The organism is Macrococcus brunensis, from assembly GCF_022343725.1.
Taxonomy (GTDB): domain Bacteria; phylum Bacillota; class Bacilli; order Staphylococcales; family Staphylococcaceae; genus Macrococcus; species Macrococcus brunensis.
Map to the genome: position 1 here is coordinate 343732 of NZ_CP092179.1, position 57671 is coordinate 401402.

The 57671-nt window shown below is 40.3% G+C and carries 66 protein-coding genes and 1 pseudogene (1 of these 67 running past the window's edge); 51 read left to right on the top strand and 16 right to left on the bottom strand.

Annotated features, from left to right (window positions below; all coding sequences use genetic code 11):
- From dapD to MGG13_RS01860, 6 genes are all read left to right on the top strand, one after another.
- A protein-coding gene (gene dapD / locus MGG13_RS01835) for a 2,3,4,5-tetrahydropyridine-2,6-dicarboxylate N-acetyltransferase (RefSeq protein WP_420827901.1) crosses the window boundary here: on the top strand, window positions 1-567 show its 3' portion. Its footprint begins 150 nt before the window's first position; 567 of the gene's 717 nt are visible here — the last part of the coding sequence; its start codon lies beyond the left edge, outside the window; the stop codon is at window positions 565-567.
- Window positions 568-581: 14 nt separating this feature from the next.
- Window positions 582-1727, top strand: a complete 1146-nt coding sequence (locus tag MGG13_RS01840; RefSeq protein ID WP_239035166.1) for a M20 metallopeptidase family protein — start codon at window positions 582-584, stop codon at window positions 1725-1727.
- A complete protein-coding gene (locus tag MGG13_RS01845; protein ID WP_239035167.1) occupies window positions 1724-2788 on the top strand; it encodes an alanine racemase in 1065 nt (354 codons plus the stop codon). The genes MGG13_RS01840 and MGG13_RS01845 overlap by 4 nt, the downstream gene beginning before the upstream one ends.
- Entirely contained in the window at window positions 2789-4051 is a 1263-nt protein-coding gene (gene lysA / locus MGG13_RS01850; RefSeq protein WP_239035168.1) for a diaminopimelate decarboxylase, read from the top strand.
- A gap of 15 nt (window positions 4052-4066) precedes the next feature.
- Complete coding sequence (locus tag MGG13_RS01855) at window positions 4067-5242, top strand: aminotransferase class I/II-fold pyridoxal phosphate-dependent enzyme (RefSeq protein WP_239035169.1); 1176 nt, start codon at window positions 4067-4069, stop codon at window positions 5240-5242.
- Window positions 5243-5400: 158 nt separating this feature from the next.
- The gene (locus tag MGG13_RS01860) at window positions 5401-7482 is read left to right on the top strand and encodes an ATP-dependent Clp protease ATP-binding subunit (RefSeq protein ID WP_239035170.1); all 2082 of its coding nucleotides are present in this window, start codon (window positions 5401-5403) and stop codon (window positions 7480-7482) included.
- 11 nt (window positions 7483-7493) lie between these two features.
- Here MGG13_RS01860 and MGG13_RS01865 read toward each other — a convergent pair whose 3' ends face one another.
- The 4 genes from MGG13_RS01865 to MGG13_RS01880 all read right to left on the bottom strand — a co-directional run bounded on the left by MGG13_RS01865 (window position 7494) and on the right by MGG13_RS01880 (window position 10130).
- Window positions 7494-8690, bottom strand: a complete 1197-nt coding sequence (locus MGG13_RS01865; protein WP_239035171.1) for an MFS transporter — start codon at window positions 8688-8690, stop codon at window positions 7494-7496.
- A gap of 84 nt (window positions 8691-8774) precedes the next feature.
- Window positions 8775-9341, bottom strand: a complete 567-nt coding sequence (locus tag MGG13_RS01870) for a winged helix-turn-helix domain-containing protein (protein WP_239035172.1) — start codon at window positions 9339-9341, stop codon at window positions 8775-8777.
- Window positions 9342-9420: 79 nt separating this feature from the next.
- A complete protein-coding gene (locus MGG13_RS01875) occupies window positions 9421-9855 on the bottom strand; it encodes a GNAT family N-acetyltransferase (RefSeq protein ID WP_239035173.1) in 435 nt (144 codons plus the stop codon).
- Entirely contained in the window at window positions 9852-10130 is a 279-nt protein-coding gene (locus MGG13_RS01880; protein ID WP_239035174.1) for a hypothetical protein, read from the bottom strand. The genes MGG13_RS01875 and MGG13_RS01880 overlap by 4 nt, the downstream gene beginning before the upstream one ends.
- Before the next feature lie 225 nt (window positions 10131-10355).
- On the opposite strand from MGG13_RS01880, the gene MGG13_RS01885 reads away from it, so the two are divergent.
- From MGG13_RS01885 to MGG13_RS01905, 5 genes and pseudogenes are all read left to right on the top strand, one after another.
- Entirely contained in the window at window positions 10356-10784 is a 429-nt protein-coding gene (locus tag MGG13_RS01885; protein ID WP_239035175.1) for a GNAT family N-acetyltransferase, read from the top strand.
- 71 nt (window positions 10785-10855) lie between these two features.
- Window positions 10856-11236 carry a MerR family transcriptional regulator gene (locus tag MGG13_RS01890; RefSeq protein ID WP_239035176.1) on the top strand — a complete coding sequence of 127 codons (381 nt, stop codon included), beginning with the start codon at window positions 10856-10858 and terminating at the stop codon, window positions 11234-11236.
- A 33-nt stretch (window positions 11237-11269) separates the two neighbouring features.
- The gene (locus tag MGG13_RS01895) at window positions 11270-12556 is read left to right on the top strand and encodes a hemolysin family protein (protein ID WP_420827913.1); all 1287 of its coding nucleotides are present in this window, start codon (window positions 11270-11272) and stop codon (window positions 12554-12556) included.
- Between the two features lie 81 nt (window positions 12557-12637).
- Window positions 12638-13132: pseudogene (locus tag MGG13_RS11380) on the top strand (GNAT family N-acetyltransferase).
- A 71-nt stretch (window positions 13133-13203) separates the two neighbouring features.
- Complete coding sequence (locus MGG13_RS01905; protein ID WP_239035178.1) at window positions 13204-13551, top strand: SdpI family protein; 348 nt, start codon at window positions 13204-13206, stop codon at window positions 13549-13551.
- A gap of 232 nt (window positions 13552-13783) precedes the next feature.
- On the opposite strand, the gene MGG13_RS01910 is transcribed toward MGG13_RS01905, so the two are convergent.
- The gene (locus MGG13_RS01910) at window positions 13784-14971 is read right to left on the bottom strand and encodes an MFS transporter (protein WP_239035179.1); all 1188 of its coding nucleotides are present in this window, start codon (window positions 14969-14971) and stop codon (window positions 13784-13786) included.
- Between the two features lie 277 nt (window positions 14972-15248).
- Here MGG13_RS01910 and MGG13_RS01915 point away from each other — a divergent pair, with 277 nt between their 5' ends.
- The 3 genes from MGG13_RS01915 to MGG13_RS01925 all read left to right on the top strand — a co-directional run bounded on the left by MGG13_RS01915 (window position 15249) and on the right by MGG13_RS01925 (window position 17844).
- The gene (locus MGG13_RS01915) at window positions 15249-16028 is read left to right on the top strand and encodes a hypothetical protein (protein WP_239035180.1); all 780 of its coding nucleotides are present in this window, start codon (window positions 15249-15251) and stop codon (window positions 16026-16028) included.
- 224 nt (window positions 16029-16252) lie between these two features.
- Complete coding sequence (locus MGG13_RS01920; protein ID WP_239035181.1) at window positions 16253-17092, top strand: DegV family protein; 840 nt, start codon at window positions 16253-16255, stop codon at window positions 17090-17092.
- Window positions 17093-17175: 83 nt separating this feature from the next.
- Complete coding sequence (locus MGG13_RS01925) at window positions 17176-17844, top strand: NAD(P)H-dependent oxidoreductase (RefSeq protein WP_239035182.1); 669 nt, start codon at window positions 17176-17178, stop codon at window positions 17842-17844.
- 44 nt (window positions 17845-17888) lie between these two features.
- On the opposite strand, the gene MGG13_RS01930 is transcribed toward MGG13_RS01925, so the two are convergent.
- Window positions 17889-18653, bottom strand: coding sequence for a glucose 1-dehydrogenase (locus tag MGG13_RS01930; RefSeq protein WP_239035183.1), 765 nt, complete (start codon window positions 18651-18653; stop codon window positions 17889-17891).
- A 333-nt stretch (window positions 18654-18986) separates the two neighbouring features.
- Between MGG13_RS01930 and MGG13_RS01935 the strand changes: the two genes are divergently transcribed.
- Window positions 18987-19268 (top strand): GNAT family N-acetyltransferase, encoded by a 282-nt coding sequence (locus MGG13_RS01935; protein ID WP_239035184.1) that lies wholly within the window; start codon window positions 18987-18989, stop codon window positions 19266-19268.
- A 97-nt stretch (window positions 19269-19365) separates the two neighbouring features.
- Complete coding sequence (locus MGG13_RS01940) at window positions 19366-20973, top strand: MutS-related protein (protein ID WP_239035185.1); 1608 nt, start codon at window positions 19366-19368, stop codon at window positions 20971-20973.
- A gap of 27 nt (window positions 20974-21000) precedes the next feature.
- Here MGG13_RS01940 and MGG13_RS01945 read toward each other — a convergent pair whose 3' ends face one another.
- A complete protein-coding gene (locus MGG13_RS01945; RefSeq protein WP_239035186.1) occupies window positions 21001-21318 on the bottom strand; it encodes a four-helix bundle copper-binding protein in 318 nt (105 codons plus the stop codon).
- A gap of 131 nt (window positions 21319-21449) precedes the next feature.
- On the opposite strand from MGG13_RS01945, the gene MGG13_RS01950 reads away from it, so the two are divergent.
- The 10 genes from MGG13_RS01950 (at window position 21450) to MGG13_RS01995 (ending at window position 30587) form a co-directional block, all read left to right on the top strand.
- Window positions 21450-21824, top strand: a complete 375-nt coding sequence (locus MGG13_RS01950) for a GntR family transcriptional regulator (RefSeq protein WP_239035187.1) — start codon at window positions 21450-21452, stop codon at window positions 21822-21824.
- Window positions 21824-22699, top strand: a complete 876-nt coding sequence (locus MGG13_RS01955; protein WP_239035188.1) for an ABC transporter ATP-binding protein — start codon at window positions 21824-21826, stop codon at window positions 22697-22699. Before MGG13_RS01950 ends, MGG13_RS01955 begins: the two co-directional genes overlap by 1 nt.
- Window positions 22692-23384, top strand: coding sequence for a hypothetical protein (locus MGG13_RS01960; protein ID WP_239035189.1), 693 nt, complete (start codon window positions 22692-22694; stop codon window positions 23382-23384). The genes MGG13_RS01955 and MGG13_RS01960 overlap by 8 nt, the downstream gene beginning before the upstream one ends.
- Window positions 23385-23485: 101 nt before the next feature.
- On the top strand, window positions 23486-23863 hold the full coding sequence (locus MGG13_RS01965) for a hypothetical protein (protein ID WP_239035190.1): 378 nt from the start codon (window positions 23486-23488) through the stop codon (window positions 23861-23863).
- Between the two features lie 34 nt (window positions 23864-23897).
- Entirely contained in the window at window positions 23898-24299 is a 402-nt protein-coding gene (locus MGG13_RS01970; protein WP_239035191.1) for a hypothetical protein, read from the top strand.
- 7 nt (window positions 24300-24306) lie between these two features.
- Window positions 24307-24888, top strand: coding sequence for a nucleotidyltransferase domain-containing protein (locus MGG13_RS01975; RefSeq protein WP_239035192.1), 582 nt, complete (start codon window positions 24307-24309; stop codon window positions 24886-24888).
- Between the two features lie 2 nt (window positions 24889-24890).
- On the top strand, window positions 24891-25385 hold the full coding sequence (locus MGG13_RS01980) for a kinase (RefSeq protein WP_239035193.1): 495 nt from the start codon (window positions 24891-24893) through the stop codon (window positions 25383-25385).
- A 306-nt stretch (window positions 25386-25691) separates the two neighbouring features.
- A complete protein-coding gene (gene ppdK, locus MGG13_RS01985) occupies window positions 25692-28283 on the top strand; it encodes a pyruvate, phosphate dikinase (RefSeq protein WP_239035194.1) in 2592 nt (863 codons plus the stop codon).
- A gap of 11 nt (window positions 28284-28294) precedes the next feature.
- Window positions 28295-29098 carry a pyruvate, water dikinase regulatory protein gene (locus MGG13_RS01990; RefSeq protein WP_239035195.1) on the top strand — a complete coding sequence of 268 codons (804 nt, stop codon included), beginning with the start codon at window positions 28295-28297 and terminating at the stop codon, window positions 29096-29098.
- Between the two features lie 157 nt (window positions 29099-29255).
- Entirely contained in the window at window positions 29256-30587 is a 1332-nt protein-coding gene (locus MGG13_RS01995; RefSeq protein WP_133431762.1) for an APC family permease, read from the top strand.
- 28 nt (window positions 30588-30615) lie between these two features.
- On the opposite strand, the gene MGG13_RS02000 is transcribed toward MGG13_RS01995, so the two are convergent.
- Window positions 30616-32217 carry an ABC transporter substrate-binding protein gene (locus MGG13_RS02000; RefSeq protein ID WP_239035196.1) on the bottom strand — a complete coding sequence of 534 codons (1602 nt, stop codon included), beginning with the start codon at window positions 32215-32217 and terminating at the stop codon, window positions 30616-30618.
- 92 nt (window positions 32218-32309) lie between these two features.
- Between MGG13_RS02000 and MGG13_RS02005 the strand changes: the two genes are divergently transcribed.
- Together MGG13_RS02005 and MGG13_RS02010 are read left to right on the top strand one after the other, a co-directional pair.
- Window positions 32310-33539, top strand: coding sequence for an MDR family MFS transporter (locus MGG13_RS02005; RefSeq protein WP_239035197.1), 1230 nt, complete (start codon window positions 32310-32312; stop codon window positions 33537-33539).
- Window positions 33540-33629: 90 nt separating this feature from the next.
- Complete coding sequence (locus MGG13_RS02010; RefSeq protein ID WP_239035198.1) at window positions 33630-34130, top strand: GNAT family N-acetyltransferase; 501 nt, start codon at window positions 33630-33632, stop codon at window positions 34128-34130.
- A gap of 45 nt (window positions 34131-34175) precedes the next feature.
- Here MGG13_RS02010 and MGG13_RS02015 read toward each other — a convergent pair whose 3' ends face one another.
- Window positions 34176-35618 carry an LPXTG cell wall anchor domain-containing protein gene (locus MGG13_RS02015; protein ID WP_239035199.1) on the bottom strand — a complete coding sequence of 481 codons (1443 nt, stop codon included), beginning with the start codon at window positions 35616-35618 and terminating at the stop codon, window positions 34176-34178.
- 165 nt (window positions 35619-35783) lie between these two features.
- On the opposite strand from MGG13_RS02015, the gene MGG13_RS02020 reads away from it, so the two are divergent.
- From MGG13_RS02020 to MGG13_RS02045, 6 genes are all read left to right on the top strand, one after another.
- A complete protein-coding gene (locus tag MGG13_RS02020; protein ID WP_239035200.1) occupies window positions 35784-36545 on the top strand; it encodes a MerR family transcriptional regulator in 762 nt (253 codons plus the stop codon).
- 61 nt (window positions 36546-36606) lie between these two features.
- A complete protein-coding gene (locus MGG13_RS02025) occupies window positions 36607-36978 on the top strand; it encodes an NIPSNAP family protein (protein ID WP_239035201.1) in 372 nt (123 codons plus the stop codon).
- Complete coding sequence (locus MGG13_RS02030) at window positions 36944-37468, top strand: GNAT family N-acetyltransferase (RefSeq protein WP_208001756.1); 525 nt, start codon at window positions 36944-36946, stop codon at window positions 37466-37468. The genes MGG13_RS02025 and MGG13_RS02030 overlap by 35 nt, the downstream gene beginning before the upstream one ends.
- Window positions 37465-38106: an endonuclease III domain-containing protein gene (locus MGG13_RS02035; protein WP_133431754.1), complete on the top strand. Its 642-nt coding sequence runs from the start codon at window positions 37465-37467 to the stop codon at window positions 38104-38106. The genes MGG13_RS02030 and MGG13_RS02035 overlap by 4 nt, the downstream gene beginning before the upstream one ends.
- Before the next feature lie 62 nt (window positions 38107-38168).
- A complete protein-coding gene (locus tag MGG13_RS02040) occupies window positions 38169-38549 on the top strand; it encodes a VOC family protein (RefSeq protein ID WP_133431753.1) in 381 nt (126 codons plus the stop codon).
- A 79-nt stretch (window positions 38550-38628) separates the two neighbouring features.
- Window positions 38629-39057: a VOC family protein gene (locus tag MGG13_RS02045; RefSeq protein WP_133431752.1), complete on the top strand. Its 429-nt coding sequence runs from the start codon at window positions 38629-38631 to the stop codon at window positions 39055-39057.
- A gap of 163 nt (window positions 39058-39220) precedes the next feature.
- Here the strand turns inward: MGG13_RS02045 and MGG13_RS02050 are convergent, their stop codons facing one another.
- Window positions 39221-39667, bottom strand: coding sequence for a MarR family winged helix-turn-helix transcriptional regulator (locus MGG13_RS02050; RefSeq protein WP_239035202.1), 447 nt, complete (start codon window positions 39665-39667; stop codon window positions 39221-39223).
- Between the two features lie 136 nt (window positions 39668-39803).
- Between MGG13_RS02050 and MGG13_RS02055 the strand changes: the two genes are divergently transcribed.
- From MGG13_RS02055 to lepB, 3 genes are all read left to right on the top strand, one after another.
- Window positions 39804-41444 (top strand): alpha-keto acid decarboxylase family protein, encoded by a 1641-nt coding sequence (locus tag MGG13_RS02055; RefSeq protein ID WP_239035203.1) that lies wholly within the window; start codon window positions 39804-39806, stop codon window positions 41442-41444.
- Between the two features lie 66 nt (window positions 41445-41510).
- Window positions 41511-42239 carry an SDR family oxidoreductase gene (locus tag MGG13_RS02060; protein WP_239035204.1) on the top strand — a complete coding sequence of 243 codons (729 nt, stop codon included), beginning with the start codon at window positions 41511-41513 and terminating at the stop codon, window positions 42237-42239.
- 105 nt (window positions 42240-42344) lie between these two features.
- Complete coding sequence (lepB, locus tag MGG13_RS02065; protein WP_239035655.1) at window positions 42345-42905, top strand: signal peptidase I; 561 nt, start codon at window positions 42345-42347, stop codon at window positions 42903-42905.
- Window positions 42906-42931: 26 nt separating this feature from the next.
- Here lepB and MGG13_RS02070 read toward each other — a convergent pair whose 3' ends face one another.
- Window positions 42932-43870, bottom strand: a complete 939-nt coding sequence (locus MGG13_RS02070) for a DMT family transporter (protein WP_239035205.1) — start codon at window positions 43868-43870, stop codon at window positions 42932-42934.
- Between the two features lie 127 nt (window positions 43871-43997).
- Here MGG13_RS02070 and MGG13_RS02075 point away from each other — a divergent pair, with 127 nt between their 5' ends.
- From MGG13_RS02075 to MGG13_RS02120, 10 genes are all read left to right on the top strand, one after another.
- The gene (locus tag MGG13_RS02075; RefSeq protein WP_165983090.1) at window positions 43998-44375 is read left to right on the top strand and encodes a VOC family protein; all 378 of its coding nucleotides are present in this window, start codon (window positions 43998-44000) and stop codon (window positions 44373-44375) included.
- 59 nt (window positions 44376-44434) lie between these two features.
- Window positions 44435-44872 carry a VOC family protein gene (locus MGG13_RS02080; protein WP_239035206.1) on the top strand — a complete coding sequence of 146 codons (438 nt, stop codon included), beginning with the start codon at window positions 44435-44437 and terminating at the stop codon, window positions 44870-44872.
- Window positions 44873-44981: 109 nt separating this feature from the next.
- Window positions 44982-45839, top strand: coding sequence for an ABC transporter ATP-binding protein (locus MGG13_RS02085; protein WP_133431745.1), 858 nt, complete (start codon window positions 44982-44984; stop codon window positions 45837-45839).
- Window positions 45826-46566, top strand: coding sequence for an ABC transporter permease (locus MGG13_RS02090; RefSeq protein WP_239035207.1), 741 nt, complete (start codon window positions 45826-45828; stop codon window positions 46564-46566). The genes MGG13_RS02085 and MGG13_RS02090 overlap by 14 nt, the downstream gene beginning before the upstream one ends.
- Window positions 46563-47624: a sensor histidine kinase gene (locus MGG13_RS02095; protein ID WP_239035208.1), complete on the top strand. Its 1062-nt coding sequence runs from the start codon at window positions 46563-46565 to the stop codon at window positions 47622-47624. Before MGG13_RS02090 ends, MGG13_RS02095 begins: the two co-directional genes overlap by 4 nt.
- Before the next feature lie 3 nt (window positions 47625-47627).
- Window positions 47628-48227 (top strand): response regulator transcription factor, encoded by a 600-nt coding sequence (locus MGG13_RS02100; protein ID WP_133431742.1) that lies wholly within the window; start codon window positions 47628-47630, stop codon window positions 48225-48227.
- 99 nt (window positions 48228-48326) lie between these two features.
- Complete coding sequence (locus MGG13_RS02105) at window positions 48327-48647, top strand: ArsR/SmtB family transcription factor (protein ID WP_133431741.1); 321 nt, start codon at window positions 48327-48329, stop codon at window positions 48645-48647.
- The gene (locus MGG13_RS02110; protein WP_239035209.1) at window positions 48644-49936 is read left to right on the top strand and encodes an arsenic transporter; all 1293 of its coding nucleotides are present in this window, start codon (window positions 48644-48646) and stop codon (window positions 49934-49936) included. Before MGG13_RS02105 ends, MGG13_RS02110 begins: the two co-directional genes overlap by 4 nt.
- 3 nt (window positions 49937-49939) lie before the next feature.
- Window positions 49940-50341 (top strand): arsenate reductase (thioredoxin), encoded by a 402-nt coding sequence (gene arsC, locus MGG13_RS02115; RefSeq protein WP_133431739.1) that lies wholly within the window; start codon window positions 49940-49942, stop codon window positions 50339-50341.
- Window positions 50342-50424: 83 nt separating this feature from the next.
- A complete protein-coding gene (locus tag MGG13_RS02120) occupies window positions 50425-51552 on the top strand; it encodes an MFS transporter (RefSeq protein ID WP_133431738.1) in 1128 nt (375 codons plus the stop codon).
- 294 nt (window positions 51553-51846) lie between these two features.
- On the opposite strand, the gene MGG13_RS02125 is transcribed toward MGG13_RS02120, so the two are convergent.
- The 4 genes from MGG13_RS02125 to MGG13_RS02140 form a co-directional block, all read right to left on the bottom strand.
- Window positions 51847-52047 carry a cold-shock protein gene (locus tag MGG13_RS02125; protein ID WP_133417978.1) on the bottom strand — a complete coding sequence of 67 codons (201 nt, stop codon included), beginning with the start codon at window positions 52045-52047 and terminating at the stop codon, window positions 51847-51849.
- Between the two features lie 220 nt (window positions 52048-52267).
- Complete coding sequence (locus MGG13_RS02130) at window positions 52268-52468, bottom strand: cold-shock protein (RefSeq protein WP_133418548.1); 201 nt, start codon at window positions 52466-52468, stop codon at window positions 52268-52270.
- 195 nt (window positions 52469-52663) lie between these two features.
- Entirely contained in the window at window positions 52664-53782 is a 1119-nt protein-coding gene (locus MGG13_RS02135; protein WP_239035210.1) for an ABC transporter permease, read from the bottom strand.
- Window positions 53779-54498 carry an ABC transporter ATP-binding protein gene (locus MGG13_RS02140; RefSeq protein WP_133431735.1) on the bottom strand — a complete coding sequence of 240 codons (720 nt, stop codon included), beginning with the start codon at window positions 54496-54498 and terminating at the stop codon, window positions 53779-53781. Before MGG13_RS02140 ends, MGG13_RS02135 begins: the two co-directional genes overlap by 4 nt.
- 103 nt (window positions 54499-54601) lie before the next feature.
- Between MGG13_RS02140 and MGG13_RS02145 the strand changes: the two genes are divergently transcribed.
- The 4 genes from MGG13_RS02145 to MGG13_RS02160 all read left to right on the top strand — a co-directional run bounded on the left by MGG13_RS02145 (window position 54602) and on the right by MGG13_RS02160 (window position 57065).
- The gene (locus MGG13_RS02145; protein ID WP_165983089.1) at window positions 54602-55066 is read left to right on the top strand and encodes a GyrI-like domain-containing protein; all 465 of its coding nucleotides are present in this window, start codon (window positions 54602-54604) and stop codon (window positions 55064-55066) included.
- Between the two features lie 42 nt (window positions 55067-55108).
- The gene (copZ, locus tag MGG13_RS02150) at window positions 55109-55327 is read left to right on the top strand and encodes a copper chaperone CopZ (RefSeq protein ID WP_133431733.1); all 219 of its coding nucleotides are present in this window, start codon (window positions 55109-55111) and stop codon (window positions 55325-55327) included.
- A gap of 87 nt (window positions 55328-55414) precedes the next feature.
- A complete protein-coding gene (locus tag MGG13_RS02155; protein WP_239035211.1) occupies window positions 55415-56647 on the top strand; it encodes an aminopeptidase in 1233 nt (410 codons plus the stop codon).
- Between the two features lie 28 nt (window positions 56648-56675).
- On the top strand, window positions 56676-57065 hold the full coding sequence (locus tag MGG13_RS02160) for a hypothetical protein (RefSeq protein ID WP_239035212.1): 390 nt from the start codon (window positions 56676-56678) through the stop codon (window positions 57063-57065).
- Between the two features lie 34 nt (window positions 57066-57099).
- Here the strand turns inward: MGG13_RS02160 and MGG13_RS02165 are convergent, their stop codons facing one another.
- A complete protein-coding gene (locus tag MGG13_RS02165) occupies window positions 57100-57615 on the bottom strand; it encodes a DUF402 domain-containing protein (RefSeq protein ID WP_165983088.1) in 516 nt (171 codons plus the stop codon).
- Between the last annotated feature and the right edge of the window lie 56 nt (window positions 57616-57671).

Sequence of the window (57671 nt, forward strand, 5' to 3'; positions counted from 1 at the left end):
TTCGCTGACCTGAAAGACTGGAAAGCATTCTATGAAGAGAATAAACAACTTGTTACAGAAGTAGAAGTGGAATATGACCGCCGCAATTCAGCGATTCCGCTGATTGATCAGACGAAGATCAATGCACGTATTGAACCAGGTGCCTTTATCCGCGAACATGCGGAGATTCATGATGGTGCAGTCGTGATGATGGGTGCGACGATTAATATCGGTGCCGTTGTCGGTGCGGGTACAATGATCGATATGAATGCGACACTTGGCGGCCGTGCGACGACTGGTAAGAATGTCCACGTCGGTGCAGGTGCAGTGCTGGCAGGTGTTATTGAGCCGCCGAGCGCGGACCCTGTCGTCATTGAAGATGACGTACTGATTGGCGCGAATGCTGTCATTCTTGAAGGTGTACGTGTCGGCAAAGGTGCAGTCGTTGCAGCAGGTGCGATTGTCACTGAAGATGTACCGGCCGGTGCTGTTGTGGCAGGCACTCCTGCGCGCGTCATCAAACAGGCGCACGAAGTGGAAAGCTCTAAAATTGAGATTGTACAGGCATTAAGAAAACTGAACGACTAAACGAGGTGAAGGTAATGGAACATGAATATGTTAAGAAGACGAGACGCTGGCTGCATCAGCATCCGGAACTAAGCATGCAGGAGTTTGAGACGACGGCTTTTATCAAGCGTGAACTGGACGCATTAGGCATCCCCTATGATACGCCACTTGCGACAGGTGTAGTCGCTTATCTCGAAGGAACGGCAGAGCGAGCAATTGCTTTCCGCGCAGATATCGATGCACTGCCGATTCACGAGGAGAACGAAGTCGACTATCGTTCTGAAGTGGACAATATCATGCATGCCTGTGGTCATGATGGTCATACAACGATGCTGCTCGCATTTGCAGGACGTGTCAAGAAACTGTATGATGCCGGTCAGTTAGCGTCTACCATCTATTTCATCTTCCAGCCTTCAGAAGAAACAGAAGCAGGTGCCAATCAGCTGCTGAAAGCTTATACGTTCAGAAAGAAACCTTCCTATATCTTCGGTCTTCATATGATGCCGGACAATGCAGAGGGAGAAATACTATCAAAGCCTGGACCGATTACAGCGAGTGCAACAGAATATCGCTTCTTTATTAAAGGTTTGTCAGCCCACGTTGCGAATAAGGAACAAGGTCATTCAGCGGGTGAGGCACTGTCATTTGTACTGACGCAGGTCGCACAGATTCAGCAGTTCCATCTGCCGGGTCTTAGACATAATATCGTTCATATCGGTCAGTTTCATGCTGGGGAAGCCATTAACACAGTACCGTCAAATGGTTATCTTGAAGGGACTATCCGCACATATCATGCAGATGACCTGGCAGTCGTCAAAGAACAGATGATGAAGATAGCTGAAGCATGTACAACCCTGACAGGTGCTCAGGTAGAAGTGAAATTCTCTGACGGCTATCCATCCACATATAATCATGAAGAAGCCTATGCCTTTATGAAGTCAGCGAGTGAAGACACGTCGCTCCAGTTCATTGAAAAGGACGAACCTTATCTTTTCGGTGAAGACTTTGCCTTCTATGGTGATGTAGCACCAACAGCTTTTGCCTTTCTAGGCTGTCGTAATGTCGATAAGCATTTTGTCACGGGTCTCCATACTCCAACATTAAACTTTGACGAACAGGTGCTACTAGGAGGCATTGATCTCTTCAGTGCAATTTTAACAAGATTTGAGGCGGTACAATGACGGCAACCTGGACACTTGATTCTCAAGTATTCAAAGACAATATTAAGCACGTTATGCAAGGACAGCCGGTGATGGCAGTTGTTAAGAATAATGCCTATCATTATGGACTGGACTTTGCTGTAGAAGCTTTCATGTCAGCAGGCATTGATACGTTCAGTACGACGGTGCTGCACGAAGCAGTCCGCGTGCGTGAACTTGCGCCAGACGCGACTGTCTTTCTGATGAATCCGTCAACAGAATTTGACGTGCTGAAAGCAAACAGTATTCATATGACACTGCCTTCACTTGACTTCTATATGACTCACCAGAAAGACCTTGCAGGCATCAACGTTCATCTGGAATTTGAGAATCTGCTGCACCGTTCTGGTTTTAAGACATTTGACGAGATGAAGCAGGTCATTGAACTGAATCAAGAGCAGGGAGAAGAACATCAGATGAAGATTGCCGGTATCTGGACCCACTTCGGTTACGCTGATGAGTTTGAAGTCCCTGATTATGATATTGAGAAAGAGGCGTGGCTGACAGGTCTATCTGATATGCTTGAACATTATCACTTTGACTATATTCATGCGCAGAACAGTGCGAGTTTCGTCCGCGATGGTCTTTTTGATCAGCATACACACGTACGTCCTGGCATCATTCTATATGGCAGCAGACCTTATTCAAGTCTGAGCACTGATGTGACGGTTCAATCACTGACCGTCAGCGCGAATGTCATTCAGATCCGTACGCTCGAAGCGGGTGAATCTGCCGGCTACAGCTTTGCTTATACAGCAGATAAAAGGTCACGTATTGCCGTCATTGATATCGGCTACGGAGACGGCATCTTAAGAACGCGCAGTAAACATGACTGTGTCATCAATGGCAGACGTTACCCAATCCGTGCACTGATGATGAGCCACTTATTTGTCGAAGTGGACGAAGCAGTGAAGCCAGGAGACACGGTCATTCTCTACAGCAACGATATCCGGATTGATGAACATACATTTAAGGGTGTCGGCGCAAACTCAGAACAGCTCAGTGCGCTGAATCATCATTCACTGAAAAAGGAGATTATTTAAATGACATTACAATATATTAATAACGAACTGACGATGCATGGTCATAAACTGACAGACATCGCAAAAGAATATGGCACTCCTCTTTTCGTCTATGATGAAACGATGATCCGCGAGCAGTGCAGAAGATTCCACTCTGCTCTAGCGAAGTCAGGACTGAACTACACGATATCTTACGCCTCAAAAGCATTCTCAGCTATCCAGCTGTTCAATCTGATGGCTGAAGAAAATATGGGTCTCGATGTTGTCAGTGAAGGGGAACTCTATACAGCTCTTAAGTCACAGGTTGACCCGGCGCGTATTCATTTCCACGGCAATAATAAGACCGATCAGGAAATCCGTTACGCCATTGAGTCAGGTGTTGAATACTTTGTCATTGATAGTCTTGATGAGATTGAGCGCATCGACAGACTGGCGACGAAACAAGTGAAAGCGGTCCTGCGCATCAATCCAGGTGTTGAAGCTCATACACATGAGTTCATTCAGACAGGTCAGGAAGACAGTAAGTTCGGCCTCAGTATCAAGAAAGGGCTGGCACTGGAAGGCGTACGCAAAATTGAAGCGGCCGAGAATATCGACTTTATGGGTGTTCATTTCCATATCGGTTCACAGATATTTGAATCTACAGGGACAGTCGAGACCGTCAAGCTGGTCATTGAGTGGCTGAAAGAGAATGACATTGAAATTCAAGTGCTGAATATCGGTGGCGGCTTCAGTATCAAATATACGGATGAAGACGTCAGCTATCCGATTGAAGAAGGAATCCAGACAATCACCGATGCGCTGAAAACAGCTTGCGAGACCTTCGATTATCACGTGCCGGAACTGTCACTGGAGCCTGGGCGTTCTATTGTCGGTGAAGCAGGTATCACGTTATACGAAGTCGGTAATATCAAGGAAATTCCTGATACGAATTATTATGTCTCAATTGACGGCGGCATGAGTGATCATATCCGTACAGCGTTGTATAATGCGAAATACGAACTGCGCCTCGTCAACCGTGAGGAAGCACATGATAAGATGATGACAATCGCCGGTAAGCTCTGTGAATCAGGTGATATTATCCGTCGAGATATCAGGCTGCCATCTAGTATCCAGACAGGTGACCTGCTGGCGGTACTTTCTACGGGTGCTTATCACTACAGTATGAGCTCTAACTATAACCAGATGCTGAAACCTGCTGTCGTCTTCGTGTCAGAGGAAGGTGTCAGACCGGTCATCCGTCGTCAGACACTTGAGCAGCTCATTCAGAACGATATCATCTAGGAAGGTTATGATTAAATGGAACACCGATTTAATGAGCGGGTGACGGATCTGAAAATCCCGGGTACACGCCAGTTTTCAAATAAAGTAAGCGAATATGATAATGGTATCAATCTGACACTTGGCCAGTCCGGTTTCGATGCACCTGACTTTATCAGACAGGCGATGACAAAGGCGATTGATGATGGCAAGTTACGATATACGCATAATAAAGGTCTGATTGAACTCCGTAGAGCGATAGCAGACTATACGAAAAAGCGATTCAGCGTCAGTTATGATCCTGAGACAGAAATCATTGTGACAAACGGCGGATCTGAAGCTATCGATAGTGTCTTCAGAGCGATAGTGGCGCCTGGCGATGAAGTCATTATTCCGGCGCCGGCATATGCTGGATACGAACCGATTATCCATCTGCTCGGGGCGAAAGCTGTTTATGTCGATACAACTAAGACGCATTTTGTACCGACGAAAGCAGCAATTGAAGCAGCAATTACTGATCGCACGAAAGCAGTACTCTTCAACTATCCGAGCAATCCGACAGGCACAACCATGACACAGGCACAGATTGCAGAACTGGTCAGCCTGCTGAAAGACAAGGATATCCTCATCATTACAGATGAGATCTATTCTGAGAACGTTTATTCAGAGAAGCATCACTCTTTTATGGAGTTTCCTGAAGTACGTGATCAGCTCTTTGTCATCAATGGCCTCTCTAAATCGCATGCGATCACAGGTGCGCGTATCGGCTATATCTTAGCACCGCCATTTGCGACTGAGCAGGTGACGAAAGTCCATCTCTATAACACTATCTGCGCAGCAACTCCTTCACAGTACGGCGCCATTGCTGCATTGACACATCCGGAAACACCAGCCATGCTTGAAAAAATGAACAGAGCCTATATTGAAAGACGTGATTATCTCTATAAACGTCTGACAGAAATGGGACTGCCCGTCGAACTGCCGACAGGTGCGTTCTACATCTTACCGGATATTTCTGCATATAATAAAGATTCGTTCCAGTTTGCGACTGACTTACTGGAAGCGGAGCAAGTCGCAGTTGTACCTGGCGCAGCTTTTACCCCATACGGTGAAGGCCACATCCGATTGTCATTTGCCAGTACAATGGAAGAAATCGAAGAAGGCTGCGCGCGACTGGAGAGGTTTCTGAGGAACTGCATAACGAAAAGCAATTAATTGTCTCCCTTTGTGGAGACTTTTTTATTTAAATTAATAGTCAAAAAAGGTCAATAAAATGTTTGACCTTTTTTGACCTTTTTTATATAATAAGTATATCAAAGGTAATAGGAACCTTTGAAGAAACAATTACAACTGAATATTAGGAGGAATAAGTTATGAATAACTCATTTTTCAACAACGATTTTGATGCATTATTTAACAGTATGTTCAACGATATGAACCATATAAAATCTAATCCATATACGAAGAAACGTTATTATATTAATGGTCAGGAAGTGACTCCTGAGCAACTTGCAGCTCTTCAGCAGCAAGGCTACCCGTTCACAGAAGATGGGAAACAGCAATCAGCACAACAGCTGTCAGCAGATGGTATTTTAGGCAGACTCGGTCGCAATTTAACAGCAGAAGCAAGACAAGGCAAGCTTGATCCAGTTATTGGCCGTGATAAAGAAATCCAGGATACAGCCGAAGTATTAAGCCGCCGTATCAAGAACAATCCAATTCTGGTCGGTGAAGCAGGGGTCGGTAAGACAGCTATCGTCGAAGGGCTGGCACAGGAGATTGTAAAAGGAAATGTGCCTGCTTCTATAAAGGATAAGGAAATCTTCTCGCTTGATATCTCAGCACTTGAAGCAGGAACACAGTACCGCGGTGCATTCGAGGAAAACGTCCAGAAATTACTGGATGAAGTGAAATCACATGGTAACATCGTCTTATTCCTGGATGAGATTCATCAGATGATCGGTGCAGGTTCAACTGGCGGTGACTCAGGCAGTAAAGGTCTGTCAGATATCATCAAACCGGCACTCAGCCGCGGTGAAATTTCAGTCATTGGTGCGACAACTCAGGATGAATACCGCAACACCATCCTAAAAGACGCGGCGTTATCACGTCGGTTCAATGAAGTGGTGGTCAACGAGCCTTCTAGAGAAGATGCGCTTGAAATCTTAAAAGGAATTAAAGGAAACTACGAGAAACACCACAATGTTGACATTCCGGACGAAGCATTAAAAGCAGCGATTGATTTATCGGTGCAATATATCCCGCAGCGTACATTACCGGATAAAGCGATTGATTTAATGGATATCACAGCTGCTCACGTCTCTGCAGCTTATACCGCAGTAGATAAAGTGGAAGCTGAGAAAGAAATCGAAGAATTAACCAAGCAAAAAGAAGAAGCAGTACAAAAAGAAGATTACGAAAAAGCAAGCAGCATTCAATCACAGATTAAAGATCTGAACGATAAAATCGATGCTGCGCATGATAATAACAAGAATTCAGTGACAGTCGATGAAGTCGCTGCAACTATTGAACGTCTGACAGGAATTCCGGTCTCTAGGATGGATAGTGATGACCTTGAACGTCTGAAAAACATTCAGTCACGTTTGGAGGAGAAAATCATCGGTCAGGATGATGCAGTGAAAGCAGTAGCTCGCGCTATCAGACGGAACCGCGCCGGCTTTGATGAAGGTAATCGCCCGATCGGCAGCTTCTTATTCGTCGGACCGACCGGCGTCGGTAAGACAGAACTGGCGAAACAGCTTGCAGTTGACCTATTCGGTCACAAAGATTCACTCATCAGACTGGATATGAGTGAATATATGGACCAGACAGCTGTCTCTAAGATGATTGGGACAACAGCAGGTTATGTCGGCTATGATGACAACTCTAATACATTAACTGAAAAAGTCAGACGAAATCCATACTCAGTCATTCTGTTGGATGAAATCGAGAAAGCAAATCCGCAGATTCTGACACTGCTGCTGCAAGTGTTAGATGACGGTAAACTGACTGATGGTCAAGGTAATGTCGTCAACTTCAAGAACACCATCATCATTGCGACCTCCAACGCTGGATTCGGTGATGGACAGGAAGCAGACAGAGAAAGTATCTTCGACGACCTGAAGCACTTCTTCCGTCCGGAATTCCTCAACCGCTTCAATGCGATTGTTGAATTCAAGCACTTGAATAAAGAAGACTTGAAACAGATTGTTGAATTGATGCTTACGGACGTGCAGCATACACTCGATAAAAAAGAAATCACGATGAACATCACAGACGAAGCGAAAAACTGGCTCATCGACCAAGGATACGACGAAAAACTCGGCGCAAGACCACTACGCCGCGTCGTTGAACAGCACATCAGAGATATGATCACAGACTATTATCTGGATAATCCGGAAGTCAAAGAAGTGAATATTGATTTAAGAGACGACGAATTAGTTGTTAATGCATAATAAAGAACACCTCACGAAATGTGAGGTGTTTTTTGTATAGCTATGACTGGTTTCCCTCTCATTCTACGTGACAGAAAAAGTATGCCTAAGAAGAAAAAGCCTAGTGAAGTAATATATATAGAAATGTCTGGATTAAATATCCTACCGAGCCATCCACCTAATAGGGCGCCTATTGGCATAACAGCAGTACAGATGGCACTAAGGATAGTGCCCACTCTAGATAAGACTTTATTGTCGACATGGGTCTGAATGTATGTTGAAGTACCAATGTTCATAATGACAAGTGGGAGTGCAGAAAGCCCATAAAATAGCATTGAATCAAAATAGTTCTCGAATAATACAGATGAGAAAATAAATAAACCTGAAAATATAGGTGCAACTGTTATCTGTAGATTGATATCGATATTTTTAAGCTTTGGAGTGATTAAAGAACCGAATGCACCAAATATTACAGACGCAGTTAAGAAATAGCCATAAGCTAACTCTCCTCCCTTTTCAAAAGTGAAGGCGGGAAGTATAGCCTGGCTCATTGCGCCTGTAAAGTTAGCGATCATAGCAGGAATGGCTAACCATATCAGTCCGTATTGCTTAAAATAAGTTATACCTTCTAAAATTGAATGTTTATACTGCTGTTTACTGAAGGAGCCTTGTTCTGAATGCTTGTATTTTACTTTGACAAACATCAGACAGGCAAAGACAAAGGTTATGAAATTAATAATATAAATACTTTCTATTCCTAAAGACAAGATGATGAAGACACATATTGCTTTAGCGACTGAACTGATGATTAAATTGCCGGTCACTACAACACTATTGAACTTGATTAATTCATCTTCAGACATAATCATAGGTGCGAGTGCATGTTCAGCATTACCTTCGAATATTTCAAGCATACCGATAACGAAGAAGCTGAATATCAATAAAGGCAAAGGCATTAAGTTTAATAAGAAGAGAACGGTAATAGTTGCCATCAACAGCATTTGAATGATTTGTGTTCCCAGCATTAACTTTTTTCTATTGAAATGGTCGATGAGAGGTCCAGCAAATACAGATAAGACCATGGGTAGCATTAAAACAGAAGAGGCTATTCCGGTGATAAGAGGGTCTTTGGTCTTTTCAAAAACATACCACATGATAGCGATTGAATATAATGAATCACCAAAACATGAAATCAATCTACCAGTTAATAGATAATCTTTACTTCTCATATTCTCAACTCCTAAATATTTATCGTTAAAATATATTTTAACGATAAATAAAATTAAGTCAATAAAAAGAAGACTAGAGATTTCCTAGTCTTCTTGAGCATTGTCTTTATAGGCTGATAATTGAATATTGTATTGAGGCATTGATTCATCTTCAAACTCATCTTTATATTTTTGGACAACGTTTCTCATTTCCTGCATCATTTCTGTCCATTTTTGATAAGTTAGATTAATTTCCATTGTTGAGAAAGTAGAAGTATTAGGTTCTTCCATATTTTTAATTTCTTCTGGTGTTTTCCCCATATTACGTTCTATATCTTGCGCCATATTATCAAATACATTCTGTATTTTAATCATATTTAAAGCAACTAACTGTTCGAAGTTTTCAGTTATAAAGGGAAACTCAAAATTGATTGCTTCTTTTTCCAGATGAGCACTTGAATAATAATATTCGGTCATATTTTTGATCTGTTTTTCTTCAACAATTTTGAGTGCATTAACTTCCAGTAACTTTTTAATTGGATAATACAAGTTAGAAGTCTTCACGTTAAGTTCTTTAGCTAATTCTTTAGTCGTTTTAGCCTTAGTTTTAGTCAGTTCTACAATTTTTGCTGCTTTTTCGTCTATTAAAACTTTTAAGACATCATTGGCCATATACATCATCCTTTTATCGATTAAAAATATTTTAACATAAAACGATGAGTGTTTCTGCGTATAAAACTTTATTAGTAAATTATATTTCTTTAATGAAACCAGACGATTTTATGTTATACCCATTCGATTGGTAAAACTGATGAGCAATATTTCTTTCTTCTCGATTGCCGCTGTTAAGGGTTATTATGTTGCAGCCTTGCATGAGAGCGAAATTTTCTGCATCTCTTAATAGTTTACTTCCGTACCCGTGCTTTCTATAATCTGAATCTATGACAAATGCCAGAATTCTCATGTAATAACCCTCATGTTCAAAAAACATCATTTTACACATGCCGCAGAAACCAATGATTTGATGGTCGTTTTCTAGAACAAGTAGATAATAATCAGGATGTACGATTAATTGTTCCAGGCGAGTTGTGATTTTTTCAGTAGAACAAGGATAGCCAAGTTCTGCGAATAGTTTACTTAATTTATCGGCATCAGCGGCTATGTACTTTCTTGTCGATGCTCTCATTTTATCATCTCCTGCAAATCTTTCACTTCGTCAGTTTGTGTTCCTTGATGAAAAAACATCTGGTAATGACTTTGTGTTTTAACCCAGATGGACGAGCGATTACTGATGATTCCGCTTTCCTGATTTTCACTTACATAATGTAGTAGCCAATGTGTGTTGGTTAACTTTAAGATTTTAGAAGAATGGATGATAATAGGTCGGTCAGTCTGGACAGTTTGCAGTAATGCGATTGTTTCTTCTCTATTATAGATTTGACCACTTGTACCATACTCCATAAAATCAGAGTGGAGTATATGATTTAAGAAATGAAAATCTCTGCAATTTTCATATTTAAATAAAGATTTTTCTAAAGTTAATAAAGTTGTTATCATTATTTTTCACCTCTTGATAAATAGGTATTTAGTATGATTATAACGAAAGATTGCACACTAGAGAAACTGGGTATGAGACAAGTAGTTATTTACTGAAAATTTTATGATGGTTAATTGAGGAGGGATGTTATGGAACTGAAGATCAAGACACTGCAGGAACTCACGCCGGAAGAGGTCCTCTCAATCATTGAAGCACGAGTGAATACTTTCATCGTAGAACAAGGGGGGCATTATGGCGACATCGATCAGCACGATCGTACTTGTCTGCATCTTTATCTGGAAGAAGAGAATCATATCAAAGCTTACACGCGTATTATTGAAGAGGAGGACTGTGTCAGGTTCGGGCGTGTGCTCGTTGTCAAACAGTATCGTAAGCAGAAGCTGGGACGTAAGATTGTGACTCTGACGATTGAAGAGATTAAGAAACGCTATCCTGGTAAAACCATTAAGATTATTGCTCAGGCTTATCTGAAAGAATTTTATGAATCATTTGGATTTGTGGCTCAGTCAGAAGTCTATGAGCATCATAATATCCCGCATATTGATATGCAGTTATAACAGTCTCCTGACAGGCAGACTGTTTTTTTTGTATACGCTGATATCACATGGTATAGTTAAACCATCACGTAATGGTTTGGAGGGATGAGATTGGGAAGGACTTACTGAAAATCGGTGAACTTGCGCGTCTTACAGGCGTAACGAATCGGACGATTGATTATTATACAAACATGCAAATACTCGAATTCGAACGTACCGCATCGAATTATAGAATTTACGATGTTGCGATGATTGAGCGTGTTCATCAGATTGAAGAACTGAAAGCGCAAGGTAAGCATCTCAATGAAATCCGTCAGATTATTATACCTGAAGGTAGCGATATGCAGTCGCAGATCAAAACGCTTGAACAGGATATCAAACACATCATAGAATCTGATAATCTGGAACAGATTAAGCAGCTCGCAATGAAAGACCTGGCAGTTGTAAAAGCACTGCTGTTACTATTACATTAACGGAGGATTTATTTGGAAACGTTTATAAACTTAATGATATTTACAATACTCATCATACTGACGGCCTTTTTCGTGGCGACAGAGTTCGCTATCGTCAAAGTCAGACATTCGCGTCTGAGTCAGCTTGTCGCTGAAGGAAAGCCGGGTTCACAGACCGCACAGAAAGTGGTCAACCAGCTTGATGAATATTTAAGCGCTTGTCAGCTAGGTATAACTATCACGGCATTAGGTATCGGTATGGTAGGTGAGAAGACCTTCGAATTTATACTGAATCCTTTCTTCACAGCACTCGGTATTCCTCACGGCTGGATACATGCTTTTACAATAGCCGGCGCATTTGTTATTGCGACATTCCTGCACGTCGTGGTCGGTGAACTTGCGCCTAAAACGATAGCGATTCAGAAGGCAGAGGCGGTCACGTTGATGTTCAGTAAACCGATTATGTTCTTCTACCGCATTCTGTATCCGTTCATCTGGATATTGAATGGTTCAGCGCGTCTGCTTATCAGACTTATCGGTATCAAGCCGGTCAGCGAGCATGAGATGACGCACAGTGAAGAAGAACTGCGTCTCTTGTTATCTGACAGCTACCAGTCAGGTGAAATTGATATCGAAGAACTGAATGTCATCAACAACGTCTTTGAATTTGATGACAAAGTTGCCCGGGAAATTATGACACCACGTAATGAAATAATCGCTTTTGATGCTGCAACGAGCATGGCAGAAGTGCTCAGAACAGTAGCTGAAGAACGCTATTCCCGTTATCCTGTCTATGAAGGGGATAAAGACCAGATTGTCGGCTTTATTCATATGAAGGACTTCATCAAGTTCACGATGATGGACAAGGAAAGTGTCATGAAATGCAGACTGAGCGATTATATTAATCCAGTAATCCGTGATATCGAGTCTGTCTCGCTGAACAGTCTGCTGCAGAAGATGCGTCAGAAAAGTATTCATCTGGCTGTACTGATGGATGAGTACGGCGGGACGAGCGGGATTGTGACGATTGAAGATATCATAGAGGAACTGGTCGGCGAAATCCGTGATGAACATGATGAAGAAGAACCAGAACGAATCGTTCAAATAGCAGACAATCACTATAAAGTTCATTCAAGTGCGGCAATCAATGATATTGAGAGATTACTGAATATCACCATTGAACGTAACTCCATCGATACGATGGGCGGCTGGATGGCGACACATGCCGGCAAAGTAGATGAGATCTTCCATGAAGGTTATATGTTCCGTGTGCTGGACAGAGAAAATCACCAGATTAATTCGATTGAAATATATGAACCTCAGAATATAGTCATTGAATAAAAATCATTCTCCTCATATAGAGGAGAATTTTTTTATGACATCTTTAATGGTAAAATGTCAATAAAATGGTTAAGAGGGAATATTATGGTGATTAATGGTGATAAAATAGAGCTAAGAGCAGCGAATGACAAGCTGTTAAAAGCACTGTATTACTGGAAATATGAAGAGGACAAGCAAGAAGCGGATAAATGGAACGGACCTTATATCCCTAAAATTCATCTGACATGGGATGAATTTAAACAGCAGCAGGACAACCAGTTTCTCTTTTATGATGTCTACCAGCAGCTGATGATCACAGTTGACGGAACATTCATCGGGACAGTCGGCTGCTACTGGATTGACAAAAATACCGACTGGCTGGAAACAGGTATCGTCATCTATGACCCAACCTAATGGAACGGCGGTTACGGGACAGAAGCTTATAAACTCTGGATAGATTATCTCTTTGACCATACCGCGCTACATCGGTTAGGGATGTCAACCTGATCAGGAAACTACCGCATGATGAAAGTCGCAAAACATATCGGCATGCAGGAAGAAGCGAGAATCCGTCAGTCCAGGCATGTAGATGGATAGTACTATGATGCTATCAAGATGGGGATACTGCGAAGTGAGTGGAACGACAGATTCAGTTAAGGAGGATAACGATGATTCTATGTCTATCAAGTCTTATGCTGTTTCTTATTGCCAGAATGATGGAACATAGCCCGGAAAAAGAAATCAATCATTGGATGGGTTATAGAAGCAGACAGTCAATGGCTTCACAGAAGAACTGGGATATCGCACAGATTTACTCGATGAAAATAATGAAAAATTTATTTTATCGATCATTTCTGATATCAATTATATTAATCGGAATAGATATTTTCTTAATCAATCGCTCAGAAAATCAGTTTCTTATAAGCATCACCGTGCAAACAGCTGTGTTAATGTACTTACTTTATTTGGTATTTAAGAAAACAGAAGATAGATTGAAAGAAGAGAGGGATTCTTGAGGATGGGAGCTCAAATTACCCGATAGAAAGAATCGTAAAGAGCAATTTGTTGAAGCAGAATAGAATTAAATGTATATGACTCTATTGTGCCATTATATAGAATCGAATGATTGTAAGTGACAGTATCAACAGAGAAAACGTTGATAATTTCACAAGTCTTCATAAAATTTATAATCACTAGCTCTTTAATAACCTAAAACAGCTTGTTCTCTAGAAAGAGAACGAGCTGTTTTTAATTAAACAATTTTCGATACTTCATACTTATTATGAAACAGCCTACATAAGCGATTGCAGCCCAGTAAAAAGCAATTGTAACTGAAAAGTGATCTGCTACTGCTGCGGAAATAAAGGAACTGACAGAGAAACAGAATGAATGAATCATACCATTAAGCGTGTAAAGAGCTGTGAGTTTTTCATCATCCAGGCTCAGTTGTATTTTAGTGTGTAGAAGTGTGCTTCTGATTTCATCTAAAATACCGAATATTAATGAGAGTAATAGTGCAAAAAGAATCACTTGAGTATAGCCGAATGATACATTGATGACACTTAAAGCAAGTGGAATGAAGATAATGTACAGATAAGCATGGTTCATCAGCTGATTATTTTTTCTGGCTAAAATGATACCTCCCAGTAAAACACCGATAAAGAACGTAGCATTGATGATACCGAACCATTTATCACTAGCATCTAATCTCTCTGAGACATAGACAAGTAGAATCGCTGCAATCCATACAGAATGCCCGATTGATTCAAACAGTGTATGGATAGTTAAAAAATGACTTTCAGCTAATGTAAGGTTCGTGCGTAACATTTCTTTAAAACTATGACTCACTGAAAGCTGAGATGTATCTCGTACATCTTGAATCAGCTTCAGCTGATTGATAAATAACAGTGACAATAAATAGAGTATCACGGTAATGATAATGATTGTTTCACTACCAAGCATTAGAAGAAAACCGCCCAGTGCCCATGAACCTATCTGAACTAAACCATTCATCATACTCATTTGTGCATTGGCATAGCTGATCAATTCTTTACGTTCAAGTTGAGGAATCAGTGTCATTTTCAGCGGATTAGTAAAACCATCTAAGAAAGCGTTTAAAGCGGCTAGATAATAGAGCACATTACTATTTTGATCAGTAATCATACTCAGGAAAATAACAAGCATCAGTCCACTTTTAACTGATTGACAGAACGATAATATATCTTTCTTTAACCATTTACTATAAACATAAGGTGCAAACCAGCCGCTGATAAAAAGCGAGAAGGTGATAGTAATCGGAATATAGACAGATGCTTGAGCAGACTGTGTATGTTCGAAAATATAACCGATAAGTCCGACGATATAGAGAATATCGCCTGTATTTGCAAACAGCTGACTGAAATATAGAAACTTAAATTCATTTGATAATTTTTTCATATCCTTCTCCAGGTCACAGTCGCACCTCAATCAAGACAAAAAGATACTTCAGCTGAAGAAAGCTTGATATTTAGTTGTGTAACTAAGCTTATCTAAGTGTATTGAGAGAAGCTTGACTGAGTAATGTGATGGAAAAGAATAAGTTACATATTTAAATCGCCTCTTTACGTTAAAGTTGTTTATATTTAATGTATCATTTCATCATTTAGAAGTAAATTGTGTCTGATTAATAGCCAGGATATAATGATATTCAGTATGCAAGATAAGGAGATTAGAGATGAATCGCACTCTTTTACAGAATAGAGATTTGTTTTTTATATCAGCAGAATTTTATAATGAATATCACCAGCAGTTAACATACACGAATGTTGTGCCGAAAAATGAGTTTAAAAATCATTCCATTTATTGCTCGCTACATGCTAACTGCTGTTACAAGGTATGGCAGATTGATTATGACTTTGTTATAGTGGCGCCTGCAGATTGGTATGAGAGTCAGTCGGTAGCTTTCCGAACTGCTATCTGTCATGAGCAAATTAAGAATCATTCCCATATGATTGATCAAGACAAGTTGATCACCATTAAGTACTGGCTTTCACTATCTGTAGCATATCAGAATAAATTAATCTCTAAAGATGATGAATTAATTGATACGCTAGAAGCATCTAATTATCTGTTTCAAAAATGGAATGGCGTGTTCCCTTCAAGTCATGGCGGGAATTGTTTTGCTGCAGCAATGTATGGCGTGACACATAATGATTTTTTACTAAATGAATGGATGCATGAAAAAACTTTCAAGCTCATGCTTAGCAGAAACGGTTATCAAGAAGCTGATGATATCATACCAGGGAGTGTCATTGTCTTTAAAGATGATCATTTTAGGCATGCATGCTATGTGATTGAAGATAATATTGTATTCAACAAAAGTGGACAGACTTTCTGGAACCCGTGGCATATAACAACCATAAGTGAAGTAAAAGAAAGCTGGCAAGATTTCTCAATGACAATTTATAATTTACAGGATGATTATAGAGGGATTTCTGGTTTAAAATTCTTATGATGAAGATATTTGTTCTTAATCTCCTGTTCATCATTGTCCATTCTACCGGTTATATCATATTCAATATATTTTCATTATGCTTATTCTATTTTATAATAATAATAAATAAATATTGAGTAGCATCTGTCATTATTTATACAATATTTTACATGTGAAATTATTATTTATTGATAGTAATAGAACCTGTCGTTATGCTATGATATGGAAAACGAGGAGGTTTTAAAGTGACTAAAACTGCATTTATTACGGACTCTGCATCCGGCTTTGGCATAGATGAACATCCAGATGTTTTTGTAGTACCGATGGGTGTTATCGTTAATGAAAAACAATATATTGATTATATTGATATCCAGACAGAAGAATTCTATGATTTACTGAAGGATTATGGTAATGGTGCTAAGACATTTCAGCCATCTCCTCAGTCATTCCATGATACGTATCAGAAAGCAGTGGATCAAGGCTACACTCATATTATTGCCATACATGCGACGAAGGAGCTGACAGGGACTTATCAGAGTTCTGAGATGACAAGTCGTGAGTTCAATATTGAATCTACTGTTATCAACTCAAATGTCGGTGATTATCCACTGCGCCGTATGGTAGAAGAAGGCGTAAAAGCCAGTGAAGCAGGTGAGTCTTACGAAGCGATTGTCAGTAAGATTAGAGAACTGGCTGACGATCCTTATCTGATTCTTTATCCGAAAGATCTGAATCAGCTGAAGAATAGTGGACGTGTCAGTCGTTCTCAAGGTATTATCGCCGGTCTTCTCAATATCCAGTTAATCATCGAATTTGAAGGCGGCAAACTTTATCCGATTGAAAAAATCCGTTCAAAGAAAAAAGCACTGAAATTCATCCATGAACATATCGCTGAAGAAATTGCTCAGGACAATCCTTCCAAAATCGGTGTATCTTTTGCGGGTGAGGAAGAAGAGGCTGATCTGATGGTTGCATGGCTGAAAGAACAGTATCCTGATAAAACGATAGATAAGTATCCTCTTGTTCATGTCGCAGGTGTTCATACAGGTTATGGTACGATTGCAGTAGGCTGGGTACGTGCGTAGATTAGTTTGATTACACTTCAGAAATGAAGTGTTTTTTTGTGCTGTCTCTACCGATTATGCTATGATGCCGGTAAGGAGGTAAAATGATGAATAAAGAAGAAGTCAAACAACAGGTGTTATCGGCATTTGAGTTTCGGCGTGCAATCAAGTCTTATGATGCTGATAAGAAAATTGAGCAGGCTGATCTTGATTATATTCTGGAAGCGGGTCGTCTGAGTCCAAGTTCTGTCGGACTTGAGCCGTGGCGTTTTATCGTGCTGGAAAATGATAAGATCAAGGAAGCGCTGTATGATATCAGTTGGGGTGCGAAGAAGCAGCTTGAAACGGCAAGTCATTTTATTCTCATTGCTGCGCGCAGAAATGCACGTTACGATTCGCCGATATTCGAGGACTTGATTAAAGGGCGTGGTATGACGCCTGAACAGACAGAGACAGTATTAAAGCTTTACAGAGATTTTCAGGTCGATCATCTTGAGATTGCAGATTCTGAGAAAGCACTGTTTGACTGGACAAGCAAACAGACTTATATTGCACTCGGCAATATGATGACAGCGGCTGCGATGATTGGTATCGATTCATGTCCGATTGAAGGTTTTCATTACGGTCAAGTCGATGATATTTTGCATGAAGCAGGGGTCATCCGAGACGATGAAGGCATTTCTGTTATGCTGTCACTTGGTTATCGTGATCATGATCCGAAACGTCCGCAGAGTCGTAAAGCTGAAGAAGAAGTCATTACTTACTTCCGATAGAAAAAGCCAGGTGAATAGAGCATTCACCTGGCTTGCATATTATTTTAAAACGCTGCTGTCCAGCCGCCGTCTACCGGCATGACGATTCCATTTACAAAACTTGCTTCATCTGATGCGAGGAATAGAGCAGCCGCCGCCACTTCATCCGATTCTCCCATACGTGGTGTCAACGCGTGTGCCATTCCAGCACGACTGATACCGAATTCGTTGATATTCGTCAGTGAATTAGAAATGTTCGTCTGAATCGCACCTGGTGCGAGACCGTTAATACGTATGTTCTTCTGTGCGTACATAAAGGCACTGTTCTTTGTGAGCCCGACAACTGCATGTTTGGAAGCACCGTATGCAGCTCCGGCATGTGCCCCGTTTAAGCCGCCTGTCGAGATGGTGTTGACGATAATACCCGGCATATCTTTTTCAAGCCAGTAGTTGATTGCTTTACGCATCCCATAGAGAACGCTGTTTGTATTGACACTGAATATTTTTTCCCACGATTCATCCGTGACGTCTGCTACAGGTTCAAATTTATCCATGATACCCGCATTGTTCACGAGGATATCCAACTTGCCGAATTCACTGATGACCTGGTCAATCATTTGTTCCACTTGTTCTTTTGAAGAAACATCGACTTTAAAGGCAGTGGCCTCTCCGCCACTTTCCTGGATGGTCCGAACGACTTGTTCTGCACCTTCAATATTATAGTCGGCAACAAGCACTTTTGCGCCTTCTTTTGCATACAGTTCAGCGATAGATTTACCCATACCGGAAGCAGCACCAGTGACAACAGCCACTTTATTCTCTAATTTCATCTTAAAGCCCCCCTTGATTGATTTGATTCACTATGATTGTATCAAATTAAGGGAAGTTTATATAATAAATATATTTATCAGTCCAGCCATTTTCCTTCCTGGATGAACTGCATGCAGGCATTCTCCGCAATCTTGATAGAACGTCTGTTGACTGACGTTCTCTCCGGTGATAATGCAGATACTTCGGTACACAGGGCCTCTTTTATTGCTTCGCTGCCTTAACCGCAGTTCGCCTGTTTCTTTTATGAATATCGGATAGATAAGGGATGCATCTGATCAATTGAATGGACTGAAAAAGGGTATAGAGATATCAGAATAAAAGGAGTGCTTAACATGAATCATGTCAAACACAGTGATAAGATGTTTTATATCGGGGATTCAAAAACAAAACCCGATGCTATGATGACTTATGTACCAAACGGAGACGACAAGATTGTCATTGACCATACAGAAGTATCAGACGAATTACAAGGGCAGGGCATCGGCCGGAAGTTGGTTGAAGCGGCGGTCAAATATGCGCGTGACAACAATAAGAAGATTGTGCCTGTCTGTTCGTACGCTAAGAAAGTATTAGAAGAAAATAAAGGTTACCAGGATGTACGGGTAACTGAATAATAGTTGACCCCTCCTGAAAAGGAGGTTTTTTTATGGATATTTTTTACATAATGAACTTTTTATGAGAAAATGAAGAAAAATGATGAGGGGATATGAGATGCTGCTGAATTATATTTGGATAACGTTAGGCTTTCTGGTGCTGGGTATCGGCATGATGATCTATGATAAACGAAAGATGAATACACGTATTAAAGGGTTATGGGATAAGAAAGCTGTGTTCAAAGTCCAGAAAGGTGAATATATCCGGTATGATGGTTATTACAATAATATCCGAAACAAGGATGAGGGAATTGACGACATCACCTGGAACGACTTGAATATGGAGACGGTATTCAGACAGGTTAACTATAACTTCACAACAGTTGGAGAGGAGTATTTATATGCGGCTTTAAGAAATGTCGGCACGCTCCCGAAAGTGAACAGAGAACTGATAGAGCGCATTCGGACGGACCGTACGTTCAGAGAAGACATCTCAGTGGCGCTCGCTGACCTCGGTAAGAACGCGAACAGTGACCCGTCGCAGTTTATTTTTAAAGACATTAGAAGGAATCATTATAATAAGATTTATATTCTGATGAGTTTACTACCCTTTATCAGTCTATTCCTGTTCTCAGCTTCTGTGACTGCTGGAATAATGGCATTAGTCGTTTCTATTGGAGTCAACATGATACAGAATTTTACGTTTACGTCAAAGAACGAAGCGCAGTATAGCGAATTATTTTATGCTGTTCAATTAATCAGAAGTGCAGATCACCTATCCAAAGTCAGTCCGTTCTTTAGAATCAAGCAGGGAAGATTGAGAAATGTGGAATTCCTCAGTTATTTTATGTTGAAGGATAAGCAGAATGACCAGAATTTTTTCTTGCAGCTTCTGAATGCACTGAAGTCGGTGTTCAATCTTGACTATCATCTCTACCATTATGCAGTCAGTGTGATGCACCGTAATCATGATACATACGAAGCTTGCTTCCATATTATCGGATTACATGACCTGAGCTATGCGACGGCGCTCTGGCGTGAGACCCTCGCCTATTATACAGAGCCACAAGCGGGAGAAACATTGAGGATAGAAGAAGGCTATCATCCGCTGCTCAAGGAATTTGTGGCGAATGACCTGACAGTTGATAAAAATATCATTCTCACAGGTTCAAACGCATCAGGGAAGTCGACTTTCATGAAGACGTTGGCATTGAATATCGTCCTTGCGAAAGGACTTCATACAGCAACGGCTGAAAGGTTTTCCATGTCACCTGGAGAACTCTATACGTCCATGAATCTGGAAGACAGTATTATGGAAGGTGACAGTTACTTTATCAGCGAGATCAAATCGCTGAAACGAATCCTTCAGCATATTGACCGTCCTGTCTATATTTTTATCGACGAGATTTTACGTGGTACGAATACGAAAGAACGGGTAGCGTCCGCAGAAGCGATTCTCTGCCATCTCAATGATAATGATAACGTCACACTGATTACAGCGACGCATGATATCGAACTGACATCCATGCTTAAAGACGAGTTTGATTTCTATTATTTTTCTGAAACCTTAACTGAAGATAATGATGTCACCTTTGACTATAAGCTTAAACAAGGCATCACGAAGACATCCAATGCGATTGAACTGATGCGCATCTACGACTATCCGGATGAGGTCTATAACAGAGCGCAGCAGAGCGTCAGACAACTGAAAGAATGGCATAAATAAAGAGGACCGGATTATTTCGGTCCTTTTTTACGTCACTTGGCGGCAGGCCTCTGCACATTTTGCACAAGCTTCTGCACATTTCTGACAGTGGTCGTGGTCATGCTGTTTACATTCATTTGCGCAAGCCTCACAGATCTTCGCGCAAGCTTCAGCAATTTCTTTTGCTACAGGAGAGTTGCGAGATAATGCTCCTTCTAAGTAGCCGCAAATATCAGCACATTCACGGTCTAAGCGGATACAGTTCTTCATCATTTTCACATTGTCTTCCATCAAGCAAGCGTCGAAACAGTGATTACAGGCTTCCATACATTCATGTAAAGCGTTGATTAATGATTGATCAGCCATATTGAATGCCTCCTTGTGATTAATAGTTCTAGTATAAATGTAGCCTTTATAGTTTTTTAAAACATTTTAAGTTGACATAACTGTTATGTTTGTATATATTGTATATATACAATATAACAAAAGAGGTTCCTATGAATATCCAATTAAACCAGAAGAGTGATAAGCCGATTTATGAACAGGTGAAGTCAGAAATCATCAGATTGATTATGTCCCGGGAATTACGGGAAGGCGAAGCACTGTTATCCATGCGTGCGCTTGCTAAGGATTTAGGTATCAGTGTTATCACAACGAAGCGGGCATATAAGGACCTTGAAGACCTCGGCTATATTAATTCTGTGCCAGGTAAAGGGACATTTGTAGCAGAAGGAAACCAGACGATGATCAGAGAGCAGTCGTTGAAGCAGCTGGAAACTCAGCTGAGACGAACGATTGAACTATCAAGAGAACTGAATATCGACCGCACGGAATATAATGATATTGTCGATATCCTTTGGGAGGAATCATAATGAACGCCATTGAAATTCGGGATTTAAGAGTCAGACAAGGTCGCTTTGAACTGGTGATCGATGAACTGGATGTTCCGATGGGTTACATTACAGGATTAATCGGTGAGAACGGTGCCGGTAAGACGAGTTTGATTTATCAGCTGCTGAATTTACGGACACCGCGACAAGGGGATATTCAAATTCTGGGGAAAGACTATATAAGTGAACGCGAACAGATTCTATCTGATATTGGCATTGTCTTCAGCGAGAACCATTTCCCGGAATGGATGAGCCCGAAAAAGTTGGAAGCTATATTTAAGAGGAACTACAGCGAGTGGAATCATGAGACATTTGTCAGTTATCTGGAGCGATTCGAAGTTCCATACACGCAGAAAATCAAGCACTTTTCACAGGGGATGAAAGTGAAACTTAATCTTGCGACCGCCTTAAGCCATAACGCCAGATTACTCATACTCGATGAACCGACTTCTAACCTTGATCCGACCTTCAGACTTGAGTTGCTGCATATTTTTCAGGAGCTGATGCTAAATGAAGATAGAACAATTTTATTTAGTACACATATCACATCCGACCTTGAGAACATCGCAGATTATATTGTCTTTATGGAGAACGGCAGCGTCACCGCGATGGATGAAAAAGAACGACTGGTCAGTCAATATCAGCTTATCAGAGGGCGGGACATTCTGCTGGACGATGAACTAGATCAGCTGCTTATAGGCTGTGAAATACATGAGGGCGGATTCACTGGTATGACAGAGCACGGGCAAGTCTTTAAGGAGTTATTCGGGGATAAAGTAAGCATGCGAAATGTCACAATAGATGAATTTATGTATTACAAGAAAAAAGAGAGAGTAGGAGGGAAAGCGCATGTATAAGCAACTGATGACGGGTTTAGTGTTAATCAAAGAAAAATACATTTATCTTTTACTAATAGTAATGTCTTTATTATTAGCTGCTTTAAGTTTCATGAATCAACAGGTACCGATAGAAAGAAATCAGGATACGATTATATCGATGTCATTTGCCGAAACAGCTGCACTGGTTACATTTTTCCTGTTACTGACCCTCTTCTTTACTAAACATCATAATATAACGAGATATAAAGTGAGTGAATGGTATTATATTCAGCCATCTAGTCTAAAAAGTTTAATTCTGGGGGACTTGCTTTTTATTATAATAACTCATTTGTTAAGTTATATTTACTGGGTTGTATTTAATTTAGTGAATCAAACACCAGAAAAGACGAACATGTCATTGATGGTAATAGCAGTGAGTTTAATGCTTCATTCAATATACCTATTTATGATATACAAAGGGCATAACCACTTTAATACAATATATTCAATTATTTATACCGTGATACTTTTAATTACTCTCGGCTTTCACGCCTTTATTATGAGAAACGATGTTGAAATGAGTCTGAACTTAAGTCGAATGGCGGGCTGGAATTTTTATCTCTACCAATTGCCATATCTCATTTTAGCAGCTAGCATCGTCTTGTTAATAGGCGCATACTTTCTGGCACGTCATCAATTTAATAAACGGCATCACTTGGCATAAGCTATCTTCTATGAGATGGCTTTTCTTTTTAATGGAAGAACTATACCATGGTAATAAATGTATGGGAGGTGGTTGATATGAAAGATAAGAGTTTTTTCTGAATGTTTATTATGAATATTATTCTCTTTTTTGCATACGACACATTTGATAGATCGACAGCTAACTGGATACTCTTTGCTGTAATCTCAGTATTCGTTCTTTATCATTTAATAAAGATAATGTCTGAGATGAAAAAGAAGTTGGAGGAATCTTCAACACAAGGTAAGTACTTATTTAGTCGTAAAAAAGATATTTACTTATATCATTTAAGAAATACACTCATGTTATTAGGTTTATACATTATACCGATAGGTGGTCTTTTACTTGAAATGCCATGGAAGTGGCTAGTCATCGATTTCGGGATTATTTTAATAGGACTGGCTTACGCGATTGAGTATCACTCAAAAGGTCGAAGCGATATATTGAAATGGGAAGAGTGAAAGCTGGTCATTATTCGTTTGACGAAGGAGAGTTATGGATAGTCAGCAGGATATTAAGTTGGTTGTCATATTCATGTTAGTACTGACAGCAGTCAGCTTGGATATTGATTGGTTAAAATGGATGATAATAATGGTTATTTTTCTTTATCATTTAGTTGTATTAATAAAACAGGTGAAAGAGAGCCTGAAGCTATTCCCTCTTCAAGGAGACTTTCTGATTAGCAGAGAGACAGATATATATTTGCTGACTTATAATAAACTGGCGATTGTCGCGACCATACTTACGGGAGCGGCTATAATGATGGAGTTCAGTCAATCATTTTTGATGATAGGCATTCCTATTATCTTGATTTTATCTGTGAGCAGTTTTGTGATTGAAACGCTTATACGAAAGCGAAGCGATATCTGGAAATGGGATGAAATGAATAGAAAGTAGGGGTGTTGTGAGAACAGATTATAACAACTGGCAGCCTTATTCAGTCGAACACTTACACAAGATTTTTAAAGAAGCTGATTTTCCTTGGGGGATAGCAGGTGGATGGGCGATTGATTTATATATTGGAAGTCAGACGCGTCAACATAATGACATAGATATCATGATATTAAACTGTGATTTTCAAAAGATATTTGCTTATTTATGTAGATTCACTATTTATACAGCTAAAGATGGTGAGCTTTCGATCTGGGATGGTCAGAGATTAGATGATAGTTATAGTTTATGGGTAAGTGAAGACGATAATTCTCCCTTCAGGTTTCAGATTATGCTGATAGAAGTTAATGAAGACAAGTGGTTATATAAAAGAAACAATGAAATCCAAGGTAATTTGAATAGTTTATTTATTAAATCAGTTGAAGAGATACCAATCATATCACCTGAAATACAGATGTTATATAAATTGGACTCTGATTGTGTTCGGCCTAAAGACCTTGAAGATTTTAAAGCTATAAAAGATCATCTGAATGTGAGACAAAAAAACTGGTTGATGAATTATTTAAGTTTTAACTACAGTCATCAAGGAGATTGATAATGGCACAACTTATTATCTTAAGAGGAAACTCAGGAAGCGGTAAAACGTCTACGGCTCAGTTACTGCAGGAGCGGTTAGGTGAAGGCACAATACTTATCTCTCAGGATATGGTCAGAAGACAGATGCTGAGAGTGAATGATAAGGTCGGTTCTGTTTCTACCGATTTGCTGGAGACATTGGTGGATTTCGGAATGCAGAATTGCAGGTATGTTATTCTTGAAGGCATTTTGACTAAACGTAAACATGGTAAAATGCTGAACGAAATAGTGGATCGCTATAGTCCGGATGTCCTGGTCTATTATTTTGATATTTCATTTGAAGAGACTTTAAAACGTCATCAACATAAAAATGTAGATTTTGGAGAAGATGAAATGGAGAAATGGTATCTTGAAAAAGATTTTTTAGAAGTTGAAGGTGAGCGAATCATTACGGATGAAATGACGCAGGAAGACATCATAAAAGAAATGGTGAATTCAAAAGATAATACAAAATAGTAAGGTTAGACTAAGATTGAAAAGACGGAAAATCTTTTATTATGATAAGGTTTATTAGCTTAAAACGCAGAATAACTTTTTCATTTAGCGCGACAGACCACTCTCACGCCGAATGATTTTGCGGTTCAGCGCGACAGGTCTCTCACGCGCAGAACCATCTCACCAATATGCGCGACAATATCAAGGTAGCTCATTTTTCGGAATGGGCTATTTTACATTTTCATGTATTAATCATTGTTATTTATTTTTCAATATGACATACTAATAATAAAATAGTATAACATATTATAATATGAGGTGAAATTGATGAGCAAGTTTATTTATGCGTTTGAAGAAGGTCAGCAATCGATGAAGGATTTATTAGGCGGTAAGGGTGCTAACTTATCGGAGATGATGAGACTTGGTCTTCCTGTTCCTAATGGCTTCACTATCACGACTGAAGCATGTATCGAATACCTTGAAAAGGGTGGTCTTTCTGATGAGGTGAAGTCTGAACTGCAAGAACAGTTAGAGGCACTCTATGCAAAGACAGCTAAAAAATTCTCTGATGATTCATTGCTTCTTGTATCTGTTCGTAGTGGTGCAAAAATTTCCATGCCAGGTATGATGGACACCATTCTTAATCTAGGATTAAATGACAAAAACGTAGAAAAACTTGCAAACAATACAAATGATGCACGCTTTGCTTACGACTGCTACCGCCGACTCTTACAGATGTTCGGTCAGGTCGTATATGAGATTCCGATGCATGCATTTGAGTCTTATTTCAATGACTTCAAGAAACAGAAAAACTACACAACTGATGCTGATATACCCGCTGAAGATCTGAAGACAATCTGTGAACGTTTTAAAGATATCTATACAGAAGAAGTCTACAAACCGTTCCCGCAGGAGCCGCTTGATCAGTTGAATGAAGCAATTGAAGCGGTATTCAAATCATGGAATAATGACCGTGCGCGTATCTACCGTGAACTCAATGAAATTCCACACGATATCGGAACTGCGGTTAACGTCCAGGAGATGGTCTTCGGTAACAGCGGCGAGAAATCAGGGACAGGTGTGGCCTTCACGCGTAACCCGTCTACTGGTGAGAACAAATTATATGGTGAGTATTTACTGAATGCGCAAGGCGAAGACGTCGTAGCAGGTATTCGTACTCCAAAAGAAATCGAGACATTAAATACACAGATGCCGGCTGTTTATCAGGCATTTGTTGATGTCACACATAAGCTGGAAGAGCATTATCATGATATGCAGGATATCGAATTCACGATTGAAGACGAGAAACTCTTTATTCTTCAGACGCGTAACGGTAAACGTACCGCTAAAGCAGCGATGAAGATTGCTGTTGATATGGTTGAAGAAGGTGTACTTTCTAAAGAAGAAGCCATCTCAAAAGTAGAATCTAAATCTATCGATCAGCTTCTCCACCCGGCATTTGACGCTAAAGCACTGGAAGAAGCAGAAGTGATTTCTCACATCGGTCTGCCGGCGAGTCCAGGTGCTGCAACTGGTAAAGTAGTCTTCTCAGCAGCTGACGCTAAAGCACAGGCCGAAGCAGGCGAGAAAGTCATCTTAGTTCGTCCGGAGACATCTCCTGAAGATATCGAAGGGATGATTGCCAGTGAAGCTATCGTCACTACACACGGTGGTATGACTTCACACGCAGCTGTAGTGGCACGTGGTATGGGTAAATGTTGTGTAACCGGCTGTTCAGATCTTGATATCGATACAAAGAATAAAACAGTTAAATTCCCGACAGGTGAACTGGCTGAAGGCGATATTATCTCTGTAGATGGTTCGACGGGTCATATCTATCACGGTGAAGTGCAGACAACTAATGCTGAACACAGCACAGAGTTCGAACAATTTATGACTTGGACAGATGAAGTCGCTCGTCTGAAAGTCCGTATGAATGCTGAAACAGAGCAGGATATCGCAGCAGGTTACGAGTTCGGTGCAGTCGGTATCGGCTTAGTACGTACAGAGCATATGTTCTTCGGTGAAGAGCGTCTGATTCAGATGCGTCGCTTCATCATTGCATCTAATCACGATGAGCGCGTAGCAGCACTTGATGAACTGAAGAAATACCAGGCAGAAGACTTCGAGAAAATTTTCCGTTTGTCAGGTGAAAGACCGACAATCGTCCGTCTCTTAGATCCACCATTACACGAATTCGTACCTAGAGAACGCGAAGAAGTTGAAGCAGTAGCAGGTCAGCTCGGATTATCTGTTGAAAAATTAGGGCGTCGTATTTTAGAACTGCAGGAAGTTAACCCGATGCTCGGACACCGTGGCTGTCGTTTAGCCATCACTTATCCGGAACTTTATGAGATGCAGGTAGAAGCGATGATGACAAGTGTTCAGAAATTAAAAGAAGAAGGCATCAACTGCCAGCCTGAAATCATGATTCCACTTGTATCAACAATTAAAGAGTTCACAAACTTAAAAGAAATCATCGTTAAGAAAATAAATGAACTGAACATTACAGTGGACTATAAAATCGGAACAATGATTGAAACACCACGTGCCTGCCTCATTGCGGGTGATTTAGCAGAAGAATGTGACTTCTTCAGCTTCGGTACTAATGACTTAACACAGCTCACTTACGGCTTCTCACGTGATGATGCGGGTAAATTCATCAACGACTATATGAATGATGACATTTTAGCCATTGATCCATTCCAGACATTAGATGTCGACGGAATCGGCCGCTTAATCAAGATTGCCGTTGAACAGGCGAAATCAGTTAAACCTGACATTAAGATTGGTGTCTGCGGAGAACTTGGCGGAGACCCTAAATCAATCAATTACTTCAATACGCTGACAATTGACTATGTTTCTTGTTCACCTTACCGTGTGCCAGGTGCTCGTCTTGCTGCTGCTCAGAGCAAATAGGAGGGAATCGTTTGGACGATTTAAAAATATACGTCATCTCTGATTCGATTGGGGAGACTGCGCAGCGCATGATTCAAGCGACACTGACACAGTTCCCGACGATCGAGACGATTGAAATCAAGAAATTTTCTTTTATCCATGATAAAGAAAGCTTCGTCAACATCCTCAATCTCGCTAAAAAGAATCATGCGATCATTGTCACGACGATTGTCGATGAAGAATTCAATGCCTTCGCCAGAGAGTTCTGTGAACGTGAAGGTGTTTCCTACATCGACTATATGACGAGTCTCATTCATGTCATTCAGGAGCATACCGGTCTCGATCCACTCATGGAGCGCGGTGCTTTCCGTAAATTAGATGAGAAGTATTTTAAGCGTATAGAAGCGATGGAATACTCAGTGAAGTATGACGATGGCAAGAACTTCACCAATCTGCAGGAAGCAGATGCTGTCATTGTCGGGGTGTCCCGTACCTCCAAGACACCGCTCAGCATGTATCTGGCGAATAAAGGCTACAAGATTGCGAACATTCCGCTCGTACCGGAATCACCTATCCCGGAAGAGGTATACCGTCAGAAAGGGCTGCGTGTCTTTGGACTGACCGCAAGCCCGGACTATATCGCTAACATCCGAACAGAACGTGTCAAAGTGCTCGGTTTGCGTCAGGAATCAAACTACAATAATTTAAAACGAATTAAGCAGGAGCTGAGCTATGCAGAGGAAGTCTTCCAGCGACTCAATGCAACTGTTATTAATACAGAGTACAAATCAATCGAAGAATCAGCTTTCTATATTGAGAAGTACCTTGGAAAATAGATAAACACACTTGACTTGTCAAGTGTGTTTTCTGTTTTATAACAATGTTCATAAATGTGTTAAATATTAATAAAATTTAAGTACTTTAACGCGTTTATTTATTATATAATGTAATTGCTTTCAAGGAAGAAAACATATAAAAGGAGAGGAAACAACAATGGCAGCACAAACAGAGTTAAAAAAAGATATCGGCCTATTCCCGGCGCTCGCGCTCGTTATGGGTACTGTTATCGGATCAGGTGTATTCTTTAAAGTAGCCGCAATCACCGATGCAACACATTCAGTAGGCTTAACGTTCTTAGTTTGGATTCTCGGTGGTATCATGACAATCTGTGGTGGTTTAACAGCAGCAGAACTTGCAGCAGCAATCCCGCAGACAGGTGGTATGACAAAGTATCTTGAATACACATTCGGCGACTTCTGGGGCTTCTTATCAGGTTGGGCACTTGCATTTATTTACTTCCCAGCAAACGTAGCAGCACAAGCAATCATTTTCTCAACACAGTTAATCAACTTATTCCATTTAGACAAAGGTTTATTGATTCCAATCGCATTTATCGCAGCATTATCTGTATTACTTATTAACTTCATGGGATCGAAAGCAGGCGGTATGTTACAGTCTGTCACTCTTGTCATTAAGTTGATTCCACTTGCACTGATCATTATCTTCGGTTTATTACAAACAGATAAAGTAGACTTCTCATTATTCCCACCAATGGAAGGCGGCAACGGCAGCTTATTCTCAATCATTGGTACTGGCTTACTGGCAACAATGTTCGCATATGACGGCTGGATGCACGTAGGTAACATCGCAGGGGAAATGAAAAATCCTAAGAAAGACCTGCCACTTGCTATCTCAATCGGTATTGGTCTTGTAATGGCAATCTACTTATTAGTCAACGCAGCATTCATGTTCTCATTACCAATCTCAGCATTAGCTGGTAACGAAAACGCAGCAGCAGAAACAGCGATGAAATTATTCGGGGACCAAGGTGGTAAATTAATCACAATCGGTATCATGATTTCAATCTACGGTTCAATGAATGGTTACACAATGACTGGTATGCGTGTACCTTACGCAATGGCTGAAAACGGTATGTTACCGTTCAGCAATCAGTTCCTTAAATTAACTAAATCAGGTGCACCATGGTTCAGTGGTCTCGTATTATTCATCATCGCAATGGCAATGGTATTAATGGGTGCTTTCGAAACAATTACTAACATGTTAATCTTTGTTATCTGGTTCTTCTACTGCATGACATTCGTAGCAGTAATGGTGCTTAGAAAGAAACAACCAAACATGGAACGTCCATACAGAGTACCGCTTTACCCAATCATTCCACTTATCGCATTAATCTCAGGTCTGTTCGTTCTTGCAAATACTTTATTCACACAACCTGTACTTGCATTAATCGGTATCGGTATTACATTAATCGGGGTACCAATCTACTTCTACAAACGTAATCAGAACCGCGCACATCGCATCTAAAAACTAAGCAAAGCGATTAATCTTCGGATTAATCGCTTTTTTTGCGCCATATTTGATTGAAGTTAATAAAACCATACTGGTTAAGTGATACGCCGTGTAATGAACGAGCAAAAGTAATGCTATCTTCAACGATATAGAGGGGATAAAGAATCGCATGCTGATCAAGTTTACGGTCTATAAGACGATTCAGGCGATCCCAGCTATTATACGGAATCATCTGATAAAAAGATTTTACAAGATTAAACCAGCTGTATTGTGACATCAGCCGGTGAATACTGGATGACGAGCCAAAAATAAAATGGTGATAGGCAAGTGTTTCAGGTATATCCAAATACTCACCGAAGAAATAATAGTCACCACATAATTGAATAGTTCCGCCAATTGAATCATCAAAAGTATGATTAATAAGCTCATATGCTATTTGGTGGCGACTGAAAATGGTGTCGAAAGCCTGTCGACCAGCGTCATTAATTTCAATACAATCAATTCGGATGGGTTCATCAAAAGCGGGTCTAAGTATCTCTTTTTGTTTCAAATAGTTGGAGTTGCCTAATATCTTAGGAGCTTGCCGGTCCACTGTTAGATGATACTCATTTTTTAAGATTGCTTTGATGTATTGTTTTTGATTAGAAGTCAGTGTGCTGTCAGGATGCTGGCACATATAATAAAAGCCGATATTTTTTGTCAGTGTGGTCGTTGGCTCATCTGAGTCACCAATGACAGGTTTCCTGACTTCTGGTATATAGACGAGCTCTATTTCATCTATGAATGCAGCGTGTCCATAGTAATCATTAAAGCGCTTAAGAATAGTCGTATATTGATTATCATGTTTAATAAAATAAGGACCTGTCCCGATATGTCTGCCCTCTGTCTCTTTGTAGATGGCGAGAGATAAATGGCTCAGTAAGGCGACAATCTGCGGACACTTATTAAAATGAATCCTTAACGCTAATTCGTCTATCAGTTCAATATGAGTGATCTGCTCAAGTAAATCTGCTGTATGCTGATGTGAACGGGCGTGCTCCAGACTGCGTTTAACGTCTATAGAAGACAGGTAAGAGCCGTCATGAAATTTAACAAGCGGCCTTAAGTAAATATCAATAGCATGCTCATGGTACTCATAGTGATGAGCTAGATGGTATTCAATGGTCTCGTCTTCTTTCACTTTAAATAGTGTATCGAAAACACTCATCAGAACACTGGCATTCTTAGCTTCAAGCACTTCAAAAGGTCGTGTGGAAAGCAGGCTGTGTCTCTTAGTGATAGTCAGTTTGTCTTCATTCTGCGAAGTTTTAGCAAAGCCTAATAACTTATTTGATTTCGTCAATAATTTCTGGTGGGTGAGCGCGCTCCATGGCCACGATAAATAAGGAAGCGCCTCTTCCAGATCACCTTTATTAAGTAACTGCTTAATCTTGTGGTAATAGAGGACTTCGATATCTTTATGCCAGGTAATGACTGTATATCGGCTTCTGCCTTTACCGCTCACATAATCTAGAATGCCTTCTGACTGCCAGCGTGCCAGGTTACGGGAAAGTTGTTTTTGACTCAAGCCGATATGAGCTGCTAGTTGACTCTGGGGGATACGCTGATTTTTATACTGATAGAGGGCAAGCAGATGTTTTTCCATATTTCCTCCAATAAGTAGACATATTAAATAATATGTCTATTTTTATTTGTTAGTGTCTGTAATAAGCTTATAACACAAAGGAGGTGGCGGCAATGCGTATCAGCGAGTTACCTGTCAATGTTCATGTCAGACTCTGGGGTTCTTTTATCAGCCGTATAGCAGCAAGTGCTGTGTTTCCATTTATAGCTTTATATTTAACTGAAACAATCAGCAAAACCTTTGCTGGTTTATTCTTATCATTTACTGTTTTAATATCATTTATCTTGAATATCATTGCAGGCTATATATGTGATAGACTGCCCCGCAAAAAGCTGCTGGTTTCACTTTCATATTTAGATAGTGTTTTCTTGTGTTTGATGGCAGTAGGTGTCATTTTAGATGAAATCGTGCTGTTTATCGCTAGCTTTCTAGGTAGTCTGACAGCGACAACATTGAAGAGACCTGCAATGCGAGCACTTGTTCAGGATTCAGCGACACCTGAAAACAGAAAGCTCATCTACCAGCTGGATTACTGGCTGATCAATCTCTCTATGGCTATCGGTGCTGCAATAGGCGGGCTGCTATATCATGATTATAAAGGCCTGCTCTTCACTATCTTAGGAATCACTACCTTTCTCGTAGCGATCGTCTATCACATCTTCATAAAGGAAACACGGGAATTTATCAGTCAGAAAGTACACGAAAATATCTTCAGAGATTTACTGCACTCTTATATAGAAGTTTCTAAAAATAAACCTTTTGTTATATTAGTGCTTGGCGGCATCTTTATTATGACTGCAGAGCTTTCAACAAGCAGTTATATAGCTGTGCGCTTAGCAGAGACGTTTAAGACAGTGACACTGTTTAATTTTGAAGTAACAGGAGTTCGCATGTTTTCGTTGATCAATATTATCAATACGCTGACAGTGGTCTCCTGTACATTTTTAGTCGCAAAAATCGTAGCAAAAAGTTCATTGAAGAAAATAATGATATTTGGACTTTCGATATATGGCATAGGCTATACTGTGCTTGTATCAGCAAATGTGTGGTGGCTGATTGTCGCAGCGATTCTATTAGCAACAATCGGAGAATTGATTTATGCGCCTATTAAAAATGCAGAAGAACTTGATTTAATTCCGGCTGATAAAAGAGGGGCTTATGGTGCTTTCAGTAACCTCGGTTTCAATGGAGCAGACTTGCTCAGTAAGGCCGGCATCATTTTAGGTGCTTACTTAAATCCACTGGCAATGAGTGTAGTCATGGCTGTCATTGTGTCCTTAGGTGCATTCTTTATGCTTTATAGCTTGTTTGATCATAAACCCCATCCTAAAGTAAATGAGTAGAGAAGATATGAATCAGCAAAAGCATCAGGTTTCATTGTAAACTGAAGGGGAAAAATGGATATGGTTATTTGATACAAAGGGGTGGATCATGTGTTTGAGTTTCGCAAGTTGAAAAGAGAAGATGAAGCGGCATTCTTTGATTATTATAAGGAATGGCCGGTGCCCGATGAGATTGTACCTTCTTCAACGAACTTCAGTCGTTATGATCATTTTGAACAGTTGCTGGAAGGCCTGGATCACAGGGAATCGGGGGATGACTGGATCAGGAATACCACTTATTTTTATTTTGATAATGGGCGTATAGTAGGTGCAGGGAATATCCGGCATCATCTGAACGACGCGTTACTTGAAACAGGCGGGCACATCGGTTACGGTGTAAGACCAAGCGCCAGAAACAAAGGTTATGCGTCCGCCATTCTTCAGCACTCACTACAGTATCTGGAGACGTTAGGTGTTGAAAAAGCACTACTGACTTGTGATGATAATAATCCTGCATCAGCTAATGTCATTATTAAAAATGGCGGTATAGAAGACGAATCTTTTATACAGGATGATGGGATGAAAGTGCGGCGTTTCTGGATTCATATATAAATAAACCTCGACAGAATCGAGTTCTGTCGAGGTTTATTTATATTTCTATTTTTGTGCACGTCTTCTTGTAAAGAATAACAGTGATGCGCCTGCTAATAAGATGACACCTGCTACTAATGGCAGATAGCTTTGTTTTTCTCCTGTATCTGGTAAATCCTGATCTTTATTTTCACTTTTTACTTTATCGTCGGCCTGAGGTTGATTCACCTGACTTTGATTCATTTGATTATGATTTACTTTTTCTTCAGTTGCTGGTTGAGTTACTGCTTGCTGACCTTGTGAACCAGGTTGTTGAGACGTCTGGATTTTTGACTTTGTATCAGCTAAATAAGCTCTGAACTCATCTAACTGGTCATTCATTAAAGCTGATACTTTATCGTTAAAGTCACTTTGAGACAGGTTGCCGAAATCCTTCTGATAAGCTAGATCCTCAAGTTGACGCATTCTTTCAGGTGATAACCAGCTCGCATCAAAATCGCCTGCTGGTAATTTGTTGAGGTCGACTTTACCGCCCATACTAGCCAGCCACTGATCAAAGTCCCCTAATTGCTGAGTCATGATATCAGCAACTTGAGTTAAATATTGTTGCTCAGTCAGCTGGCCATTCTTATATTGCTGAAGGGCATCATTCGCTTGTGATTGATAAGTATCATTTAACCAGTTTGTATTAACATAACCATAGTCAGGTAACTGATGATTCTGCAGCTGACTGAGTGTCTGTTTCATTTCATTATATTCGGCATTCATCAGTTCAGATACTTTAGCATTGTATTCAGTCTGAGTGATATTACCGACCGTTTTATCGCGATATAATTCTCTGATTTCATTTTGTCGGTCACGTGTCAGCCAGTCAGCATTGAACTCAGTATAAGGCGATTGATTTAAATCAATTTTACCGCCTGTTGCAGCTAAATTCTTTTCGTATTCTTCGATTTGAGCGTTCAACATATTTGTCACTTGTGATTGGAAATCAGACTGACTGATTTTTCCTTGTTGCATCTGACCAACTAACTGATAAGCCTTTTGTTGATTTACTGGACTTAACCAATGAATATCAAAGTAAGTACCCATCTCTTTACTGATATCGGCAATAGGAACGTACTGTTCATTCATGCCAGGAACTTCATTGCCAGCTTGTGATTGATTATTTTCTTCAGTTGAAGGCATCTTTTCAGTTTTGACCGTCGCTTTATTTGTTACGGCTTTTTCAGTCGTTACGGCTTCAGTTGTCATTTTTTCAGATGTAGGATTTTCAGTCGTAGCTGCTTCAGATGTCGCTGCTTCTGTTGTCGGAATTTCGGTAGTAAGATTCTCGGTTGATGTCACTTCAGTTGAAATAGTTTCTGTTGTCGGTTGTTCGGTTGCAGTTTGTGTTTCTGCTGATTGAATCGTCTGCGTTTCAGTTGTTGCAGCAAAACTTTGTGAGAACCCCGTTGTTAATAACACAGTCGTCCCTAAAATTGTTTTAAATAAAATTTTTTGTGACATACTCATTACCTTCCTGTATTTGGTTTTATTATCTTCATTGTAATGTATTTGACATGTTATGTCATCAAAATGTAATAAAAATAGTTGTAAATTTTGTAAAGTTGTCATTACCTGTTGACCTTGACGTAACGTCAGGCAATATGATGGTTTCAAGGAGGTGACGAAATGTATACCATTAGTGAACTGGCCGCATTATCAGGGATAAGTACAAGAACACTTAGATATTATGATGAAATTGATTTGCTGAAACCCGTCCATGTGACAGAAGCAGGCTATAGAGAATACGGGACAGATGAAGTTGACTTGCTGCAACGGATTTTATTTTACCGCGAACTGGATTTTAGTCTGAATGATATCAAAAATATATTAATACATGAGGACACGGCAGTTATTCAGGCACTGGAACAACAGTATGAGAAACTGCTTGAGAAACGGAACCGGATGAACCGGCTCATTCATAATATTGAACAGACGATACAGCATCATAAAGGGGAGATAGACATGACAGACCAAGACAAATTTGAAGGATTCAAAAAGAAACAGCTGGAAGAAAATGAACAACGTTATGGTAAAGAAATCAGAGAAAAATATGGAGAAGAAACTGTAGAAAAAGCGAATCAGAACTGGCAGCACTTATCAGAACAAGACTATCTTAAGGCACAGGCTGCTGAAGACAGACTGATTGAAAATTTAAATCTTCTGTTGAAGCAGTCGCGGCCTGATCTATCAAGTTCAGAATCAGAAATAGTTTTTAAATCGCATCAGGAATGGCTGGAAATCATGGCGCCATTCTACAGTAAAGAATATCATCGCAATTTAGGTGAGATGTATCTAGCAGATGAACGTTTTGGAGAATATTATAATCACAAGACGGAACAACCATCAGTCGCACTCTTAAAAGCGATCATCGATAAATGGACAGATTAAAAAATCTGTCCGTTTTTTTATGTCTGCTATTAAACTATGATTGCCGTAGGGAGGGATGACATTGTTTTACAGAAGAAAATATTATATTGTTAAGGACCATTTCGTAGAAACTTTTAATCTGCATTTTAATCAGACCAATCTTCCTAATCAAATCAAGAACGGTGCAAGACTCATTGGAAGATGGATGAATAATAAGGGTGACGGGACACATGAAATCTTTGCAATTTGGGAATATGATAGTATCGAAACATATAAAGAAATAGAAACAGCAGTCAGAAGTGACCAGTCACACTGCCTGAAAATTGAGGCTTGGTATGATGCACAAGGGGGACGACGAAAAGTATTTAATGACTATATACTTGATGTCAGAAATGAAGAGCTGATTTCTACATTGGAGGATGATACGTTTGGAGATATTAATAAGAAGACTTAACAGTCAAGATGTCCAGGAGTTACAGACTATCAGCATCGAGACATTTAAAGAAACGTTCGAAGCGGATAATTCAGAAGAGCATATGGTGGATTATTTAAGAACGGCTTATGATCTGGATAAACTGACCGCTGAACTGAATAACAGAGATTCTTATTTTTACTTCGCTGAGACGAAGGACGGGACTGCCGGCTATCTTAAATTGAATAAGCTGGATGCTCAATCTGAAGATATGGGATCAGATGCACTTGAAGTGGAGCGGATTTATGTGCGCTCAGCCTTTCATCGTCAAGGCATAGGCAAAGTATTGATGAAGAAAGCGTACGACGTTGCTGTAGAGAAAGAGAAATCTAAAGTCTGGCTGGGCGTCTGGGAACATAATCACAAAGCTCGTGCTTTTTATGAAGCACAAGGTTTCGTTAAGACAGGTGAGCATGTCTTTATGATGGGTGATGATGCGCAGACAGACTATATTTATGAGAAGACACTATGATGACGTCACGTGAACTCTATGAACTGATGTTTCAGGAGATGGGACCGCAGGGCTGGTGGCCGGCAGATGACGAGATTGAGATGATGATCGGCGCTATATTAGTTCAGAATACCAGCTGGACTAATGTAGAAAAATCCTTAATAAGACTAAAAAATGCGACACAGTTCAATCCAGAACAGCTTGCAGCACTTACGCCTGAAGAACTGCAGGAACTCATCAGACCCAGTGGCTACTTTAAGAATAAGTCTAAAGCGTTGATAGGATTATTTGAATGGCTGAAACAGTTTAATTATGATTATGACAGCATAAATGAACACTTTGGCGCTTCTTTACGCAGTGAACTGCTGAAACTTCATGGCGTCGGACCTGAAACAGCCGATGTTTTGCTCGTCTATTTATTTGGCCGTGTTGAGTTTATCCCGGATAGTTATACGAGAAGACTTTACAAGCAACTAGGTTATGCGAACACAGATAGCTATAATGCATTTAAGAAGGAAGTCAGAATTGATGATTTTACAAATAACGAGGCGAAAGAATTTCACGGTCTTTTGGATGAATTCGGTAAGAAATACTTATCTACAAAAGTGACCGACCATGATCATTTCTTAAAATCGTTTTTTAAATTATCAGAAAAATAGATTTTACATTTAATATAGAGTTATAGTATCCTTTACTTAACTAAAGAAAAGAAGGTGGAATAATGATTCAAAGTTTACATCAGGTGATGCTGTATGTGGATCATCAAGAGGAAGTTATCCAGTTCTGGACAGACAAAGTTGGCTTTAAGGTCATTGCTGAAAATTCACTTCCGGAGAATTTTAAGTCAGTCGAAATAGCACCTCACCAGGATGCAGAAACTTCTCTTGTCCTATTTGACAAAGCATTCATTAAGAAATACAGCCCGATGGTCAGCCTTGAAACACCTTCACTTATGTTTAATGTCAACGATGCTGAAGCATTACATAATGAATACAAAGCAAAAGGAATCAATGTTGGAGAGCTGACAGAGATGCCAGGTATGAAAGTATTTAATTTTTCAGATCCGGATGATAATTACTTTGCCGTTATGGAACAGCTTTAACAGAAGATTTACACGGATGATACAAAACTTAAATTAAGTTGTGCTATATTAATGACATCTTAGATTAGGAGGTTTCATCATGCCAAGTTTAATTCCATATCTTGCATTTAACAACACGAAAGAAGCATTGTCATATTACGAAGAAGTGTTTGGTGCTGAAAATATTCATCGCCTGCCTGTTGGCCAGGAGCAAGCAGCTAATTTTGGTGTTGATGCCGCTCAGGCTGACAACATGACAATGCACGCTGAGTTTGAAGTAGGTGGACTCAAACTGTATGCAGCTGATCGTTTCAATGATACGGGCGATTTTAACCGTAGCATTTCTCTTTCAATTAACTTTGATCAGCAGAATGCTGAAGAAGTGAAACGTTTTGATGAAATCTTCTCAAAAATCGCAGAACATCCTGATACCACAGTAGATATGCCGCTTGGCAAACAGTTCTGGGGTGGTATGATGGGCGCTTTGACTGATAAATATGGTGTGCACTGGATGTTTAACGGCAACTAAAATATCGGATTGAATGATTATAGTAGTCTGAGTGAGTTATGAGCGATAAACAGTAAATATCGCTCGTAACCTCTCAATATACTCTCCAAATTAAAGACCGTACGCGTAAAAGCGTACGGTCTTTATCAATTAGAAAATCTTTTCAAATCGAATTGATAGTCGTTTAGTTTGTTTTATCTTTAAACTGCTTGATGATATCATAACCTGGTCTTTTCGCGGCAAAAGCCTCTGTCACAGCATGCCAGTCTTCACCTTCACTCTGAAAAATCTGCTGGAAGAGGTCAATCTGCGCTTTGTTCAGTTTCTGAATTAATGCCTCTCCCTTTGACGTCGGATAGAGTTGTTTCAGTCTGCGGTCGTGCTCTGCCGGCTCTTCATCAATCAGCCCTTTAGCCTTTAAAGTCTTCAGCGTTTCATGAGAGCCTTGCTTGGAGATCTCCATCAGCTGCAGGAGTTCTTTCACAGTGATACCCGGCAGTTTACTGATAAAGAAAAGAAAGCGGTGGTGCTGACGGTTCATGCCGTACTGCTCGATAATATCATCAGCAGTCTTGATGAACGTCTGATAGCCAAAGTAAAAAAGCATTAAATCATAATCGGTCGTTTTCATAGCGTCACCTCTTTAGTCTTAATCCTATTATAAAACATTTTAAGTCGGCTGACGAATGATAATAGGTCAAGTTAGTTGACTTATTATCATATCAGTTTTATACTTGGTGTATTGAATAAGGAAAAGGATGGATAATATGAAAAGAAGAGTAGGACAATATTTAATCGATCAAATCAGCGTATACGGTGTAGATAAGATTTTTGGTGTACCTGGCGACTTTAATTTAGCATTCTTAGATGATATTACGAGCCACGAAAAAGTAGAATGGGTGGGTAATACAAATGAACTTAACGGCAGCTATGCGGCAGATGGTTACGCCCGTCTGAAAGGACTCGGTGCACTCGTGACGACTTTCGGGGTAGGGGAACTCAGTGCAGTTAATGGTATCGCAGGTTCATATGCAGAACGTGTACCGGTTGTTGCGATTACAGGCGCACCGACTACAGTTGTTGAGAAAGCGGAGAAATACATCCACCATTCATTAGGTGAAGGCCGATTCAATGACTACCGTAAAATGTTCGAACCAATCACTTGTGGACAAGTGTACTTAACAAAAGAAAATGCAGCAGTAGAGATTCCACGTATCATCGCGAAAGCTGTACGTTTTAAACGTCCGGTTCATATTCATATGCCAATAGATGTTGCGATGGCTGAAATTGAAGTAGAAGAAGCGGAAGTAAAACCTCTGATCACGCAGGACGTAACAGGTTACATCGAAAAAGTAGCAGCACGTCTTAACCAGTCAGAACGTCCGGTTCTGTTAGTAGGACACGAAATCAATTCATTCAATCTGCATGATAAACTGGAAGCGTTCGTCAATAAAACACATATCCCAGTTGCGCAGTTATCACTGGGTAAAGGTGCGTTCAATGAAGAAAATCCTTATTACATCGGTATTTATGACGGTAAATTTGCGAATAAAGAAGTGAATGAGTACGTTGATGGCAGCGACTGCATCATTAATTTAGGTGCTAAACTGACAGATTCAGCGACAGGTGGCTTCACTTATACATTCGACTTAAAAGATGTTATCTTCATGAACGACAATGAGTTCAGAATGAATAACACTTTAGATACAGATGTTTCACTGCGTAACTTATTAAACGGCCTTGCTGAGATTGACTATGAAAACAAATCAGACTTCCCTAAATTCAGCCGTGAAGGGGCTGCAGATTATCAGCTGAACGATGAGCCACTTAAACAGGAAAATTACTTCAAACTGATTACGGCATTCCTTGAAAAAGATGATATCCTGCTCGCGGAACAAGGGACATCATTCTTCGGTGCCTACGATCTACCGCTTCATGTCGGCAATACCTTCATCGGTCAGCCATTATGGGGTTCAATCGGTTATACACTGCCGTCTTTACTGGGTACACAGATGGCTGACGTCAACCGTCGTAACGTCTTATTGATCGGGGACGGTTCATTCCAGCTGACAGTACAGGAAATGTCAACAATGATACGTCACCAGTTAAAACCGATTATCTTCTTAATCAATAACGATGGCTACACAGTTGAACGATTAATTCATGGTGAAGAAGAAGTCTACAACGACATTCAGATGTGGGATTATACAGCACTGCCAGCAGTCTTTGGCGGTAAAGACCACGTTATAGCGCAGAAAACGACAACTGCAAATGAACTGAAAAAAGCAATGGACGTCATCAACGACAATAAAGACAAAATGCACTTTGTTGAAGTTGTGATGGATGTGATGGATGCACCAGAGAAATTAGAGCAAATCAGTAAAGCATTTGCCAGCCAGAATAAATAGTTAACATGACCTTCCGAAAGGGAGGTCTTTTTTTGTGTTACGATAATTCATAAAGGGGGACTTTGAATGAAGAGAATATTAATAACGGGTGTCAGCAGACCTTCAGGAATCGGTGCGACACTTGCTGGAAGATTCGCGGAAGAAGGGTACGAGGTACTGGTTCATGGCTCAAGTCAGTACGATCAAGATCTGCGATATAAAGATGCAGGACAGGAAGCAACTTTGTCTGATGATATCGTCAGATTAAAAGATAGTGATTTAAGTGTCGAAGGAAATGTAGAAAAACTTTTTGAAGAAGCAGGTAAAATCGATCATCTTGTGCTGAATCATGCCTACAGTACAATGAATGAATTAGGAGACTGGACTTATGAGGAGATTAATCGGCATCTGATTACAAACGTCACAGCATCCATGCTCTTCATTCAGGCATATAGTAAACAGTCATCGGGCGGGTGTATTACTCTTTTCACTTCCGGACAGAGCAAAGGACCAATGTCAGGTGAAATACCTTATGCAGTGTCTAAAGAAGCAATCAGTGAAATAGGCAGACAGAGTGCCTTGGTCTTAGGTGAAAAGAATATAAGAGTCAATGTCGTCAATCCAGGACCGACAGATACAGGCTATATGGACAAAGAGAGCGATATCTATCAGGATATAGCAGATCGATTCAATCAGAAACGTTGGGGCACACCGGATGACATCGCTAATCTTGTCTTATTCCTCCATAGTGATAAAGGGAGCTGGATTACCGGGGAAGTCATCAGTAGTGAAGGCGGATTTAATCGGTTTAATTGATTGGAATGAAAAAGGTTCAAACAAGATTTTTCTCTTCCTTCATGGTAGTATTGAAAGAAAAAATCTCGAGGAGAGATGAAGATGAAGAAAGAACTCAGAGAATGACTGATTGCGATTGTTACTGCGGTGATCATCTATTTCATAGTCAATACTTTTTTATTCACGCAGTACGTGGTTAGTGGAGAGTCTATGTCGCCTACTTTTCATGATGGTGATCGCCTGATTGTCAGTAAGATCGCGAAATCAATGGATAAAATTCAGCGCGGCGATGTCGTGATTTTTCATGCGAATGAAGAGAAGGACTATATTAAGCGTTTAATCGGGGTACCGGGTGATACGGTGGAATATCGCAACGATCAGCTGTTAATCAACGGTAAAGAAGTAGCAGAGCCGTATCTGGATGAAAACAAGAAACATAAACAAAATGAGTTTCTGACTGAGAATATATCAGTTAAAGAACTGGTGCATGCCAATGGAGAGTCAAAGATACCAGATGGTTATTATATGGTTCTAGGAGATAACCGAGACAATAGTAGCGATAGTCGTTATGAGCTGGGACTGATTAAGAAAGACCAGGTTGTCGGAGAAGCAGTCGTCAGAGTCTTTCCTTTTGACCGGATGCATTATGATTTTTATCCTGATACATTTGATGTCGTCAACAAATAAAGAGAGGCAAAAGCCTCTCTTTTGTTTTATACAAGTTTAATAAGAATGACACCAGCGACCATCAACACAAGTCCGAGTATCTGGATACCTGTTGTGGGTGACTTACGGGCACCGAACCAGCCGAACTGGTCAATCAGAATACTACAGACGAGCTGTCCGAAAAGACCAGCGACTACGACAAGCCCAGTACCGAGAATCGGTACAAGGGCTGCCATCGTCAGAACGAAGAATGAACCGATTATACCACCGAGCCAGATCCACTTAGGTTTACTTTTGCCCATTGCGAATTTAACATTCTGCAGCTTGCGCAGGAAGAATGTAATGGTGATGAACAGCAGGATAAGCCCTACTAGGAATGAAATGAAAGCTGCATGAACAGGTGATTCTAGTACTGCGCCTAACCGGCCGTTAATCGCTGACTGTGTCGCCATCATGGCGCCGGCTAAAATACCGAACAGCTGGAACGGTAAGCGCCCGCCTTCTGTTACCTCTGGCACATGTCCTTTTCGTTTACGCAAGTATCCGGGTAAAGCGATGACGGCGAGAATACCTAAAATAAGAAGTAAGACACCAAGCGCTCTGATCAGTGAAAACGGAATAACAGGTGACCCGAAGAAACCGAAATGATCAATGATCATGCTGGCAAATATCTGGCCGAGAATAGGCAGGATAACCGTCTGAACACCGCCGAGTTTTGGGAAGAGCAGAATATTACCAGTCAGACCAATGACACCAAGTAATCCGCCAATCCATAGCCACCATGGTGAGGACGTAAATATTTCAGATGGCACGAGCAGCGTGTGTTTAGTCAGCAGTGTGACGACCGACAGGAAAATCGTGCCTACTAAGAATGAAATGAAAGAAGCGACAAATGGTGAAAGCACATAAGACCGCAGCCTTGAATTGATCGCTGTCTGAATCGGAATGCCGAAACCGATAGCTAATGCGATTAATAAATAAAACAATGACAACACTCCTTCTCACAATAGTTCTATTATAGAACTAATAGAGTGTGCGTGGGGATTATTAGTTCCAATCTGTTAAGGAATAGTGTAAATTTATCTTAAAGTTATCTTAAAAAGGAGAATGACGATGAACTCATACTGGCTTAACTTTCCTGTTGCAGATATTGACCAGACTATCCGTTTTTATGAAGGAATTGGTATGACTTATAGTGGAGGCGGTGCAGCTGATGGACGTGTGGCATTTAAAATAGGCGACCAGGTTCTGATGTTCTTTCAGAAAGATGCGATTGCACGTAATATCGGCCGTGAACTGACAGACGGTCACACTGCAAATGAAACTATCGTTTCATTTGATGCGAAGACGAACGAAGAAGTTGACGAGATTGCCGGTAAGATCAATGACTTAGGTGGTAAGTTACTGAATGAACCCCATGAACGGATGGGTTACTATGGTATCATGTTCCAGGATCCGGACGGACATCTTTTTAATATCATTGTGATGTAGTCAATTAATTGTGTGCAATCTTATATAATGGAAATGTCTTAATTAAAAGGAGGCTATCCATGTTTAAAGCAGTCACGTATTTCAATTTTGCACATTTCCTTGAAGCACTTGATTTTTATAAGAACAAGTTAGGTGCACGCATCATCAATCAGACGATGGGTGACGATGAGATGTTCAAAGATATGCCGGCAGAATATAAGATGCCGGATGAAGTGGCAAAGCGATTTGTGATGAATGCTGAATTTGAGTTACTTGGAGAACGTTTTATGGTCAGTGACACGATGGGGCAGCGTCCAGTCAATAATGAAGGCGTTAACGTCTGTTTTACATTTGACGGTAATGACGCAGAAGCTGTAGAAAAAGCAGAGGCATTCTTCCAGCAGGCGATTGCTGCAGGCTGTGAGGAAACAATGCCTCTTGGGGCGACAGAATGGACAAAGTTATATGGAATGTTCAAAGACCCATTCGGCATTACATGGATGGTCAGTGCATTATAAGAACGCGTAAGCGTTCTTTTTTTATGACATTTGTCATATGAAAAGTGTGACGGATGTGAATATGATACAGGTATGGAATATTGTTTAATTGAATCAAGGAGGCGATACTATGATTCAATTAAACAATATTTCAAAAAAAATCAAAGACAAAACGATTCTGCAGAATATTAACTTGGAGATTAATCAAGGAGATGTTATTGCTTTAGTCGGACCGAATGGAGCAGGTAAATCAACCTTGATAGATGTCTTACTGGGGAATAAGAAAGCATCTGGAGAAATAATAGGGAGCAAGTATTTGCTCGATCATCATTTTACGAGTGTCCTCTATCAGCACACTTACTACACCCCTCATATGAAAGTCAGACAGATCATTGAATTGTTTCAGAATCTATATGAAAAGCCTTTATCTATCAAGCAAATCCAGCAGATTACATTATTTGATGATGACATTTTAAACAGACCCGCACAAAAACTTTCAGGAGGGCAGCAACGAATTCTTGATGTGGCTCTTACCTTGATGGGACAGCCCGAATTCATTATTCTGGATGAACCCACTGCCGGTATGGACACGAACACAAGAAAACGATTTTACGAACTGGTTGAAGAACTAAAATTAGACGGGAAAACGATTTTATTCACATCACATTACATTGAAGAAGTTGAAACGCTGGCTGATCGCATTGTCCTGCTAAATCAAGGAGAAATTATCAGAGACAGCACACCGCGTTTAATCAGAATTGAAGATAAAAAGAAATTAATCGTTGTGCCTAAATCAATTAAGCTCATCCATGCTCATAAAATTAAAGAAGACTCACAGTTTTCTTATTATGAGACTGAAAAAATTGATGAAGTGATGCAGTATTTAGTAAAAGAACAGGTTTCATTTGCGGAAATTGAGATGACGAATATATCGCTACTTGAGAGCGTATTTAAAGCAGTGGAGGTTGATAATCATGAAACAGTTTAAGGCGATGATGAAGTATGAACTGATTGATGTTAAGAACAGAAAAGGGATTTTCATTATGTCTATATTGATGCCCGTCATATTTTTCCTGATTTTCTCTTCGCTGAACGAAAAAGATGCGTCAGCTGAAACACAGCAATTAATAAGAGATTATTTGCTTTCTATGACGACATTCAGCCTGACTAGCTTTGCGATGTTTACTTTCCCGCTCGAGATGATCAACGATAAGAAAGAGGGATGGAGTAAAACGCTGTTCAGAGCACCCCTATCACCTATACTGTACTACGTGTGCAAAGTCCTTAAAATAATGGTGATGTTTATGCTTTCTATTATCATCGTATTCTTAGTCGGCCATTTCATTAAAGGTGTGAATATGACTGCATTTGAATGGATGATTAGTGGTCTAAGTCTACTGTTCGGTGGTATGATTTACTTAACATTTGGACTACTCTTATCCCAGTTCAATGATGCGCAGCGCATGTCCACTGTCAGTAATATTCTCTACTTAGGATTGGCAATGTTAGGTGGATTATGGTTCCCGGTATTCTTATTCCCTGACTGGCTGAAACAGATTGCCTATCTCTCACCGACTTATAACTTTAAAAACTTAGCAGCTGGCTTATTCAGTGACAGTTATCCATATCAGTCTATTCTGATCTTAATAGTGTATGGTCTGATATTTACACTAGCTGCACTGTGGCTGCGAAATAAATCGGAAGTGATGAAGTGACCAAGTTTTTAATCAATAAACTCCTGCATTATGGTTTAGCTTATTTATTTTTATTCGTACCGATTGCTTTTGCGATAGAGCGGCCATCAATGGCTCTGCGCATAGCCGATATTGCAGTAATCGTCATTTATTGTATGGTTGTGATCTATTTTTACGAGTATAAGCATCCTGTTAATCTAATTCCCTGGATTATTTTAATGCTCTGTCTGGTCTATTTTACATTAATGATGAATATCGGCTGTATCATGTTTTTTATGTTTCCTGCCTATACATTACCATCTGTAATAAAGGGAAGATTAAACTCCATTCATGGATATATCATGATTGGTACGCTTGGCCTGATATTAGCGGCAGTCATCATCATTGATTTAAAAAATAGTCTGTATGCGTTACCTTATATTATTTTTCTGCTCATTATTATTTTCGCTAATGACCGAAGCTTTTATCAGAACCGATTAAAAGAGGAAAGACAGCTTAAAGATCAGCAGCTGGCCAGATTATCAACAGATATTGAACGTCATCGTATTTCACAGGATTTGCATGATTCTCTAGGGCAGGTCTTCAGTATACTAGCTATAAAATCAGAGCTCGCATTAAAAATGATGGAACATTCGCCTGAAGCGGCCCAAAAAGAACTGAGGGAGATAAATGATCTATCTAAAACCTCGCTTCTTAAAGTCAGAGAAATCGTTGATGACGTTAAGTCTGAATCATTAGCGACTGAATTAAAACAATCTCAGATTCTCCTACAAAATGCCGGCATTGATATGCAGTACGAGGTTAAGAACTTGCCGGATAACTTTGAAAAACATGATGTAGTCATGTTGCTAAAAGAGTTAGTTAACAATGCTTATAAACATAGCGGAGCGACTGCTGTAGAAATTAAAATGAGTAATGAGAACGGCCAGAATAAAATGATCTACAGAGATAATGGCATTGGTATTCAAGATCGGTCGATTCGCTTACGGAGTCTTGAATCGCGGGTGAACAAGTTGAATGGTCATTTAAGCTTTAGTAATTTGCAACCTGGACTGTCAATCGAGATAGAGTGGGGGTGACATATGAAGTTATTAATTGTAGAGGACCAAAGTATGCTCCGAGAGGCAATGATTCAGCTGCTGAAGATAAGTGGACGGTTCAGTGATGTAAGAGGTGCTGGTAATGGGGAAGAAGCGGTGCGACTCCTGGATGATTCATATGATGTTGTGATTACCGATATCGAGATGCCGACTATGAATGGGATAGAGCTGCTCGCATACATCAGAAAAAAACAATTCGACTGCAAAGTGATTATTGTCACCACTTTTAAAAGAGCGGGCTATTTTGAGAAATCATTGAACTTGGATGTTGACGCATATGTTTTAAAAGAACGTTCAGTCGATGAGTTGATTGAAACGGTAGATAAAGTGACGAAAGGACAGAAAGAATTCAGTCCTGAACTGATGCCACTGATGTTAACGAAGAATCCTTTGAATGACAAAGAACAGGAGATCCTTGTTTTAATTGGCAAAGGATTGACTAGTAAAGAAATTAGTCAGCAGCTTTATTTAAGTGACGGAACGGTCAGGAACTATACGTCATTAATCATTGAAAAGTTAGGTGCTGAGAACAGAATCAATGCATGGAGAATCGCGAGAGAGATGGGATTTATCAACTACTAAGGACGCGTAAGCGTTCTTTTTTTATTTTTCATATAGACATTCATCTATATATAAACTATATTATGTATAGATAAACATCTATATGAAGGAAGTGAAGAGATGAATTACGAAGAAATGGCACAGGTTTTTAAAGTGCTGTCTGATAAGAATAGAATTGAGATTATTGACCTGTTGTCCTGCGGTCCGTTATGTGCCTGCGATATTTTGGAGCATTTTAAAGTATCGCAGCCGACGCTTAGTCATCATATGAAACAGCTGGTGTCAGCCGGTATCGTACAGTCTTGGAAAGACGGCAAAAAGACGATGTACCAGTTAAACGCTGAAAAAGTAGAGGACTGGCGTGCTGTTCATGATCAGTTGTTCACAGCGCAGGAACGTTGTATCTGTCATTCTGCCGACTGCTGTGGTGACGCATCATGACAATCATTGCTATATTGATTTTTCTCTTGACCCTTACACTGGTCATCTGGCAGCCAAAAGGTCTGTCCATCGGTTATTCCGCTGTAGGTGGGGCTATCCTTGCATTATTATTTGGAGTGGTTGACTTCAATGATGTCCTCGATGTGACGGGAATAGTCTGGAATGCAACGTTTACGTTTATCGCGGTGATTCTGATTTCTCTTATACTGGACGAAATCGGCTTCTTTGAATGGGCAGCACTTCATATGACGCGTCTTGCTAAAGGCAGTTCACTGCGCATGTTCATCTACATCTCGGTGCTCGGTGCGTTAGTGGCAGCTTTCTTCGCGAATGACGGGGCGGCGCTGATTCTGACACCGATCGTACTCGCTATGGTACGTCACTTAAAATTCAGCGAGAAAGTAGTATTTCCGTTCATTATCGCGTCCGGTTTTATTGCGGATACAACGAGTCTGCCGCTCGTCGTCAGCAACCTCGTGAATATCGTTTCAGCCGACTACTTCGACATTGGTTTTGCGCATTATGCCAAAATCATGCTACTGCCGAACTTATTCAGTTTAGTCGCCAGCATCACTGTACTATGGCTTTATTTCAGAAGACATATCCCAAAAAGGTATGATGAATCCATGATACGTGAACCGAAGTCAGCCATCAAAGATTTCCGTCTGTTCAGGATATCATGGGTAGTGCTTGCCCTGCTGCTCGTCGGCTACCTCATCAGTGACGTCATCCATGTACCTGTCTCTTTTATTGCCGGGGTAATAGCGATTGTTTTTATATTGCTTGCACGGACGAGCCCTGCTGTTCACACCGGTAAAATCATAAAAGGAGCACCGTGGGCGATTGTCTTCTTCTCGATCGGCATGTACGTGGTTGTTTACGGCCTGCGTAATGTCGGTCTGACAAATGTGCTCGCAGATGCGATTAATCAGTTCAGTTCGACAGGTTTGTTCGGTTCTATTATGGGCATGGGCTTTATGTCAGCCTTTCTATCTTCTGTGATGAATAACATGCCGACCGTGCTGATTGATTTAATTGCTATTGACCAGTCACAGGCACAAGGGGTTCTGCAGCATGCGCTTGTCTTTGCCAATGTGATCGGCAGTGACTTAGGTCCAAAGTTAACACCGATTGGCTCACTCGCAACTTTGCTCTGGTTACATGTCCTCAGCCAGAAAGGCGTTAAGATTTCTTGGGGAACTTACTTCAAGACGGGTATCATCATTACCATCCCGGTGCTTTTCTTTACTTTAGTGGGTCTCTATTTCTCGATGATATTATTTAATTAAGGAGTGCGTAAGATGAAAACAATTTATTTCCTATGTACAGGTAATTCATGTCGCAGTCAGATTGCAGAAGGTTTTGGTAAAAAGTATCTGCCGAACTGGACAGTCTATTCTGCTGGTATTGAAACGCATGGAGTCAATCCAAAAGCGGTTGAAGCGATGAAAGAAGTCGGCATTGATATCAGTAATCAGACATCCGATAAAATTGATCTTGCTATTTTGAACCATGCTGATCTAGTAGTGACATTGTGCGATCATGCTAAAGATGTCTGTCCTGTTACACCCCCGCACGTCCGCACAGAACATTGGGGATTTGAAGATCCTGCTGGTCAGGACTGGTCAGTCTTTCAACGCGTGCGCGACGAAATCGGTGCACGGATTAAACTGTTCAGTGAAACGGGCAAATAGAAGAACCTGTCATTTAATGACAGGTTTATTTTTATGTTCTGGGGTATAAGAAATAGTATTTTAAATGAAGGAGTAGACTTAAGTTGAATAAACAGAATGAAATAGTTTTTACGGGTATTGTCTTCATTGCGATGGCATATGGTATTTCCCGTTTCAGTTATGGTTTGCTCTTACCTTATTTTGGTGATGACCTTGAGCTTTCCAATCAAGTATCCGGGATGATTTCGGCTATCTCATATTTGACATATTGCCTGGGTCTTGTGTCCATGTTCACGATTTTTAAGAACTATCAGCCGCGAGCTATTCTGCTCATATCCGGCTCGTTGTCTTTATATGGATTATATAATTTAATGGTAGCTGAAGAATATCCGCTGTTCGGTGCTGGTGTTATTATATTAGGTTATGCAGCAGGACTTGCTACAGCACCTTTTGGTCAGATTATCAAAGAGAAAGTAAGTTACGGTCATCAGGATAGAAGTAATTCATGGATCAATACCGGAATTGGCGTCGGCTTGATTTTAGTCGGTATTATCGTCTGGATTGTCGGGGATGCATGGCGCATTAGTTACGCTATTTTCCTGGTCATCAGTTTAATCATCATGTATTTCAGTTATAAGAAGCTGCCAAAAGTCGATATGAGTCACCTGAACTATAAGACTGATCTCAGAAATATTTTTGTCGGCCGTAAGATGATTATCTCGACTGTTTTATTAGGCATCGGAACATCTGCATACTGGACCTATTTTCAGTCATACGTCTTCCAGACACCGCATGATGATGTAAAAAATCTGTTCTGGATTATGCTGGGCGTTGGTGGTGTACTTGGTGGCTTTGCCGGGCATATGAATGAAAGAATGGGAACTGTCAAAGTTCATATATTAACGTGCGTATTACTTGCGATTGCGAACGTCACACTTGTAGTTACAGAAAATTTCTTCCTGATGATTTTCTCTACAACGTTATTTGGCCTTGTCTATGTCTTTGCGATGGGCGTTTATGCGTTCTGGTGTGCTAGATGTTATACGGAGTATCCAGCGATGGGCATCATTGTGACATTTGTCAGTTTAGCAGCAGGGCAGTTCCTGGGAACTTTCCTGTCAGGTTTCCTGCTTGAACGATTTGGCTATCAAGGTTTATTCTACATATACGGTGCGTTTAGTTTCCTGAATATCTTTTTTAGACCACTTGCAGAAGAACTGGCGGATATTTAAAGAGTAATATAGGTAAAAATAGCGATAGATTCTGACTAAATTCAGAATCTATCGCTATTTTTTTACTTAAGAGCAGTGGAGTTAGGGGATATGAGTAGAAAAGTCTAGCAAATGGGCTTAGCTAGACTTTGTGCGATGCAGAGTGACCTAATATGAGTAGAAAAGTCTAGCAAATGGGCTTAGCTAGACTTTACGCAGTACAGAGCCCCACAATACAAAATTAGAGTCGCGAAAACTCCTGAAAAAGTACACAAAAAAAGACGACTCAATTGAGTCGTCTCTTGTACGTTAAGATTATAATTTAACGATGTTAGCAGCTTGTGGTCCGCGCTGACCTTCTTCGATATCGAATTCAACTGCCTGGCCTTCTTCTAAAGATTTGTAGCCTTCACCTTGAATAGCACTGAAGTGAGCGAATACATCGTCTCCGCCTTCAACTGAGATGAAACCGAAACCTTTTTCTGCGTTAAACCATTTAACTGTACCTTGTGTCATGTATAATGACCTCCATTAATTTATTAAATAATATCAAAATCTCTGTTCAAAGAAAAATTCACATATTACAAAAAGTAACTGATCAACCCAATTACTTTTGTAATATGTGAAGACGACTATGTGTGATGTTATTTGTTTAAGTATACAACGGGAAATCCGAAAAGTCAAACCAATGTTCGATAAATAATAAAAGAGGAGCGGAGCTCCTCTGAATTAGTAATTATAATTTAACGATGTTAGCAGCTTGTGGTCCGCGCTGACCTTCTTCGATGTCGAATTCAACTGCCTGGCCTTCTTCTAAAGTTTTGTAGCCTTCACCTTGAATAGCACTGAAGTGAGCGAATACATCGTCTCCGCCTTCAACTGAGATGAAACCAAAACCTTTTTCTGCGTTAAACCATTTAACTGTACCTTGTGTCATGTATAATGACCTCCAATAAATTATTACTAAATCAGAATCCTCTTTAAAAAGAAAAATTCACACGTTACAAAAGAATCAACAAACCACGATTACTCTTGTACCATGTGAATGTGTTACCTTTTTAACGTTCGATTTAATTTCTTTAATTATATGACAGATTTTTAGATTTGTCCATAGAAAGTTCTTATTTTCTTTTTATAATCTGCGATATTTTTTCAAGGTGATGATATTCAGTGAGATAAATACTAAAGCAAAAATCAGTAAAATAGTCAGATCAAATGCAATGTGATTAAGTGGCTGCTCTTTGTACATCACTGCTTTTAACGCATCACCTGCATAATAGAGAGGCGTTAAATAAGCGAGCACCTGAATCCATCTGGCAAGCGCATCTAATGGAAAAATGCCGGATAAAAATAGTTGCGATACGATGACAATCGGTATGAACTGCATCATCTGAAACTCAGACTTAGCAGAAGCAGAGAGCAGGAGACCTAAGGATAATGCGACAAGCGCAACAGTCATATTGATGAGAATCACTGTGCCTATTGATTCAGGAGGGCCGATCTTCAGTACATAGACGGCATAGTAAACGATAACAACTGTCTGAACAACAGCAAGAAGTCCGAAGCCGCAGACATAGCCAAGTACAATTTCATGGCGTCTGATAGGTGTCGTAAGCATACGCTCGAGCGTTCCAGTCATTCTTTCTTTCAGGAAACCCATTCCAGCGAGTAAGAAGACGAATAGAAAGACAAAAAAACCAAGCAGAAGCGGTGCAAAAGTATCGAAAAGCGTAGTGTCAGCATCACCGTAAATATAGGTAGTCTTAATAGCGGTCTTTTGCGGTGCATCTAATTTAATATTTTTCGTTGGGCTGAATGGAATCTTATTTAATAATTCAGTCAGATCTTTGAATTTTGCTTTGATATCTTCTATAACAGTGACTTGTGCCTTCTGCTGATAGGTCTGATTGATGACAAGTTCCAGTTTTTTTGAAACTGAGATATCTTTATTAAGTAGCGTTAACGTCACTTTATCCTCTTTTTTCTCTGCAATTCCATCCAATTCTTCGCTCGTTAGACGTGACAGCTCCATTTGATTGAGCTCTGTTACTTCAATGTTCTGTGCTTCAATGGTGTCGATGACAGAGGGCTCTAAATTCACAGCGCCTAATTTCGCGTTAGGTTCATCGCTCTGAAAGATAAAATAAAAAAGGGTCAGTATGAAAATTGGCACAATAATAAGTAGCGCGAGTGTGCGTTTATCACGTAGCTGTTCTAATAATAGCCGTTTTGTCAGCCCGAATATTCTCATGATTGTTCTCCTTGACCGGCGCGAATAAACACTTCATCAAATGTCTGCGCATTATATTTGTTAAGTAGTGCATGGGGTGTGCCTGAAGCGATGATGGTGCCGTCTTTAATGAAGGAGAGAGCATCACAGCGCGTCGCTTCGTCCATCACGTGAGTGGTCATCAGAATCGTCCGACCATCTGCTTTCATCTGCTGCAATTCAGACCAGATAGTTGACCGCAGTGCTGGATCAATGCCCACTGTCGGCTCATCCAGTATTAAGATATCCGGTTCATGCAGCAGAGCTGTCGCAAGCGCTAACCTTCTTTTCATGCCGCCTGAATAGTTTCTGACTTTCTTCTGCAGATCTGCTGTCAGATTGACGAGGTCTGCTGCGTAGATGATCCTGCTTTCTGCCGCTTCTTTTTTCATATTGAAGAGCTGAGTGAAGAACTTCAGGTTTTCGTAACCAGATAAATCCATATAGAGCGCATCTGACTGTGCCATATATCCGATATAAGGAAGCAGGCTTAAATTCGGTACACGGATATCGTTGATATAGATAGAGCCGCTGGAAGGTGATTCAAGACCGGCAATCATACGCGTAAGCGTTGTTTTGCCTGAACCGGAAGGACCGATGAATCCATGAATCATGCCTGCTTCTACAACCACGTCAATATTATGCAGTACGGACCGATGATATGATTTTGAGACGTCATTAATAATAATTTCTGTCATGAAGGTTGACTCCTATTCTAATAGCTTGAAATGTGTAAAAAAGGGTATCTAATCAATGTCTTTATTATAAACTACTTAAAAGTAGATAAGGGGTGGAAGAATAGTGAATTATCATGAAGTCTCAGTTGAGGCTATTACACTGGTCGGTGAATGTGTCCATTATGAAACAGCATCAGAAGCAAGACGCAGTATTCAGAGTTACTGGCAGGATTTTAAAGCTCGAGGGAAAGCAGAAGCACTTGAAAGCTACCGGAATCAGCAGATTGATGGCTTTGTTGGTGTATTGATACCGAAGCCTAATGACAGACTAGATTATATGATTGCAGTCTCTTCTGACCAGGATCCTGTTGAATTCGAAACACGTAAACTGCCGGCCGGCCGTTATCTTATATTTGAGGCGGAAGGTCCACTACCTTTTAAATTAAGAGAAGTAATGGATGCAATTCATCATGATTTTCTGCCTAAATCTTCCTATAATCTTCGCGAGGCCCCTATCATGGAGCACTATCCTTCTGGAGATACCCAGTCAGCCGATTATCTCTCGGAAATTTGGATTCCGGTTGAATAAAGGGGTATAATGAGTAAGTATATTGAATAAGGAGTGATGGATTTGGCTAATCAGACGTTAGATGTAAGAGGTATGACCTGTCAGCACTGCGTTGATGCTGTTGAAAAAAGTGTAGGTGCAGTAGACGGAGTTCAGCAAGTTAATGTTGATCTGGATAATGGGAAAGTAGCAGTAGCTTATGATGACAGCAAGGCAACGGTTGACAATATCCGCGATGCGATTGAAGACCAAGGTTACGAAGTCATCCCGACAGAAGCTTAAGATGGACAATTCGTCCATCTTTTTTGTTTATCAGACTTTTTTTTGATTCGGAATCCGATATAATGAGATAAAGGAGTTGAATGAATAATGAAAAAATTTGAAGAGAAGATTAAAAAATATGCTGAAACAATTGCGAAAGTAGGGCTGAATGTTCAGCCTGAAGAAACTGTTGTAGTTGTATCGGACATTGCGGCACTTGATCTCGTCCGCGCGGTTACTGAAGCATGTTATGAGTTAGGCGCTAAGCGTGTTATCACTGATTTATCGGATATTCAGCTGACTTTGACACATTCAAAACACCAGACAGTGCAGACGTTAGAAGAAATTCTGCCACAGGTTGAAGCGAAGAATGCTTACTACCTGTCAGAGAAAGCATCTATGCTCTATATTCATGCGACTTCACCTGAAGCCTTGAAAGATGCTGAAACTGAAAAAGTGATGGCAGCAAACCGCGCCGCACGTGCAGCTTCAGCTGACTTAAGTGCATCACGTATGCGTTATGACCAGAACTGGTGTATCGTCGGTTATCCGTCACCGGAATGGGCGGCCCTTGTCTTTCCGGAATTATCAGTAGAAGAAGCGGAAGAGAAACTGATGGATTATATTCTGAAGACAGTCCGAGTAGATCAGCCGGATCCGGTTGCAGCCTGGGACGAACACAGTAAATTCCTGAAATCCCGTGCGAAATGGTTATCAGATTATAATTTTGACCGCTTGAAATACACAGCGCCTGGCACTGACCTTGAAATTGGCCTGATTGATGGGGCACGTTTTACAGGTGGCGGCCATAAAAATGCGAAAGGGCTGGATATTCGCGTTAATATGCCGACTGAGGAAGTCTTTACTTCTCCGGATTACCGCCGTGTCAATGGTGTGGTTTCTAATACCCTGCCGCTTAGCTATAATGGTCAGATTGTCGACGATTTTAAACTGACCTTTAAAGACGGCGTTGTCACTGATTTTGAAGCGGCGAAGGGCTACGACGTCTTAAAAGAGTTGCTCGAATCAGATGAAGGAGCACGTAGACTCGGAGAAGCGGCGCTAGTACCGGTAGATTCACCGATTTCGAATTCTGGGATTCTGTATTATAATACACTCTTTGATGAAAATGCTTCTTGTCATATTGCAATCGGTAAAGCTTATCCTGGACCAGTGCCGGGTGCGACTGCGATGTCAAAAGAAGAACAGGATGCAGTCGGTCTGAATGATTCTGTCATCCATGTTGACTTTATGATTGGTTCTAAAGAACTGGATATTGACGGCATTACACGTGACGGAGAAGTTATTCCTGTTTTCAGACAAGGAAACTGGGTAGAATAGAGTTGTATTGAAAAAAGGAGGCAGTCAAATGAATAAATGGGTAAAAATCGGTCTGGGTGCAGGTGCAGCATACCTCACTTATAGAGCGGGACGCAAAGTATTATCTAAATATGATGATGTAAATACATTGATGAATGACATCGTTGGACATGAAAACTATGATGATTTAAGAAATCTAGTGTTTGAAGTCCTCGATATGATTACAGGCACTCAGAAACTGGAACATCATCATTCAGCTCCTGCTGATGCACCGAAAGTCGAAACGACGGATGAATCTATCGCCGGTGCGATTAAATCGGTTATTGATATGCCATTCGTTGCTGAAATGATTCCGGATCAGAAGAACGTACAGATGATTAAAGAAGTCCTCGATGAAGCGGCAGAAGTAGAAAAACTGATTCGCGGCTGGTTCAAATAATTAAAAACCATTCAATCGTATGATTGAATGGTTTTTATTGTTTAGCGGAGTATTTTTCGATTGAACTGAAGTTGGTGACGCCAAACGGAAAGACGTTGTCTGCGATATTGTTTTTCAGTTCCTGGAGTGAGACAACAGCGAAGTTAGTCAGCTGTATCGGATAATTGAAGGTACGACTGTTCGTCACATAAGTATCACTGTTTTTGATATACCACTCCTGGTTACTCTTGACGTAATCCATATCAATATCGATGTAGGTGATATAACCATCCTTATAGGTACAAGGTGTCGAGATATTACAGAACATACTGATCGGTTCCATTTTTTCATTGATAGCTATAGAGACCGTATACCCGTGATATTTAGAGAAAAAGTGCAGGGATGCTTCCTGATAGACGATTTCCTTATTTTTAATATGATGCTTCAGTATATTGTTTTCTGGACATTTAACAAACCAGTAATGGCTTGTTTCTTCAAGTAGTTCTCCTGAATATTCAATGTAAGGCACATTAGGATATTTATAAGAACGGATGGTAATCGTATTCGTCATATAGTCTATCCTCCCTTTAAGATGTCTATTTATTATAAACATGTAGGGTCATAAAT

Coding starts and splice junctions, on each gene's coding strand:
- MGG13_RS01840 (WP_239035166.1), top strand. CDS start 582: ATGGAACATGAATATGTTAAGAAGACGAGACGCTGGCTGCATCAGCAT.
- MGG13_RS01845 (WP_239035167.1), top strand. CDS start 1,724: ATGACGGCAACCTGGACACTTGATTCTCAAGTATTCAAAGACAATATT.
- lysA (WP_239035168.1), top strand. CDS start 2,789: ATGACATTACAATATATTAATAACGAACTGACGATGCATGGTCATAAA.
- MGG13_RS01855 (WP_239035169.1), top strand. CDS start 4,067: ATGGAACACCGATTTAATGAGCGGGTGACGGATCTGAAAATCCCGGGT.
- MGG13_RS01860 (WP_239035170.1), top strand. CDS start 5,401: ATGAATAACTCATTTTTCAACAACGATTTTGATGCATTATTTAACAGT.
- MGG13_RS01865 (WP_239035171.1), bottom strand. CDS start 8,690: ATGAGAAGTAAAGATTATCTATTAACTGGTAGATTGATTTCATGTTTT.
- MGG13_RS01870 (WP_239035172.1), bottom strand. CDS start 9,341: ATGGCCAATGATGTCTTAAAAGTTTTAATAGACGAAAAAGCAGCAAAA.
- MGG13_RS01875 (WP_239035173.1), bottom strand. CDS start 9,855: ATGAGAGCATCGACAAGAAAGTACATAGCCGCTGATGCCGATAAATTA.
- MGG13_RS01880 (WP_239035174.1), bottom strand. CDS start 10,130: ATGGAGTATGGTACAAGTGGTCAAATCTATAATAGAGAAGAAACAATC.
- MGG13_RS01885 (WP_239035175.1), top strand. CDS start 10,356: ATGGAACTGAAGATCAAGACACTGCAGGAACTCACGCCGGAAGAGGTC.
- MGG13_RS01890 (WP_239035176.1), top strand. CDS start 10,856: ATGGTTTGGAGGGATGAGATTGGGAAGGACTTACTGAAAATCGGTGAA.
- MGG13_RS01895 (WP_420827913.1), top strand. CDS start 11,270: ATGATATTTACAATACTCATCATACTGACGGCCTTTTTCGTGGCGACA.
- MGG13_RS01905 (WP_239035178.1), top strand. CDS start 13,204: ATGATTCTATGTCTATCAAGTCTTATGCTGTTTCTTATTGCCAGAATG.
- MGG13_RS01910 (WP_239035179.1), bottom strand. CDS start 14,971: ATGAAAAAATTATCAAATGAATTTAAGTTTCTATATTTCAGTCAGCTG.
- MGG13_RS01915 (WP_239035180.1), top strand. CDS start 15,249: ATGAATCGCACTCTTTTACAGAATAGAGATTTGTTTTTTATATCAGCA.
- MGG13_RS01925 (WP_239035182.1), top strand. CDS start 17,176: ATGATGAATAAAGAAGAAGTCAAACAACAGGTGTTATCGGCATTTGAG.
- MGG13_RS01930 (WP_239035183.1), bottom strand. CDS start 18,653: ATGAAATTAGAGAATAAAGTGGCTGTTGTCACTGGTGCTGCTTCCGGT.
- MGG13_RS01935 (WP_239035184.1), top strand. CDS start 18,987: ATGAATCATGTCAAACACAGTGATAAGATGTTTTATATCGGGGATTCA.
- MGG13_RS01940 (WP_239035185.1), top strand. CDS start 19,366: ATGCTGCTGAATTATATTTGGATAACGTTAGGCTTTCTGGTGCTGGGT.
- MGG13_RS01945 (WP_239035186.1), bottom strand. CDS start 21,318: ATGGCTGATCAATCATTAATCAACGCTTTACATGAATGTATGGAAGCC.
- MGG13_RS01950 (WP_239035187.1), top strand. CDS start 21,450: ATGAATATCCAATTAAACCAGAAGAGTGATAAGCCGATTTATGAACAG.
- MGG13_RS01955 (WP_239035188.1), top strand. CDS start 21,824: ATGAACGCCATTGAAATTCGGGATTTAAGAGTCAGACAAGGTCGCTTT.
- MGG13_RS01960 (WP_239035189.1), top strand. CDS start 22,692: ATGTATAAGCAACTGATGACGGGTTTAGTGTTAATCAAAGAAAAATAC.
- MGG13_RS01965 (WP_239035190.1), top strand. CDS start 23,486: ATGTTTATTATGAATATTATTCTCTTTTTTGCATACGACACATTTGAT.
- MGG13_RS01970 (WP_239035191.1), top strand. CDS start 23,898: ATGGATAGTCAGCAGGATATTAAGTTGGTTGTCATATTCATGTTAGTA.
- MGG13_RS01980 (WP_239035193.1), top strand. CDS start 24,891: ATGGCACAACTTATTATCTTAAGAGGAAACTCAGGAAGCGGTAAAACG.
- ppdK (WP_239035194.1), top strand. CDS start 25,692: ATGAGCAAGTTTATTTATGCGTTTGAAGAAGGTCAGCAATCGATGAAG.
- MGG13_RS01995 (WP_133431762.1), top strand. CDS start 29,256: ATGGCAGCACAAACAGAGTTAAAAAAAGATATCGGCCTATTCCCGGCG.
- MGG13_RS02000 (WP_239035196.1), bottom strand. CDS start 32,217: ATGGAAAAACATCTGCTTGCCCTCTATCAGTATAAAAATCAGCGTATC.
- MGG13_RS02005 (WP_239035197.1), top strand. CDS start 32,310: ATGCGTATCAGCGAGTTACCTGTCAATGTTCATGTCAGACTCTGGGGT.
- MGG13_RS02015 (WP_239035199.1), bottom strand. CDS start 35,618: ATGTCACAAAAAATTTTATTTAAAACAATTTTAGGGACGACTGTGTTA.
- MGG13_RS02020 (WP_239035200.1), top strand. CDS start 35,784: ATGTATACCATTAGTGAACTGGCCGCATTATCAGGGATAAGTACAAGA.
- MGG13_RS02030 (WP_208001756.1), top strand. CDS start 36,944: ATGATACGTTTGGAGATATTAATAAGAAGACTTAACAGTCAAGATGTC.
- MGG13_RS02035 (WP_133431754.1), top strand. CDS start 37,465: ATGATGACGTCACGTGAACTCTATGAACTGATGTTTCAGGAGATGGGA.
- MGG13_RS02040 (WP_133431753.1), top strand. CDS start 38,169: ATGATTCAAAGTTTACATCAGGTGATGCTGTATGTGGATCATCAAGAG.
- MGG13_RS02045 (WP_133431752.1), top strand. CDS start 38,629: ATGCCAAGTTTAATTCCATATCTTGCATTTAACAACACGAAAGAAGCA.
- MGG13_RS02050 (WP_239035202.1), bottom strand. CDS start 39,667: ATGAAAACGACCGATTATGATTTAATGCTTTTTTACTTTGGCTATCAG.
- MGG13_RS02055 (WP_239035203.1), top strand. CDS start 39,804: ATGAAAAGAAGAGTAGGACAATATTTAATCGATCAAATCAGCGTATAC.
- MGG13_RS02060 (WP_239035204.1), top strand. CDS start 41,511: ATGAAGAGAATATTAATAACGGGTGTCAGCAGACCTTCAGGAATCGGT.
- MGG13_RS02075 (WP_165983090.1), top strand. CDS start 43,998: ATGAACTCATACTGGCTTAACTTTCCTGTTGCAGATATTGACCAGACT.
- MGG13_RS02080 (WP_239035206.1), top strand. CDS start 44,435: ATGTTTAAAGCAGTCACGTATTTCAATTTTGCACATTTCCTTGAAGCA.
- MGG13_RS02085 (WP_133431745.1), top strand. CDS start 44,982: ATGATTCAATTAAACAATATTTCAAAAAAAATCAAAGACAAAACGATT.
- MGG13_RS02090 (WP_239035207.1), top strand. CDS start 45,826: ATGAAACAGTTTAAGGCGATGATGAAGTATGAACTGATTGATGTTAAG.
- MGG13_RS02100 (WP_133431742.1), top strand. CDS start 47,628: ATGAAGTTATTAATTGTAGAGGACCAAAGTATGCTCCGAGAGGCAATG.
- MGG13_RS02105 (WP_133431741.1), top strand. CDS start 48,327: ATGAATTACGAAGAAATGGCACAGGTTTTTAAAGTGCTGTCTGATAAG.
- MGG13_RS02110 (WP_239035209.1), top strand. CDS start 48,644: ATGACAATCATTGCTATATTGATTTTTCTCTTGACCCTTACACTGGTC.
- MGG13_RS02125 (WP_133417978.1), bottom strand. CDS start 52,047: ATGACACAAGGTACAGTTAAATGGTTTAACGCAGAAAAAGGTTTCGGT.
- MGG13_RS02130 (WP_133418548.1), bottom strand. CDS start 52,468: ATGACACAAGGTACAGTTAAATGGTTTAACGCAGAAAAAGGTTTTGGT.
- MGG13_RS02135 (WP_239035210.1), bottom strand. CDS start 53,782: ATGAGAATATTCGGGCTGACAAAACGGCTATTATTAGAACAGCTACGT.
- MGG13_RS02140 (WP_133431735.1), bottom strand. CDS start 54,498: ATGACAGAAATTATTATTAATGACGTCTCAAAATCATATCATCGGTCC.
- MGG13_RS02155 (WP_239035211.1), top strand. CDS start 55,415: ATGAAAAAATTTGAAGAGAAGATTAAAAAATATGCTGAAACAATTGCG.
- MGG13_RS02160 (WP_239035212.1), top strand. CDS start 56,676: ATGAATAAATGGGTAAAAATCGGTCTGGGTGCAGGTGCAGCATACCTC.
- MGG13_RS02165 (WP_165983088.1), bottom strand. CDS start 57,615: ATGACGAATACGATTACCATCCGTTCTTATAAATATCCTAATGTGCCT.